This window comes from Colwellia sp. SU-HH00943 (assembly GCF_057546125.1).
This window is the reverse complement of sequence record NZ_BAAJLW010000002.1, coordinates 692,057-749,727: the sequence shown is the minus strand read 5'-3', so window position 1 is coordinate 749,727 and position 57,671 is coordinate 692,057. Positions and strand designations below refer to the sequence as shown.

The 57,671-nt window shown below is 37.0% G+C and carries 40 protein-coding genes, 7 tRNA genes and 1 pseudogene (2 of these 48 running past the window's edge); 34 read left to right on the top strand and 14 right to left on the bottom strand.

The window, feature by feature from the left end; translation table 11 throughout:
• The 4 genes from AC27GZ_RS08445 to AC27GZ_RS08430 form a co-directional block, all read left to right on the top strand.
• Positions 1 to 51: transfer RNA gene (locus AC27GZ_RS08445), tRNA-Val, on the top strand (it extends 26 nt beyond the left edge of the window).
• A gap of 182 nt (positions 52 to 233) precedes the next feature.
• The gene (locus tag AC27GZ_RS08440; RefSeq protein WP_487094504.1) at positions 234 to 710 is read left to right on the top strand and encodes a DUF2947 domain-containing protein; all 477 of its coding nucleotides are present in this window, start codon (positions 234 to 236) and stop codon (positions 708 to 710) included.
• Entirely contained in the window at positions 710 to 1,609 is a 900-nt protein-coding gene (rlmF, locus tag AC27GZ_RS08435; protein WP_487094503.1) for a 23S rRNA (adenine(1618)-N(6))-methyltransferase RlmF, read from the top strand. The genes AC27GZ_RS08440 and rlmF overlap by 1 nt, the downstream gene beginning before the upstream one ends.
• A gap of 420 nt (positions 1,610 to 2,029) precedes the next feature.
• A complete protein-coding gene (locus AC27GZ_RS08430) occupies positions 2,030 to 2,473 on the top strand; it encodes a hypothetical protein (RefSeq protein WP_487094502.1) in 444 nt (147 codons plus the stop codon).
• 136 nt (positions 2,474 to 2,609) lie between these two features.
• On the opposite strand, the gene AC27GZ_RS08425 is transcribed toward AC27GZ_RS08430, so the two are convergent.
• Positions 2,610 to 4,499, bottom strand: coding sequence for a DUF885 domain-containing protein (locus tag AC27GZ_RS08425; RefSeq protein ID WP_487094544.1), 1,890 nt, complete (start codon positions 4,497 to 4,499; stop codon positions 2,610 to 2,612).
• Positions 4,500 to 4,767: 268 nt separating this feature from the next.
• Here AC27GZ_RS08425 and AC27GZ_RS08420 point away from each other — a divergent pair, with 268 nt between their 5' ends.
• Together AC27GZ_RS08420 and AC27GZ_RS08415 are read left to right on the top strand one after the other, a co-directional pair.
• Positions 4,768 to 7,098, top strand: coding sequence for a YgiQ family radical SAM protein (locus tag AC27GZ_RS08420; RefSeq protein ID WP_487094501.1), 2,331 nt, complete (start codon positions 4,768 to 4,770; stop codon positions 7,096 to 7,098).
• A 7-nt stretch (positions 7,099 to 7,105) separates the two neighbouring features.
• A complete protein-coding gene (locus AC27GZ_RS08415) occupies positions 7,106 to 8,698 on the top strand; it encodes an ABC-F family ATPase (RefSeq protein ID WP_487094500.1) in 1,593 nt (530 codons plus the stop codon).
• A gap of 123 nt (positions 8,699 to 8,821) precedes the next feature.
• Here AC27GZ_RS08415 and AC27GZ_RS08410 read toward each other — a convergent pair whose 3' ends face one another.
• The 3 genes from AC27GZ_RS08410 to gltX all read right to left on the bottom strand — a co-directional run bounded on the left by AC27GZ_RS08410 (position 8,822) and on the right by gltX (position 12,064).
• On the bottom strand, positions 8,822 to 9,229 hold the full coding sequence (locus AC27GZ_RS08410; RefSeq protein WP_487094499.1) for a GFA family protein: 408 nt from the start codon (positions 9,227 to 9,229) through the stop codon (positions 8,822 to 8,824).
• A 3-nt stretch (positions 9,230 to 9,232) separates the two neighbouring features.
• Positions 9,233 to 10,582 (bottom strand): DEAD/DEAH box helicase, encoded by a 1,350-nt coding sequence (locus AC27GZ_RS08405; protein WP_487094498.1) that lies wholly within the window; start codon positions 10,580 to 10,582, stop codon positions 9,233 to 9,235.
• Positions 10,583 to 10,651: 69 nt separating this feature from the next.
• Positions 10,652 to 12,064: a glutamate--tRNA ligase gene (gene gltX / locus AC27GZ_RS08400; protein ID WP_487094497.1), complete on the bottom strand. Its 1,413-nt coding sequence runs from the start codon at positions 12,062 to 12,064 to the stop codon at positions 10,652 to 10,654.
• 290 nt (positions 12,065 to 12,354) lie between these two features.
• On the opposite strand from gltX, the gene AC27GZ_RS08395 reads away from it, so the two are divergent.
• The 8 genes from AC27GZ_RS08395 to AC27GZ_RS08360 all read left to right on the top strand — a co-directional run bounded on the left by AC27GZ_RS08395 (position 12,355) and on the right by AC27GZ_RS08360 (position 15,353).
• A tRNA-Val gene (locus tag AC27GZ_RS08395) sits at positions 12,355 to 12,430 on the top strand.
• Positions 12,431 to 12,595: 165 nt separating this feature from the next.
• Positions 12,596 to 12,672: transfer RNA gene (locus AC27GZ_RS08390), tRNA-Asp, on the top strand.
• A gap of 69 nt (positions 12,673 to 12,741) precedes the next feature.
• Positions 12,742 to 12,818, top strand: a tRNA-Asp gene (locus tag AC27GZ_RS08385).
• 32 nt (positions 12,819 to 12,850) lie between these two features.
• Positions 12,851 to 12,927 (top strand) — tRNA-Asp (locus AC27GZ_RS08380).
• Between the two features lie 22 nt (positions 12,928 to 12,949).
• A tRNA-Val gene (locus tag AC27GZ_RS08375) sits at positions 12,950 to 13,025 on the top strand.
• Between the two features lie 46 nt (positions 13,026 to 13,071).
• Positions 13,072 to 13,147: transfer RNA gene (locus AC27GZ_RS08370), tRNA-Val, on the top strand.
• Between the two features lie 761 nt (positions 13,148 to 13,908).
• The gene (locus AC27GZ_RS08365) at positions 13,909 to 14,289 is read left to right on the top strand and encodes a hypothetical protein (protein WP_487094496.1); all 381 of its coding nucleotides are present in this window, start codon (positions 13,909 to 13,911) and stop codon (positions 14,287 to 14,289) included.
• 68 nt (positions 14,290 to 14,357) lie between these two features.
• Positions 14,358 to 15,353 carry a Solitary outer membrane autotransporter beta-barrel domain gene (locus tag AC27GZ_RS08360; protein ID WP_487094495.1) on the top strand — a complete coding sequence of 332 codons (996 nt, stop codon included), beginning with the start codon at positions 14,358 to 14,360 and terminating at the stop codon, positions 15,351 to 15,353.
• A gap of 81 nt (positions 15,354 to 15,434) precedes the next feature.
• On the opposite strand, the gene AC27GZ_RS08355 is transcribed toward AC27GZ_RS08360, so the two are convergent.
• From AC27GZ_RS08355 to AC27GZ_RS08340, 4 genes are all read right to left on the bottom strand, one after another.
• Positions 15,435 to 19,055 carry a response regulator gene (locus AC27GZ_RS08355; protein WP_487094494.1) on the bottom strand — a complete coding sequence of 1,207 codons (3,621 nt, stop codon included), beginning with the start codon at positions 19,053 to 19,055 and terminating at the stop codon, positions 15,435 to 15,437.
• A 46-nt stretch (positions 19,056 to 19,101) separates the two neighbouring features.
• The gene (locus AC27GZ_RS08350; RefSeq protein WP_487094493.1) at positions 19,102 to 20,139 is read right to left on the bottom strand and encodes a response regulator; all 1,038 of its coding nucleotides are present in this window, start codon (positions 20,137 to 20,139) and stop codon (positions 19,102 to 19,104) included.
• A gap of 28 nt (positions 20,140 to 20,167) precedes the next feature.
• Positions 20,168 to 20,581 carry a hypothetical protein gene (locus AC27GZ_RS08345; protein ID WP_487094492.1) on the bottom strand — a complete coding sequence of 138 codons (414 nt, stop codon included), beginning with the start codon at positions 20,579 to 20,581 and terminating at the stop codon, positions 20,168 to 20,170.
• Positions 20,582 to 20,804: 223 nt separating this feature from the next.
• Positions 20,805 to 21,173: a hypothetical protein gene (locus tag AC27GZ_RS08340; RefSeq protein WP_487094491.1), complete on the bottom strand. Its 369-nt coding sequence runs from the start codon at positions 21,171 to 21,173 to the stop codon at positions 20,805 to 20,807.
• 450 nt (positions 21,174 to 21,623) lie between these two features.
• Here AC27GZ_RS08340 and AC27GZ_RS08335 point away from each other — a divergent pair, with 450 nt between their 5' ends.
• From AC27GZ_RS08335 to AC27GZ_RS08285, 11 genes are all read left to right on the top strand, one after another.
• Positions 21,624 to 22,616, top strand: coding sequence for a helix-turn-helix domain-containing protein (locus AC27GZ_RS08335; RefSeq protein WP_487094490.1), 993 nt, complete (start codon positions 21,624 to 21,626; stop codon positions 22,614 to 22,616).
• Between the two features lie 200 nt (positions 22,617 to 22,816).
• Complete coding sequence (locus tag AC27GZ_RS08330) at positions 22,817 to 23,998, top strand: hypothetical protein (RefSeq protein ID WP_487094489.1); 1,182 nt, start codon at positions 22,817 to 22,819, stop codon at positions 23,996 to 23,998.
• Complete coding sequence (locus AC27GZ_RS08325) at positions 23,998 to 25,308, top strand: carbohydrate porin (protein WP_487094488.1); 1,311 nt, start codon at positions 23,998 to 24,000, stop codon at positions 25,306 to 25,308. Before AC27GZ_RS08330 ends, AC27GZ_RS08325 begins: the two co-directional genes overlap by 1 nt.
• Positions 25,309 to 25,379: 71 nt before the next feature.
• On the top strand, positions 25,380 to 26,636 hold the full coding sequence (locus tag AC27GZ_RS08320; RefSeq protein ID WP_487094487.1) for a dipeptidase: 1,257 nt from the start codon (positions 25,380 to 25,382) through the stop codon (positions 26,634 to 26,636).
• A gap of 28 nt (positions 26,637 to 26,664) precedes the next feature.
• The gene (locus tag AC27GZ_RS08315; RefSeq protein WP_487094486.1) at positions 26,665 to 28,068 is read left to right on the top strand and encodes a metal-dependent hydrolase family protein; all 1,404 of its coding nucleotides are present in this window, start codon (positions 26,665 to 26,667) and stop codon (positions 28,066 to 28,068) included.
• A gap of 608 nt (positions 28,069 to 28,676) precedes the next feature.
• The gene (napE, locus tag AC27GZ_RS08310; RefSeq protein ID WP_487094485.1) at positions 28,677 to 28,844 is read left to right on the top strand and encodes a periplasmic nitrate reductase, NapE protein; all 168 of its coding nucleotides are present in this window, start codon (positions 28,677 to 28,679) and stop codon (positions 28,842 to 28,844) included.
• Between the two features lie 9 nt (positions 28,845 to 28,853).
• Positions 28,854 to 29,432, top strand: coding sequence for a ferredoxin-type protein NapF (gene napF, locus AC27GZ_RS08305; protein WP_487094484.1), 579 nt, complete (start codon positions 28,854 to 28,856; stop codon positions 29,430 to 29,432).
• Positions 29,422 to 29,703: a chaperone NapD gene (locus tag AC27GZ_RS08300; RefSeq protein WP_487094483.1), complete on the top strand. Its 282-nt coding sequence runs from the start codon at positions 29,422 to 29,424 to the stop codon at positions 29,701 to 29,703. The genes napF and AC27GZ_RS08300 overlap by 11 nt, the downstream gene beginning before the upstream one ends.
• Positions 29,704 to 29,761: 58 nt before the next feature.
• Complete coding sequence (napA, locus tag AC27GZ_RS08295) at positions 29,762 to 32,260, top strand: nitrate reductase catalytic subunit NapA (RefSeq protein WP_487094482.1); 2,499 nt, start codon at positions 29,762 to 29,764, stop codon at positions 32,258 to 32,260.
• A 9-nt stretch (positions 32,261 to 32,269) separates the two neighbouring features.
• Complete coding sequence (locus tag AC27GZ_RS08290) at positions 32,270 to 32,764, top strand: nitrate reductase cytochrome c-type subunit (protein WP_487094481.1); 495 nt, start codon at positions 32,270 to 32,272, stop codon at positions 32,762 to 32,764.
• 8 nt (positions 32,765 to 32,772) lie between these two features.
• Positions 32,773 to 33,360, top strand: a complete 588-nt coding sequence (locus AC27GZ_RS08285) for a cytochrome c3 family protein (protein WP_487094480.1) — start codon at positions 32,773 to 32,775, stop codon at positions 33,358 to 33,360.
• A 43-nt stretch (positions 33,361 to 33,403) separates the two neighbouring features.
• Here the strand turns inward: AC27GZ_RS08285 and AC27GZ_RS08280 are convergent, their stop codons facing one another.
• Positions 33,404 to 33,865, bottom strand: coding sequence for a hypothetical protein (locus AC27GZ_RS08280; RefSeq protein ID WP_487094479.1), 462 nt, complete (start codon positions 33,863 to 33,865; stop codon positions 33,404 to 33,406).
• A gap of 379 nt (positions 33,866 to 34,244) precedes the next feature.
• On the opposite strand from AC27GZ_RS08280, the gene AC27GZ_RS08275 reads away from it, so the two are divergent.
• The 7 genes from AC27GZ_RS08275 (at position 34,245) to AC27GZ_RS08245 (ending at position 49,253) form a co-directional block, all read left to right on the top strand.
• Positions 34,245 to 34,805 carry a hypothetical protein gene (locus AC27GZ_RS08275; protein WP_487094478.1) on the top strand — a complete coding sequence of 187 codons (561 nt, stop codon included), beginning with the start codon at positions 34,245 to 34,247 and terminating at the stop codon, positions 34,803 to 34,805.
• Positions 34,806 to 35,128: 323 nt separating this feature from the next.
• Positions 35,129 to 36,691, top strand: coding sequence for a sodium/sugar symporter (locus AC27GZ_RS08270; RefSeq protein ID WP_487094477.1), 1,563 nt, complete (start codon positions 35,129 to 35,131; stop codon positions 36,689 to 36,691).
• Between the two features lie 272 nt (positions 36,692 to 36,963).
• Positions 36,964 to 38,004, top strand: coding sequence for a hypothetical protein (locus tag AC27GZ_RS08265; protein WP_487094476.1), 1,041 nt, complete (start codon positions 36,964 to 36,966; stop codon positions 38,002 to 38,004).
• A 19-nt stretch (positions 38,005 to 38,023) separates the two neighbouring features.
• The gene (locus AC27GZ_RS08260) at positions 38,024 to 39,991 is read left to right on the top strand and encodes a hypothetical protein (protein ID WP_487094475.1); all 1,968 of its coding nucleotides are present in this window, start codon (positions 38,024 to 38,026) and stop codon (positions 39,989 to 39,991) included.
• An 88-nt stretch (positions 39,992 to 40,079) separates the two neighbouring features.
• Entirely contained in the window at positions 40,080 to 41,417 is a 1,338-nt protein-coding gene (locus AC27GZ_RS08255) for an OmpP1/FadL family transporter (RefSeq protein ID WP_487094474.1), read from the top strand.
• A 114-nt stretch (positions 41,418 to 41,531) separates the two neighbouring features.
• Entirely contained in the window at positions 41,532 to 47,825 is a 6,294-nt protein-coding gene (locus tag AC27GZ_RS08250) for an RCC1 domain-containing protein (RefSeq protein ID WP_487094473.1), read from the top strand.
• A gap of 78 nt (positions 47,826 to 47,903) precedes the next feature.
• Positions 47,904 to 49,253, top strand: coding sequence for a hypothetical protein (locus tag AC27GZ_RS08245; protein ID WP_487094472.1), 1,350 nt, complete (start codon positions 47,904 to 47,906; stop codon positions 49,251 to 49,253).
• 59 nt (positions 49,254 to 49,312) lie between these two features.
• Here AC27GZ_RS08245 and AC27GZ_RS08240 read toward each other — a convergent pair.
• The 4 genes and pseudogenes from AC27GZ_RS08240 to AC27GZ_RS08225 form a co-directional block, all read right to left on the bottom strand.
• A pseudogene (locus tag AC27GZ_RS08240) lies at positions 49,313 to 49,654 on the bottom strand (transposase); the annotation flags it as partial.
• 48 nt (positions 49,655 to 49,702) lie between these two features.
• Complete coding sequence (locus tag AC27GZ_RS08235; protein ID WP_487094471.1) at positions 49,703 to 50,908, bottom strand: ABC transporter substrate-binding protein; 1,206 nt, start codon at positions 50,906 to 50,908, stop codon at positions 49,703 to 49,705.
• 192 nt (positions 50,909 to 51,100) lie between these two features.
• Positions 51,101 to 53,473: an alkaline phosphatase D family protein gene (locus AC27GZ_RS08230; protein ID WP_487094470.1), complete on the bottom strand. Its 2,373-nt coding sequence runs from the start codon at positions 53,471 to 53,473 to the stop codon at positions 51,101 to 51,103.
• Positions 53,474 to 53,671: 198 nt separating this feature from the next.
• Positions 53,672 to 54,541, bottom strand: a complete 870-nt coding sequence (locus tag AC27GZ_RS08225) for a helix-turn-helix transcriptional regulator (RefSeq protein WP_487094469.1) — start codon at positions 54,539 to 54,541, stop codon at positions 53,672 to 53,674.
• Positions 54,542 to 54,709: 168 nt separating this feature from the next.
• On the opposite strand from AC27GZ_RS08225, the gene AC27GZ_RS08220 reads away from it, so the two are divergent.
• Positions 54,710 to 55,825 (top strand): Zn-dependent alcohol dehydrogenase, encoded by a 1,116-nt coding sequence (locus AC27GZ_RS08220; RefSeq protein WP_487094468.1) that lies wholly within the window; start codon positions 54,710 to 54,712, stop codon positions 55,823 to 55,825.
• A gap of 6 nt (positions 55,826 to 55,831) precedes the next feature.
• Positions 55,832 to 56,641, top strand: coding sequence for an alpha/beta hydrolase (locus tag AC27GZ_RS08215; RefSeq protein WP_487094467.1), 810 nt, complete (start codon positions 55,832 to 55,834; stop codon positions 56,639 to 56,641).
• Between the two features lie 55 nt (positions 56,642 to 56,696).
• Here AC27GZ_RS08215 and AC27GZ_RS08210 read toward each other — a convergent pair whose 3' ends face one another.
• Positions 56,697 to 57,671: the final stretch of a glycoside hydrolase family 2 TIM barrel-domain containing protein gene (locus AC27GZ_RS08210; protein ID WP_487094466.1), read on the bottom strand. 1,560 nt of this gene lie beyond the right edge of the window; only the last 975 of its 2,535 coding nucleotides appear in the window; its start codon lies off the right edge, out of view — the gene reads right to left on this strand; the stop codon is at positions 56,697 to 56,699.

Here is a 57,671-nt window from a genome sequence, read left to right as displayed (position 1 = left end):
GCATCCTTGACATGGATGAGGTCGGTGATTCAAATTCACTCGGACGTACCACTTTATTATTTTAAATTCAAAAACTTAGTCACAAAACAACAAGTCATAAAATTTGCTGTCGTAAAACTTCACTTTGATTCACCACTTAATTTTAATTGATAAAACTTTCTCACTGTTAATTTATACTCAGCCAAGTATAATTTCGAGTTATACCCATATTTTTTCAATTTCAGAGCCATTGAATGAGTTATATCCCTGTAGAGCAATTAAAAAACGCTTGGATTTTCAAACACAAAAGTCTTCCAATTTCTGAGGCTGATCTTGTCAAGATTAAACCTATGACAAAAGATCGAGCTAATGTGCTGTGGGATACCTTTATCAGCCGCCAAGTGGATCATCCTGATTTTTTTAAAAAAGGTGATTGGCCAAATGATAAGGAAAACTGGCATGAGCAAGGAAAGTGGGAAGGTATTTGGGACAGTAATGAAGATGCCCTACCTGAGCTGATTAGCAGCCATATTCCTTGGGATAACAATACTGTGGTTTACTATTGCTCAAACCGAGACAATGTTATTGAAACAACTTGGGCTATATTTAAACGCTGCTGGAAAAACTTTTTATTTATGGATGACGGCTCGATTCTTATTGGTAAAAAGCGCCAACAAGCCGTGCAATTTACCAGTAATGGCTATTTTACTGTTGGTCAAAAGCCTAACTAATGAGCAATAAAACAGCCTTGCATCCGAAAAATAAACATCGTCAGGGTTATAACTTCGCTACACTAATAAAAGCTCACCCTGACTTGTCGGCTTTTATTATTAAAAACAAATATAATCAACAAAATACTATCGACTTTGCTGATAGTAAAGCTGTTAAAAACTTAAATACCGCTTTACTTAAAGCCCACTACCAAATAAATAATTGGGATTTTCCAGCAGGTTATTTATGCCCGGCCATCCCCGGTCGTGTTGATTATATTCATTACCTTAATGACTTATTAAAAGCAGATAATGTTGAAGGTAAAATTTCTGTACTAGATATTGGAACAGGCGCTAGCTGTGTTTATCCTATTTTAGGCGTTCGTGAATATAATTGGCACTTTGTTGCTTCAGATATAGATCCTGTTTCAATCACCAATGCAAATAAGACTATAAATGCCAACAAAGGTTTAACCAAGCATATTGAATGCCGCTTACAAAAAGACAGTGAGCATTTTTTTCAAGGCATTATTCAGCCTAATGAATTTTATCATTTAACACTATGTAACCCACCTTTTCATAAGTCTTTAGCTGAAGCGACTTCAGGTACAAACCGTAAATGGAATAACTTAAATAAAAGTCAAAAAACAAAAATGACTAACCTGAACTTTGGCGGTCAAAAAGCAGAGCTGTGGTGTCAAGGAGGAGAGCTTTCTTTTATTAGAAAAATGATCCGAGAAAGCAAGCGCTATCAAAAACAAGTACTTTGGTTTACCTGTCTGGTCTCAAAAAAAGATCACATATCGCCATTAAAACTTGCCCTAAAAAAAGCCGGAGCAGGTGAAGTAAAAATAATAAAAATGGCGCAAGGTCAAAAAAACAGTCGATTTATTGCTTGGCGTTTTGCCAACAAAAACTAACTAAAAATACCTAAGGTTTATATAAATCACCTTAACTCAACAACCTCACTTACTTATCTTTCAGTAATCTTTTTAACTAGTGGTTAAGTGCATAAGTGCTTTAGCAAAAATGTAATTTAAATTTACAAGCTGAACACAGCACTGTTACCACGTATTTATCTTTATTTTCATCAAAGCATTTCTTCATGTGCTGAAATAGTTTTCACCACTTTCATCAATTAAATAACAAAAACAGCCCAAATTTTCGATAAAGACATTTGAAATCAATGGTACTGGAAATTAGAAAAAAATTTCAAATAAAGCTTGAATATCATACAAAATAGATATACTGTACATCTATACAGTATATCTATTTTCACTTAGCTCATAAGTAAAAACTATAGCTAAACAATGACTAGAACAGACTTAAAGGTACACATTATGTTTAACACAAATACTAATAATATCAATCAAGTAAGCAGAAAAGTATCAACACCTTCTCCATTAAATCTACATTGGTTACAACATACCAATGTCAATGATGACAATGAACTTTCAAGTCAATATGCACATATTTGCCAACAACATAAGCAAGAAAAGAAGTGGGTATTATTTATAAACCCTGAAGAAAACTCGATTGAACAACTTGCTAAAACACATGATGTAGATGTATCAAAAATCTTAATGGTGAATTACAAAAGTAACGTTAGCTCGAACATCAAAGTAGATTTAGAACATATAAAATCAGTTCTGTGTAAAGGAAATTGTTCAGCGGTAATTTTATCTAACACTGATTTTAAACAAGAAGAAATATGCCAGTTAGAAGATTCAGCTAGCCAAGGAAAAACACAATGTGTGTTATTGAAAAAGCGTGTTTTACATTAATCACTTTAAGGAAAACCAGTTAAACGGTGTTAGTTAAGCTGATAACATCTCACAAAAAAGCTACTTACATTTCACTGTACGTAGCTTTTATCAAAAATTAGGAGCGCCTAAAAGCGTTCTAAAAATAACTAACTAATTATTGTTGACTTTCTATCCACTGATTTACATTTCGCTCTAGCACTACCATAGGTACGGCACCACCAAGTAGTACAACATCATGAAAAGCACTTAAATCAAACTTATCACCTAAAGTTGCTTGTGCATGATCACGTAAAGATAAAATTTTCAGCATACCTAATTTATAACCTAACGCTTGTCCAGGCCAAGTAATATAACGTTCAATTTCAGCCACAACATCTGATTCTGCTGTGCCAGTTTTTTCACTCATATAAGTAATAGCTTGTTCGCGAGTCCAACGTTTATGATGCATCCCTGTATCTACCACTAAACGAACAGCTCTAAATAATTCAGCTTGTAAGCGCCCTAAATCGCCAAAGGGATCATTTTCATACATACCAAGTTCTTTAGCCACTTGCTCGGAATATAAAGCCCATCCTTCAACAAATGCATTGTAAGGCGCTATACGGCGTAAAAAAGGTAATGAAGCTTGATCCATATTCAGTGCAACTTGCCAATGATGACCTGGGTTAGCTTCATGATAAGTTAAGGTTTTTAAGCCAAACTTTGGATTTGCTTTCATATCACGTAAGTTTATCCAATAAATCCCCGGTTTAGAGCCGTCGACTGATGGCGGACTATATTGACCACCAGGAGCACCGTCTTGAATTTCAACTGGAAATGAACGAACTTCTACTTGATAGCTTGGTTTGGTTTGAAAAACAGGCGCCATTTTTACGGTAATATCATCAATATAACCGTTTAGATCCGCTAACAGTTCTTCTCTTCCTGCGTCTGAGTCTTCATATAAAAAGCGCTCTTCCTCGTTTAAGGCCACCATGCGAGCACCAACAGCTCCTTCTTTATAACCTTCACTCACCAAAATGGTGTGCATTTCATCACTTATACGCTTCACTTCATCTAAACCAACCTGATGAATTTCATCTGCGGATAATGAACTATCGCCCAGTTGTTTTATCGCTTCTTGGTAGTATGCTTCACCATTAGGTTGCGCCCAGATTCCTGCCTCAGGACGCGCTTTAATGAGTAACGTTTCAGTTTGTTTTGTTATCGACTTATAAGCGGGGTAAACAACCCTTGCAACTTTTTCAATAACTTGATCTGTTAGCTTTTGTTTTTGCTCTGCTGAAATTGAGGTAATTTTTGCTATTTTTTCTTTAAAATTCGCGACAAACACATGCTCTTCTGGCTTAGCGTTTGTGAAGCCATTTAAATAATGAATGGCTCCTTTTACTGTACTAACAGGTGGCAACCAATTTTGTGCTGTGTCAAAAGTTAATTTTTCTTCAATGCTTGCCAACATTTGATCAAATTTTCCTAAACGAGCAATATAGTCGAGTGCCTCTTGTTCATTAGTTATAGGTTGATCATTTTGCATGATGCGAGGAACGTCAATTAATGGCCCATTTATTTGGTTGACAATAAATGGTGACAATCCCATCCATCCATCAATATAACCTATAGTAAAGTCTGCATGGCCAGCATAGTACTGACTAATGTCTGCCATTACTTGTTTGTTGTCAGTACCGGTATTCGTGGCATTAATCAGAGAATAATTTAATATTTGTTTTGATATCTGTGTCAAATTTTTACGTAATGTTGCTTCACTCTCAGGACTGAAATCTATCAATTGTTGACTAAAATCAACACCAACTTCTTCACTTGATAAACCATACATAGTTGCATCGGTCGCTCTATGCTTAAATAAAGTCTGTTTTGCTTCTTGGTAAAGGCTATCAATAGTTAATTGACTATCTGATGCTACTGTTGTGCTCGATTCTTTTGTTGATTTAATTTGCTTTTGTTCACTATCTGTAGTGCTATTTTCACTGCATGCTGTTAACGCAAGCGCAGCAACAACTGCCGTGCTAATCAAGGTTAGTTTCATCACTATTGTCTCTTGTCATAAATTTTTTGTGTCGTGATTAGAGCAAAAGGCACCCTCATTGTAAATATCCACCAGCAATATTGTATACAATTTCTTGTAAATCAATCAGAACATACTAACGCAAAGCTATATGCTGAGATTCTTTTAGAAAACCACGAGCTTTTTTGCTATAATCGCGCGCTATTTATAAGCAGTTAAGCAGTTTTTATTTCTAAAATAATTTCTTGTCTAAAAATAACCTCATTAACACACGGCAGAGCAAGCTATTATGCAAGTACAATCACAAGCCTTATTTGAATATCCAAAGTATTGGGCTGAGTGTTATGGCACTGCACCTTTTCTTCCTATGTCGAAAAAAGAAATGGATGCGTTAGGCTGGGATAGCTGTGACATTATTATCGTTACCGGTGATGCTTATGTTGATCACCCAAGCTTTGGTATGGCTATTATTGGCCGAATGCTAGAGTCGCAAGGGTTTAGAGTTGGTATTATTGCTCAACCTGATTGGCGCTCTAAAGATGCTTTTATGGAACTTGGTAGGCCAAATTTATTTTTTGGCGTAACCGCAGGAAATATGGACTCAATGATCAATCGTTATACAGCTGAACGGCGTATGCGACATGATGATGCCTATACCCCTAACAATGAAGGCGGTAAACGCCCCGACCGTGCTGTAACAGCTTATACCCAGCGGTGCAAAGAAGCTTTTAAAGGTGTGCCTGTTATTATTGGCGGTATTGAAGCTAGTCTTCGCCGTATTGCCCATTATGATTATTGGTCTGATAAAGTTAGACGCTCGGTATTATTTGATGCAAAAGCCGATCTTCTCGTATACGGAAATGCCGAGCGCCCATTAGTGGAATTAGCTCATCGGCTTGCTCGCGGAGAAAATATCAAAAATATTACCGACATTCGTGGTAGTGCTTTTCTCACCAATAGTCCCCTACCCGGCTGGAAAGGCATTGACTCTCGTGATATCGATAGACCTGGGAAAATAGAGCCTATTCCTAGTCCTTACGAAGAAATAACGCCTACAAGTTGTAGTAGTGACTCATCAAGTACTGATGAATCAAAAGACATCACTAAAACAGCACAAGTGGTTAATATTACTGACTTTAGTGAAGCTAAAGCCAATTATAGTCGTAACAAAAGCTGGAAAGATAAAAAGAAGCCTTGGGAAGATACTTACATTAATCTGCCTACCTTTGAGCAAGTAAGAGATAATAAAGTGATGTATGCTCATGCTTCACGTATATTTCACCAAGAAGTAAACCCCACGTCAGCTAAACCTTTGTTTCAAGGGCATGGCAGCCGAAGTATTTGGTTAAATCCGCCAGCTAAACCATTGTCACAAGATGAAATGGATAATGTTTTTGGTTTGCCTTATCAACGTGTTCCGCACCCTAGTTATGGTAATGCAAAAATCCCAGCTTATGACATGATCAAAACCTCCATAAATATTATGCGAGGATGTTTTGGCGGTTGTACCTTTTGTTCTATCACCGAACATGAAGGACGCATAATCCAGTCTCGTTCTCATGAATCAATTATCAATGAAATAGAAGATATCAAAGCAAAAGTACCCGGTTTTACTGGCGTTATTTCTGATTTAGGTGGCCCTACGGCCAACATGTATCAACTTAATTGTAAAAGTGAAAAAGCTGAAGCAACTTGTCGAAAGCCTTCTTGTGTCTGGCCAACCATTTGTGGCCACTTAGATACTGATCATACTCCAACGATTGAGTTATATCGCAAAGCAAGAAAAGTCAAAGGTATTAAAAAAGTCTTGATAGCATCAGGTGTTCGTTATGATTTAGCGATAGAAGATCCTGAGTATGTAAAAGAGCTTGCCAGCCATCATGTCGGCGGCTACTTAAAAATAGCTCCTGAGCACACAGAAGAAGGGCCACTCAATAATATGATGAAGCCAGGTATGGGCAGTTATGACAAATTTAAGGAAATGTTTGATCATTACTCAAAGCTAGCAGGCAAAAAGCAGTATTTAATCCCCTACTTCATTTCAGCTCATCCTGGTACAACCGATAAAGATATGGTTAATTTGGCATTATGGCTCAAAGCAAACGACTTCAAGCTAGATCAGGTGCAAAACTTTTACCCTTCACCATTAGCCAACGCAACAACACTTTATCATACCGAGCTTAACTCGCTGCGTAATATCACAAGCAAAAATTTAGCTAAAAAAGATGGCGCTATCTCAGTACCTAAAGGCGCCATTCAAAGGCGATTACACAAAGCTATTTTACGCTACCACGATCCACATAATTGGCCTGAAATACGTCAAGCACTTACTAAGATGGGCTTAAGTCGATTAATTGGCTCAGCACCTAACTGCTTAGTACCAAGAGAAACTCGTAATGAACAACGTCAGCTTGAACAACATAAGCGACATGGTAAGAACAACGCCAGTGGTTTAAAAACCAGTCCTGGACAGAAAAGAAATATCGGCAAAACTCAATCACGCAATAAACCTAAAAGCCAAAAAGGTTTAACGCGATTTAGTAATGATCAATTTAATGACAGAACACCGAGCAAACGTAAAGTAAAAAAAACGGATGCTCCAAAGAGAAATAAAGGATAGAAATTACATGCTAGCAGCAAACAACATCACTCAACAATTTGGCGCTAAGCCGTTGTTTGAAAATATCTCGCAAAAATTTGGCGGCGGCAATCGCTATGGTTTAATCGGCGCAAATGGTTGTGGTAAATCAACTTTTATGAAAATTTTGGGCGGTGATTTAGAGCAAACTTCAGGCAATGTAAGTTTAGATACTGGTGAGCGTTTAGGTAAATTACGCCAAGATCAATTTGCTTTTGAATCAAATACTGTAATCGATACCGTTATTATGGGGCATACTGAGCTTTGGACGGTTAAAGAAGAGCGTGATCGCATTTATGCTTTGCCTGAAATGAGCGAAGAAGATGGCATGAAAGTGGGCGATTTAGAATCTGAATATGCCGAAATGGATGGCTATAGTGCTGAAAGTCGCGCCGGTGAATTGCTCATTGGTGTTGGTATTCCTGTTGAGCAACATTACAGTTTAATGAGCGAAATTGCGCCGGGTATTAAACTGCGTATTCTCCTTGCTCAAGCTTTGTTTTCTGATCCTGATATTTTATTACTTGATGAGCCAACCAACAACTTAGATATTCATACTATTCAATGGCTTGAAGATACATTAAACGAGCGCGATTCAACCATGATCATTATCTCGCATGACAGACACTTCTTAAACAGTGTTTGTACCCACATGGCTGATTTAGACTACGGTGAACTAAACGTTTATCCGGGTAATTATGATGAATATATGCTTGCTGCTACTCAAGCACGTGCACGTTTACTTGCTGACAATGCTAAGAAAAAAGCACAAATTGGTGAGCTACAAGCATTTGTTGCCCGCTTCTCAGCAAACGCTTCAAAAGCGAAACAAGCAACTTCTCGAGCAAAACAAATTGATAAAATTCAGCTAGAAGAAGTTAAAGTTTCTAGCAGAACCAACCCTTTCATTCGTTTTAACCAAGAAAAGAAACTATTTCGTAATGCCTTAGTCCTTGAAAAATTAAATAAAAGCTTTGACGATGACCATATCTTAAAAGATATTTCTGCACTAATTGAAGTAGGTGAACGTGTAGCCATCATAGGTGAAAACGGTATTGGTAAAACGACCTTGTTACGTACCTTAATGAATGATGTGGGATATGAGCCAAGCTCAGGTGAGTTTACTTGGTCTGAAAATGTTAATATTGGCTACTATGCACAAGATCATGAATATGAATTTGAAACGGATATGACCTTATTTGAGTGGATGAGCCAATGGCGTCAACCAACCGATGACGAGCAAGCTGTTCGAGGTTATTTAGGTCGTTTACTCTTCTCTGCTGACGATATTAATAAGAATGTCAGTGTACTTTCAGGTGGTGAAAAAGGCCGTATGTTATTTGGCAAATTAATGATGCAACAGCCAAATATTTTAGTACTTGATGAGCCAACCAACCATATGGATATGGAGTCGATAGAATCATTAAATATGGCGTTAGAGCAATACGAAGGCACCTTATTCTTCGTTAGCCATGATAGAGAGTTTGTTTCAACAATTGCGACGCGTATTATTGAAATAACCAAAGAGGGTTATGTAGATTTTGCCGGCACTTATGACGAGTATTTAGCCAGCCAAGCATAATATTATCTTTGCTTTATCGCTAAAAAATCCCCCTGAGCTTATACAAGGCTATTTTGTATAAGCTCAGGGGGATTTCATTTTGGATTGATTATTAAAACTGCTTTATACTAAGTAAGCTAAGTATTATTTACGGTATTTAGGATGCTTCGGTAAGTTATCATTGATATCGAGCCAATCAGCTTTAGACTCTGTAAATATATGAGTGTCAACATGAACTGGCGAAAGCTTATCAAACGCCGCTAACGCAACTTCTATCGTGTTATCAGCGCGATTAAACTTTGATTCAAACAACAAACTCGAACCACAAACTGAGCAAAAGCTTCTAATACTCTCATTATCAGCACGATATTCTTTCAGTAACGTGTTACCTGATAGCCAATGTATATCTGATATCTTCACTTCAGCGAATGTTGAAAATGCAGCGCCATGAAATTTTTGGCACATTTTGCAATGGCAGTGTGCTATGGGTCCTTGAAATTTTACAACCTCAAAGGTTATCTGTTTACATAAACAACTTCCAAAGCTTTTCATTCTCTAATCGACTTCATCAGTACTTGTGTCATCAATCTCTTTTGCTGACAACGTTTTTTTACGCTTCATAATCGGCATATCACCAACATCTTGCGCTGCATGGAAAACTTTCTTAGTGGCTTTCTTAGCCTTAACCGCCTTTGATTTATCAAGCTTTTTAGCTTTTGTTTTTACTGGTTTTACTTTGGCTTTTTTAGGTTTCAAGCCTTTAAATTTAGCTTTCAAACCATCAATAGTGTCAAAACTTATTTTCTGCTCTAATAAGCCTTCAACATTTTTAAAACTCAACCAATCTTTCGGGCCAACTAAGGCGATAGCATCACCTTGGCTGCCGGCTCTACCAGTACGGCCAATACGATGAATAAACTCTTCAGTATGTTTTGGCATATCAAAATTGATAACCAATGAAACATTCACCAAATCTAAACCACGAGACGCGAGATCCGTGGTGACTAAAATTTTATGCTGCCCTTTACTGAAGCTTTCCATAATTTGATTACGTTGACTTTGGTTTAACTCACCACTTAACGCAATAGCATTTAACGCTTCTTGGTTAAGCAGCTTAGCTAAACGTTCAGTATCACTACGAGTGGCAGTAAAGATGATAACTTGCTGATAGGTTTCCTGAGCTAAAATAGCATTTAATAACGCTTCTTTATGATCAAGGTTATCAGCAAGGTAAAAACGCTTTTTAATATCTTGATGCTCTGTAAATGCGCCACCAATGGCTATTCGCTTTGGTTTAGTTAACAACTCTTGAGCAAATTCATTGACTTGTGCGTGATCTAAAGTCGCAGAAAATAATAAAGTTTGGCGTTTGCGATGATCTGCGGCTTTATTAATCTGTGTAAGCTGCTTAGCAAACCCTAAATCAAGCATACGATCTGCTTCATCTAAAATAAGCAGCTCTAAACCATTTAAATAAAAATGCCCTTGAGTTAAGTGATCAGCCAAACGCCCTGGTGTTGCGACAATGAAATGCGGATCTTTTTCTAACACTTTCACTTGGTCATTAAAGTTTTCACCACCTAAAACTAGTACCGCTTTGAACTGGGTATTAGCGGTAAACAGGCGTAATTGACTAAAAACTTGCTTAGCAAGCTCTCGTGTCGGCGTTAAAATGACTACACGAGGATCTCGCTTAGATAAAGCGCGGTTTTTAGTTAATCGTTGCAGTGCAGGAATAATGAAAGCTAAAGTTTTACCTGATCCTGTTTTTGACGAAGCGATCAAGTCATGCCCCTGCATAGCAGCGGGTATTGCTTGCTGCTGAATTTCAGTTGGCTCAGTAAAGCCTAAATGCTCTACTGTATTCATTAATCTGCTTTCTAAACCAAAATCACTAAATTGCACTCATTTCTCCTAAACACACCAACTTAAACACGCCTGAATTCAACTAACCTACACTTAATTTGCAGTCAATTAACTTGCAGCAATACGCTCTTCAACAACCACTAACGCTTGCTCAATACGAGCTAGTACCTTGTCTTTATCAAGTAAGGCTAGAGTAATATCAAGTGATGGTGAATTACCACCACCGGTTGCAGCTACACGAAGTGGCATGCCCACTTTACCCATACCAACCTCTAATTCTTCAGCAGTATCATTGATAGCAGCATGAATTTGCTCTGGCTGCCAATCAGTTAATGCCGCTAATTTAGCTTTTACTAACATCAGCGGCTCTTTAGCAACACCACGCAAATGCTTTTTCGCCGCTTTGGCGTCAAACTCTGTAAAGTCTTGGTAAAAGTAGCTAGATATTTCAGCCATCTCTTTTAATGTTTTAACGCGATCAGCTTGAACCTTAACTATTTCAGCTAAAGCAGGTCCTTGCTCAATATTGATACCTTGCTCATTCATGTGCCAAGCCAAATGGCTAGCGACATATTCAGCATCCATGGTTTTCATGTAATGTTGGTTAACCCAGATTAACTTATCGGTATTAAACCCTGATGGTGCACGATTACAATCTTTCAAATCGAACAACTCAATCATTTCTTCTCGAGAGAATATTTCTTGATCGCCATGAGACCATCCTAAACGAACTAAATAGTTAAGTAAGGCTTCAGGTAAGTAGCCATCATCACGATATTGCATCACGCTCACAGCACCATGTCGTTTTGATAAGCGCTTACCATCATCGCCTAAAATCATTGGGATATGAGCATATTCAGGAATGTCGGCACCTAATGCCGCAAGAATGTTAATTTGTTTAGGTGTATTAGAAATATGATCATCACCGCGTACCACATGACTCACCTTCATATCCCAATCATCTACTACAACGGTTAAGTTATAAGTTGGCGTACCATCTGAGCGAGCAATGATTAAGTCATCTAATTGCTCATTACTGATAGTAATATCACCTTTAACCATATCTTTAATAACCACGTCACCTTCTAACGGGTTTTTAAAGCGAATAACATAAGGTTTATCTGTTGGGTAATCAGTACGGTCACGCCAAAAACCATTGTACTTCTCTATTTCACCTTTAGCTTTTGCTTCTTCACGCATCGCTTCAACTTCTTCTGCAGTACTATAGCAACGATAGGCGTTACCCGATTCAAGCAACTGCTCAATAACTTCTTTATAACGATCGAAACGCTGAGTTTGAAAGTATGGGCCATGCGTCCATTCAAGGTTAAGCCAGTTCATACCATCCATAATAGCGTCAACTGACGCTTGAGTAGAGCGTTCTAAATCAGTATCTTCAATACGTAAAATAAAGTCACCGCCATTTTTTTGAGCATAAAGCCAGCTATATAAAGCAGTACGAGCACCACCAACATGTAAATAACCGGTAGGACTAGGTGCGAATCGAGTTGTTAACGTCATAAAAATCTCAATAATAAAAGCCTAAGTAACCAATAAATGACTTAGGGAAAGTAAATTGGGTCAAAAATTGGCGGCATTTTAACACCCTGCAAAAGTTAATTCATCTTTTAAGCATAATAGTTTGCAACTAACCGATATTGTTTGCGATATTGGCCGAAGATATGTTGACAAAAACACCGTAATGAGCAAAAAAAAATCAAACGACAACTTATTTAAAAATAATTAGCAATTTTAATAGCTTTTATGTTGACAGGTTTTTTGATCTGCCTATAATACGCCACCACAGAGACGGACGATTAGCTCAGTTGGGAGAGCACCGCCCTTACAAGGCGGGGGTCACTGGTTCAAGCCCAGTATCGTCCACCATTTTTATTTTTATAAATTTGGTTGTGTGGAATGATTTAGAAACAGCGTAGTTTAAAAAGCACCTTCTGCTCTTTACAACCCACGCCGTATCACGGGTTAAGCCCAGTATCGTCCACCATTTTTAAAAAGAAAATTTTTAAAATTCTCTGGTTAAACAAATATCGCGGAGTGGTAGTTCAGTTGGTTAGAATACCGGCCTGTCACGCCGGGGGTCGCGGGTTCGAGTCCCGTCCACTCCGCCACTATTTGTTAACACGGGTTCGAGTTCCGTTTACTTAACAGTGATAAACTCGAAGATAGATATATACTGCGGAGTGGTAGTTCAGTTGGTTAGAATACCGGCCTGTCACGCCGGGGGTCGCGGGTTCGAGTCCCGTCCACTCCGCCACTTATATTTATCGACATTAAGCAAGATTTTGCGGAGTGGTAGTTCAGTTGGTTAGAATACCGGCCTGTCACGCCGGGGGTCGCGGGTTCGAGTCCCGTCCACTCCGCCACTTGTTTAAATAATGATATGTCGGACGATTAGCTCAGTTGGGAGAGCACCGCCCTTACAAGGCGGGGGTCACTGGTTCAAGCCCAGTATCGTCCACCATCATTATCTTCAAAGAAAACCTAGTTTCATATCATGCCTGATATATGGACGATTAGCTCAGTTGGGAGAGCACCGCCCTTACAAGGCGGGGGTCACTGGTTCAAGCCCAGTATCGTCCACCACTTTTCAATAATTCATAAAAAATACTTAACTTTAAAGAAAAGAGCACCTTCTGCTTTTTACAACCCGTACCAAGTCACTTGGTTCAAGCCCAGTATCGTCCACCACTTAAAATTCCCTTAAATATGTTTCAAACACTTTAACTTTTAAGCGAATAGCACCTTCTGCTTTTTACAACCCGCACCAAGTCACTGGTTCAAGCCCAGTATCGTCCACCACTTTATAAATCCCTTAGATATACTTAAAAACACTTTAACTCATAAGTGCTAAGTGAATAGCACCTACTGCTTTTTACAACCCGCACCAAGTCACTGGTTTAAGCCCAGTATCGTCCACCGCTTAAAACACCCTAAAATACTTTACAAACACATTAACTTTTAAGTGAATAGTACCTTCTGCTTTTTACACCCCGCACCAAGTCACTGGTTCAAGCCCTGTATCATCCTCCAATTAAAGCTGTGTATAAGAAAATACTTTTTTTAAATAAATAACTCCTAAGCTCTTTTTAGCCTTCAACTAGTTATTTATCTAAATACAGTTTTATTTTCTACACAAAGTTAATAGACGATTAAAAATAGCCTATGCTTTATAGGAGTCATATTTTTTCTTTACCGCTATGGATATGAACAAAACACCTTAAGAGAATTAAACTAACCCACTTTACGCAAAGCTATTTTTCAAATGAAGGTTAAGAAAAGATGTATAGAGCAAAACCAAGATGTATATCTTTTAGCTATCAAAGAACACATTAAAAGGAGCGCTAATGAACCTTTGGCGGTATTTTCCAGAGTCATTATTAAAAATAGACGGTATATTGTATTTACCCTATGTAGCTGCAGCTTTTTACCTGTATGTTTTATATAGTTTATTTAAGTATAAAACCGAAAGAAAAGCATTAGTGAGCTTTTTATTACTCACCCTTTTATCAAGCGCTGTGATGTTTTTTAGCTTAGGACCACAAATTGGTAAAGTACTCCCTCCGCTTGCATTATTATTAGTTGCTTTAGTACCAACGATAATACTATTTAAAAATTTTAAAAGTAAATCAGACGCCTTAATTCCTGTTTGGCTAATTACGTCACTAGCTGGCTGGTTACATGGTTTAAGTTGGAGTCTTTGGTTGTCGGCTTTAGCAGGTAGTTAGCTGTTGAATATATTAAGCGGGCTTAATATAATTTTATTCTAAAACTCTCTAGGCATACCTCTCTATTAATGAAAAAACACTCAGCGCTAAAAACACGTTATATTAACCAAGTGTTATGGCTAATCTCACTACTCTATTGCCAAAGCCTTTACGCTAATACTCAGCATGTTTTTGAAGAGCTGTTTGCGACTTCTGTTATTCTTACGGATACTGATACGATTACTTTAGGTGTCGCTAATTTTGATCCTGATAAGTTATTAAACCAAACGGGTAACATTTTTGCTGAAGATGAGACAACCCAGTTACGTAATAATTTAAGTGTTTATAGTTTACCCTACTCTTGGCAAATCAATGAAGGCAAAGCAAGCCAAACGAAAGAAGAGCTTACGGCTGGGCTTTCTTATCTTAATCAGTCATCGTCAATATCCACCAATGTTGATGGATTTTTAGGTGATAAAAATACCGACAAAATATACTCTTTATACCTTGCCTATAGCCAATATCGAGCTATTTCTTCAAATTGGCAATTGCGTCTTAGAATAGGTACTTACTTAAAACACCATATCAATAATCATCAATATAACAACGAATTATCAAGTGGTTACCAAGATGACTTAGATGACGTAATTTATAATTTATCTTCTAATGCTTGGATTATCGAACCAAATATAAGATTGCATTATAAAAATAAAAGCGATTGGGGTCAGTGGCAATATTATAATGATTTTGATTTATTCTCAGGTTGGACTTTCAATGGCACTAAATCTAGCCAAGGTGCGAAACCTTTTGGCTGGCGTATGAATAATACCGTTAAGCTAAATTTTGATTTCAACCATGAAAAGCTTCATACCGAGTCTCTGTACATTAAATTTCAACGCTCAGATATTGGCGGAGATGTAGTGTCAAGTTTCGGCGCTAATCATTTTTACGAAGTGGGTATAGGCGCATTAATTAACACAAAAAAACTAACTAAATATATTGATAATGTAGGTATTGGTATCAACATTCACAAAGGAAGTGCTTTAGATGGCGCCAGTATTGTGTTTTATTTCAATGAGCTTTAACTTTAATGTTAGCTTTGAGATTAACTTACTACAGCTAAACTTACTACGACTTAACTTACTACAATTAAACAAAACACCAAACTACTGATTTAATAATAAAAATGCATTATCAAAATCAAAGTTTTCAATAAGCTGATTTAACCTAAAATAATCACTTTTACTTAAACCTAACTCGAAGTGGCTACAGTCACTTATAAATTCAAGAGCCTCTGTATCGGCTTCTTTTAACAAGAGTAATACTTTATCTCGTTTAACAGGATTTACTTCACCCACTTGCTTAATTTCTTTCACTTCTTCACCAACAAGTTGCGAGGTTTCATGCTCAGCTAACCATAATGATATTTCATCACAAACTTTGCCTAATAACACTAAAACGTTTTCAGAGAGTCTTTGTTTTTTTAGTTTATCAGTTTCATCTTCTATGGTTTGACATGCTTGGTAAATAGAGAAGATACCAAGGTTTCCAGCAAGCCCTTTTAAGGTATGAATATCAAAATCGAGATCTTGAATAACAAAGGCCTGAGCATCATTCTTACCATATTGATGCAAAAATCTAGTGAGTAACTTATGGTATAAAGCGCTATTACCATCAACATGCGCTAAACCAATAGTCGTATCAAAAAGAGCATACTTCTCATCCAGATCAGCCGAGATTTGTTCATTCACAGCTGGCTCTTTCTCCGCTGATTGTTCACAAACTTTGATAGGTGTAACCCACTTAGACAAAGTAGACATCATAGTACTGACATCAATAGGCTTGGTAATCACATCATTCATGCCGGCTTGTTTAGTTAATGCTATATCATCTTCCATAACATTCGCAGTCATGGCGATTACAGGTAACTGTTGAGCATCATAAGTTTTTCTTATAATTTTTGTTGCTTCATATCCATCCATTATTGGCATTTGACAGTCCATAATAACAGCATCAAACTGATGATGACTTATTTGCTCTACGGCTTGCTGACCATCATTAGCAATAGTAACGGTAAAGCCTCGATTAGTTAACAGCTCTTCAGCAAGCTCTTGATTAATATCATTATCCTCTACAAGTAGTACATGTGCATTAAACATTAATCGCGCTGGTTTTTGTGATTGAATACTCGGCTTATTTGATCCTTTATCAGAGTCTTTTTGATTTAATTTTGCAATCGCATCCAGTAATTTATTAGGCATTATAGGTTTAGTTAAAATAGGCATTAATCCTAAACCTTCATCAAGTAACTCCTGACTTAACCCTTCTCCACTGTATGCAGTCATCATGATAGTTTTAGTCCCAGACAATAACTCAAGCTGTTGCAGTTTTTTAATTAATTGAACCCCATCCATTGAAGGCATTTTCCAGTCAACAAACAGGTAGTCGAATGAATAATCATCGCTTTGTAATTCAGTAATGCCTTCTTCTGCACTAGCAACTGAAACAGTTTTAAGCCCTATTGCTGAAAGCTGCTGACTAAGAATAACTCGTGCACTTTCATTATCATCAATAACAAGAACTGCTGAGTTTGTCAGATCTTCAGGTACACTTGATATAACGGCGTTTTGATTCTCTGACTTATTAACCTTTATTGAAAATTCAAAGGTACTGCCCTCACCTAAAATACTGGTTACAGAAATGTCCCCTTCCATCAAGGTAGTAAGTTGCTTACATATTGATAAGCCAAGCCCTGTTCCACCATATTTACGTGTTGTAGAGGTGTCTGCCTGTGTAAACGCAGAGAAAAGGTTTTCAAGTTGCTCTTGACTCATGCCTATGCCAGTGTCCTTAACTTGGCAAGTTAAATATTGTCCTTCGTCTCCTTTATCTTTAAAAGAAAAACTGAACACAACATCACCCTGAGAAGTGAATTTAACGGCATTATTTCCTAAATTAGTTAAGATTTGTCCTAGTCGAAGTGGGTCACCAATAAGGTTTAAAGGCATATTTTCTTCAAGATCAAAAACTAACTCTAAACCTTGATCTTGCGCTTTTAAACCCACTAGATCTGACACTTCATTCAGAACCCTTAACAAGTTAAATTCAACGCGCTCTACTTTAAGTTTACCGGCTTCAATTTTTGAAAAGTCCAAAATATCGTTAATAATACCAAGCAATGAGTTAGCTGAACGGTTCACTTTGCTAATATAGTTTTGCTGTTTTCTAGTTAAATCTGTCTCTAAAGCAAGGTGGCTCATGCCAATAATAGCATTCATAGGCGTTCTAATTTCATGGCTCATATTCGCTAAAAAGTCTGACTTTGCTTTTTCTGCTTTTTCAGCCTTTTTTACCGCTGCAGATAATTGCTCTGATAAGACTGCTAACGCATTTTGAGAACGTCTAATTAAATAACCAAGCAGCAAGATACATAAAATAAAAACACCACGAAAAATATTCATTTGCTTATCTAAACTTTGATATTCCTGCATTTCTAACGTTCGTTGCTGTTGCAGTGATAACAAAATGCTATTCGCTTGCTGCGCTATATTATTCAAGCGCAATTGAACGTCTTGTTTTAAAAATTCAACGTCAGCTAAAGTAATAAAATCTTTTAAGAAGATATCAATATTAGGTAATACTTCTTTAAATGTAAGTTTTTCATCATCGCGTATTAATATTGACTCTATATTGTTTACTTGGAATTTAACTTGGTTTAACAATGCTTTAAATTGGTTTAAGCGCACTAGCCTTACTTCATTGCTATGAGCAAGCATGAAGTCACGATCCACTTGGCGAGCTAAATTAATATTTAAGAGTAAATCATTTACTTGTCGCGCAATTGTTAAACGGCGAAACATTAAATTTTGAGATTGCTCAGTTAATTTCATCTTTTGTTCAAACAATAACTGTTCGTTGTTACGTAGCTTGAACGCGGATTCTGTAAGTGAAACGGCAGCAGAATCAATGTTAATAATAATTTCTGAGTTTATAGTTAAATTTTTTCGGTTATTAAGTTTTTTTAGTTCGCTCAAGTACACACTATATTGCTGAAGGTCTTGCTCGATACTCTCTAAATGATTAATACTACGGCTATCTTCAATATCTGATTTTAACTGAACAACTAAAGCCGATATTTTACCTAAAGACTGCTGGATTACGGTTAAATCATAAAGGTTATGAGTTAACAAATAGTGCTTTTCAATATTTCTTGTAGATTCGGCGAGAAGAGCAAGTTCACTTGCTCTTCTAGAGTTAGACATGATGGAAACGGTTGATTCGCGTAAACGTTTTATTTCTTGCTCGTCGTAGTCAATATACTTCTGTTGAATGGTCGCTAGATATTCAGAGCTATCTGAGGCTAAAGTTGCTGAATTCACCATAGATTGTCGTTGATTAACCATTTCTTTTGTTAACGACACGTAATTTTCGAATAATGCTTTATATTCTTTCGACAAGACGAGTAGATTCTCTCCTTCTTCCTTATCTAATAACTCATTAGCAATAACATCCTGTAAATATTCATTAGCAGTTTTTATTTGCTCAATAGCATTTTTCGCATCATTCTCGTCGTTATCACGCGTAAAAATCAGCTCTGATAACCTTGCTTTATCAAGCATAAGATAAAGTTGACCAGCTTTGGAATACCGCTCAACAGCTTGAGTATATTCACTTTGATTAAAAACACCATATAGCGCCACGGCAACTAGAAGCAATAACGCTGCAATAAAGCCGTACATGACTTTATTGTATTTATTTTTAATTGCAGAAACAGTTAACGTAGTCACAGGTCATTCCATGGGAGTTAAGAAATTATTAATAAGTAAAAAGTCTCTATTCAAAACTATCTTGGTATTTCTGCATAACAGCTTCTATCTCTGGTAAGCATGATATAAATAACGGCACAAGATCTGGGTCAAAGTGTTCGCCAGCTTCACTTTTTATCAAATCAACCGCTTTTTCTATTGGCCAAGCTTTCTTGTAAGGTCGTTCACTTGTTAAGGCATCAAACACATCGGCAATAGCAACAATCCTTGCGGTAAGCGGTATTTGTTCACCTTTTATTCCTTTAGGGTATCCATGACCATTCCATTTCTCATGATGATTAAGCGCGACTTCTCTAGCCATTTGCAGCAATTCACCTGACTCATTTCCTAAGATTTCTCCGCCTATTTCTGCATGAGTTTGCATAATTTGCCACTCACTTGGATCTAATTTTCCAGGCTTACATAAAATAGCGTCGGGTATTCCTATTTTGCCAATATCATGCATAGGTGCTGCACTATAGAGTAAATCAATCCACTGATTATCCTCTGATACTTTCTGTGCTAAAAACTTGCTATAAAGTGCCATACGAATAACATGTAAACCCGTTTCATTGTCTTTATATTCAGCCGCTTTACCGAGTTTATTGATAATCGCTTGACGGGTTTTTTCTATTTCTAATGTTCGCTCTTTAACCAAAAACTCAAGATGCTTAGTTTGCATTGCCAAAGACAACTGAGATTTAACCCGTGTTTTCACAATTGAAGGATTATAAGGTTTGGTAATATAATCTACGGCACCAAGTTCAAAGCCATGATTTTCATCAACTTGATCGGCTTTAGCTGTAACAAAAATAACTGGAATTTTTGCGGTTTCAGGATTGGCTTTCAGTTGAGCACACACTTCAAAGCCATCGATTTCAGGCATCATAATATCAAGCAAGATAATATCAGGCTGAGGATGCTTATTGGCTATTTCAAGCGCTTTTTTACCATTTATGGCTGCTTGGACTTTATAGTCGCTCGATAATACCCCCATTAACACCTGTATATTATCGGGAATATCGTCTACAACGAGTATGCTATGTTTCGAACTTTTATTATCCATTTAAGTCTCTTTGATATTTTAAAAGTGTTTAGTTATCTTTTTTCAACTCTTTTAAAGCAGAGGTATCAACATTTTTCACTGCACCACTTGCTTGTTTTTCAAAGTCTGTCGATTTATGCGCTTCTTTAGTTATTTGTGAAGTACTATAAGCATTTCCTATTGAGTTCCCTACAGATACCGCTTGTTTTTGTAATTTTTTTCCTTCTGTCTCGCCTGCTAACCAGCCTTGTTTATAGCTCGCATCAGAAGCAAAGCGTTCAGTATCTTTTATAAAGTGTTCAAAAGCATTGCCACCTTCTTTCATACCACTGTGTCGTCCATCATGGAAACCTTGTATATAAGCTTCGTTCTTTCCTTGTTTTCGTAGATTATCATCCGTTGTGCCACAAGCACTAAGCACGAGCACTGAAAATATCATTAAAATAAATTGTCGTATTTGCATTATTTATATCCTTTGAATTAAGTTTGTGAATGCATGTCATTTTTTAACATGGGTTATTGGTTTGTCTCACATTGGCTTGATATTCGTCTAAAAACATTACCAATGTATGATGTTACTCTAACTTACTCGTTCAATTTAATAGCATTAAGCTCGTATTAAGATTGATTAACCCTAAGGTAATAATTACCCATATAACATAATTAACGAGTACTTGGGTTAGCAGTTATTCAATGGCTTTAATCTTTTCTGCAACGTATTTAAAAGAAGCCTTATAATCTGGGAATCGGGTTAACCCTTCTGTAATAAATGCTTCTGTTGTTGTTTGATTATCCCAAAGTAAAAAAGCAAGTGAAACAAACCAAGTTTGATCTGCTTTAGAATCTAAGGGAATTCTTTTATAACTTGGATTAGCACTTGCTTCTTTGGCAACGATCATAATTTCTTTTTCGAACTTTTTAACCAATGCAGGATCATTGGCATCAGCCACTGCTTGACTCACAGAAGGGCTCGCACAACTAACAATAAAGAAAAGAGAAGCAATATTGGCTAAGATAAACAAATAAAATTTTGTATTTTTTTGTGATTTGATCATAAATTTTCAATAATACAATTAACGCTTTGCCACTTTAATTATAGCTTTGCCACTTTAATTATAGCTTTGCCACTTTAATTGTAATTATTCCTTGAAATTAAATAGTTACACTATTTTTAGCACACTTTCATCAAGTTTTACACTCTATTATATGAGTAAAGTTTTTAAATTGGTGATTAAAAAATAAAAGACAATCCGAGAAGGTTTTAGCAATAATAGCTTCAGTTTTTATATAAACTGATTAAATACAATTAACACTTTTCTAAACCCATTACATTAACTCAAGAGGCTATATAATTAATATTAATTAGCAGCAATACTTTAATAAGTAAATTGAATCATAACGCCTGAATTTCAATTTATTGAGATAGTAAAGTTTATGTTGAATAATAGCGCTTAGTTATCTTGCTATCGCTATTAATTTACTTTTACAACCACTAGGCCAAGTCCATGAAACAGCAGTCTATTCCTTTAATCCGCATGAGATACGCAGATGCTTTTGCTCAGCAATTAACGGCTTTAGGTGCTCCAACCGAAAAAATATTAAATAGCTTGTACCTTTCAGAAGAAATGCTACTTCAAAGGGATGCATTAATTCCTGTTTCTCAGATGTGGCGATTGACCGCTTTATCAGCAAAAACTACCGGACACTGGCAAATTGGTATGATGGCAGGACTTACGCCATTAATAGAACATAGCCAATTTGGTAAAAATTTATTATTTGCACCATCCTTATATCAAGCAATGGTTACCTTTTGCCAAACAGCTGGCACTGAATTGAGTAATGCTGAATTTTCCATAAAAGAAGATAAAATGGGCACTTGGTTTTGCGGTGGTCCTGTGTATGGCTTCGAAAAGGAAGTTCAACAGGTGGGGCTTTACCGCATTGCTATGTTAATACAAATGGTGCGTTGGGTTGCGGGGGAAAATTGGTTACCTAAAGTGATTAAGTTACAAAGTGTCGATTTAAGTGACGCGAAAGATAATGAAATATTAATGTCTGCACAAATTATTTCTCCTCATACGGAAGCTGCGATATTGGTGCCAACGTCATATTTAGGTCGAAGTATAGACGTTCAACAAACGCAATCTAATGAGGTCTTAACAAATGAGCAAAAATTATTGTTTGACTTTAAACACTCATTATTAGAAGTGATGAAGCCACACTTACGCACAAAGAGTAACTCAGTTAAACAGTTATCAGGCTCACTCGATATATCTGTTCGAACTTTACAAAGGCGACTTAAGCAACACGATCTAAATTTTACCACATTAACTGACCAACTAAGAATTGAAGAAGCAATCCAATTACTCACTTCCGAAGAATTACCTGTTAAAGAGGTATCAAGCTTTCTTGGTTACAGTGAGCCAACGCACTTTTCACGTGCTTTCAAACGCATTATGGGGGTTTCTCCAAGACAATTTATCAATACCAAGCGATAACCACTTCCAAATTGGCATTAAATGGTCTTTTATTATCTAAACTTATAAACTAGGATAATATAATCAATAGTTTAACTAAATAATAGTTGAAGATAAGCACAAAGAAACATACTGCTCATTCTTATATTTCATCTAGATAAATTAGATGAAGGCAGGTTGATTTTTATAAGCTATTTTACTAATAAATGAAGGGATTTATCGTGAAAAAGTTATTCGTTTTAAGCTTATGTCTAATCCATTTATCTTTTTCAACGCTTGCTAATAACGACAGTTGGCAAGCAATTACTGATGAAAAGCAATTAATAGCATTATTTTCTAATACAACAATGACAGCCACACTTAAAGGTGAGAATAAAGCTGTGGCTCAATATAGAAAAGATGGTACAGGTAGCTTAACCGCCTGGGGGGATACGTTTAAAAGACAATGGAAAATCTCAAATAAACAAGCTTGTATTCTAATCGATAACACATGGGAGTGTTTAAATATTGAGAAAAATAAAAATCAATATAAAGCTAGCAATCCTAAAACCAAAGAATACGTCATTTTTACTGTTCAAAATCAAAGTATTAATATTAACTCGCCGAATAAGTCTTCCAGTGGTGGTGCTTCAACACCCTCTGCCGATGAAGTGGCTAAAAAACTGGCGAACCCCAATACGCCACTAGCTACGCTAAACTTAAAACTACAATACCGTCAGTTCGAAGGTGACATAAGCAATGCTAATGATCAAAGTAGCACAACCTTAATGTTTCAACCTTCCATGCCTTTTAAGCTAGATAATGGCGATATGATCTTTTTTAGACCTGCAATCCCTGTAGTATTCCAGCAGCCTGTATTCAATAATAATACGGCAAAATTTGAAGGGGAAACCGCATTAGCTGATATTACATTTGATCTTGCTTACGGAGTTACAACCGAAACAGGCTGGGCATTTGCTGGAGGTATGGTGGCGAGCTTACCCACGGCAACCGAAGATGGCATAGGCACAGAAAAGTTGATGTTGGGGCCTGAGTTTTTAGTTGCGAAATTAGGTAAAAATTACGTATTAGGCGCATACCCTAACCACATGTGGGATGTGGCTGGCAGTGGAAATACAAAGGTGAATGTAACCAGTGCGCAACTCTTTGGTATTTGGTTGCCTGGTGGTGGGTATAACGTAGGAACAACACCTATCATTGCTTATGATCATATTAATGATCAAGCAACCATTCCTCTAAACCTCACTGTAGGTAAAACAATAATGTTTGACGGTAGACCTTGGAAGTTTAGCGTTGAATTTAATTACTATATAGAACGATCTGAGTCGATATCACCACAATGGATGCTTGGTTTTAATGTCGGCCCTGTAGTTGAAAATGCGGTAGCAGCGTGGTTTAAATAATGGCAAGAGCAAGCTCAAATTATTTAAAATTTGTAAGATCTTTTATCATCACAATGCTAGGCGCTTTATTTACCTCTTTGGCAACAGCAGAACAAACATCTTCGGATCACGAGCAACAAATTAAGAAAACTCATAAATCCGGTTACAGCAAAAAAATAAAACTGGAAGGGAGAACCTCTGTTGAAGCCGAGTTAGAAGAAGAAGATCGTGTTACAAAGCCACTATTTATTTTCGAAAAAATGGATGATTCACTAGCGCCTTGGTTTAAATACAAGAAGTCAGTAAATGAAGAACATGGTTTTCGATTTGGGCTTTACTATAACGCTTTGTATCAACACGCCAATAAAACAATAGCAGGTAACGAAGATACTGGCGCCTTAGGCATTATACGCTTTAACGGTGCATGGGATATTGTTGGAAAAGGTACTAAGGATACAGGCACCCTCTATTTTAATATTGATAACCGCCATAAATTAGGTACTAATATCGCTCCTGCGGACTTAGCCAGTGAAGTTGGTTATGCAGGTATGACAGGCACTTTGTTCTCTGACGTAGGTACTGTTTTGGTTGATTTGAACTATCAACAACGCGTTAACGGTGGGCAAGGTGGAATTATTATAGGCCGCTATGATCCTAATGATTATGTCTTTGTGTCAGGATACGCGAACCCTTGGACGGCATTTCAAAACGTTGCGGTACTGCTCAACCCTTCTGTCGCGTTACCGGATGCAAGCTGGGGTATTGGCGGAGGTCATTGGCTCACAGACGAGTTTTATGCTTTAGGTACAATTAATGACGCTAATGGCCTTTTAACCGATAATTTAGACTTTTTTTCCGGTGGACCAGAATTCTGGAAAGCCATTGAGTTTGGCTGGTCACCAAATAAAACACAGCGATATACCCACCAAGTAAATATGTCGTTTTGGCATGTCGATAAGCGCGATGGCATCACCACAGAAGATAGCTATGGCGTAGGTGTTTCAGCTAATTGGTTATTTAATAATGGCATTATGCCTATTTTTCGCGCGGGCATATCTAAAGGCTCAGCACCTATTTATAACGAAACGGTGACTTTAGGGCTTACCTATCAAATTGAAAGTCGCAGTGATGAATTAGGTGTTGCAATAAATTGGGGGAAAATGCCACATGATACGCTTCGAAATCAAATTACCACAGAGATTTATTACAAACTACAACTTGCTCAAAACATTGCAATTACACCAAGTATTCAGTTTTTAACCGATCCGGCACTAAACACTGATACGGATGATATTAGAATTTTTGGCCTACGATTGAGGGTCAGCCTGTAACTTTATCTACTCTTTATCTACTTATAATATAAACATGTACATCAATAAAATGGAAACATAAGGAATACACAATGCACCACTCTACACTTTATATATCGCTTGCGTTAGCTACCAGCTTAGCCGTTTGCAATAGTACGGTTGCAAAAGAAGTAAATGAACCTTCTGCAATGGGGCCTGCACCTGAAATTGAGATGCGTGAGCGCCCAACCGATAAAAAGGAATTTGATGAGTATGTAAAATACTTAATTAAAGTAGCCGATCCTCGTACTGAGCAACAGCTAAAAGATGATGTTTATATTAAAGCGCGATACAAAGACACTATGATTGTTGATAGCTTATTTGTTGGCGCACCGGACTTCCCTGCAGGTTTTAGTGCCGAGCAATATGAGAGGGCTACAGATCACTCTGTAAAACACCACTTTAATGTTGTTTCAGCAACGGTAACCAATGCAGGTAAGCCAGATACACCAGACGTTGTTGAAAAACGTATGCTTGCCACCAATCAACATTGGGCAGAACGTTCAGATAAATACCTACAAGTAAAAACCATTAACGATTTTTATACAGCTAAGCAGACAGGAAAACTCGGTATATTTCATAACTTCCAAGGCATGATGCCGCTTAGTCAATCTGGAAATGCGAAAGAAGCTATTACCAATCTAAACAAATTCTATAATTTAGGCTTACGCCAACTCATGTTCACCTACAATATTGACACCCCTTATGCTGATGGTGGCGTCTCGAACTCTGACGGTACAGATAAAGGCGTACATGAAATAGGTTTTAAAGTAATCAAAGAAGCTAACCGATTAGGTATTGCCTTAGATTGTTCTCACTCTTCAAATGAGACTTGTGTAGAAGCTGCTCAAGCAAGCTCAAAACCAATAATGTTATCGCACTCCAACGCACATACATTTCAACCTATAGATCGCAGTGCATCCGACAAAGCCATTAAAGCGGTTGCTGCCACTGGCGGAGTAATTTGTATCAACTTTATAGGTGGTTTTTTAAACCCTCAAGGTGATGCATCACCTTTTAGTATTGCTAAACATGCAGAATATATTCGTAACTTGGTTGGAGCTGAACATGTATGTGCAGGTTCTGATTACGTTTGGAACTACGGCGATACCCTGCATTGGATTTTAAACAATCCGAAAGATTTTCCTGTTGAAATGGGCTATGCCACACCATCACATATGGGAAAACCCAGTGAAATGTGGGGTGCGGCACGCGTTTTAGAAGAAACCTATGGTTGGACACCTGAAGAAGTTGCCGGATTTTTGGGTGAGAACTTAGTCCGTTTTTATAAAGCAAATTGGCAAAAATAGTATTGAATTTAACTAAGGTAGAATAATTATGATAAACGTTAAGAAAACCACCTTAACATTGTTATTAGCAAGCGTTGGTTTCCAAGTATTCTCAGCAACAGCAGAGCAGACCATTTTTACCAATGTTAATATTTTCAATGGCACACAAGATAAGCTCATTAAAGGCTGTAACGTTGTTGTTGAAAAAAATAAAATAGTTAACGCTTGTGCAAAGTCTGTGAATGCCGATGACAATGACACAGTTATTGATGGCCATGGACGTACTTTAATGCCTGGTCTCATAGATGCTCATGTGCATTTAAACTTACAAAATCTAGCTAATCCAGCTGCAATTGACGGTATTAGTAATATGACTTGGGAAGAAGTGGGTGCACTTGCCTATGACGCTTCTCAAGAATATTTATTTTCTGGGTTTACCACTGTACGCGACCTCTGCGGTTCACATGACGGTTTAAGAAAACATATTGAGGCTGGAACGTTAATCGGCCCAAGAATTTACCTTTCAGGCGCTTGTATATCACAAACATCTGGTCACGGTGATTGGAGACCGCCATCACAAGTAACACGTACAAATATGAATACAACAAGCCATGTAGAAAACTTAGGTATTGTGATCCTTGCTGATGGTGCTGATGAAGTGCTAAAAGCGGCGAGAAATAACCTAGCTGGTGGTGCTGATTTTACTAAAATGATGGCCGGAGGAGGCGTAACTTCTACTCGCGATCCATTACATTCATTACAAGGTACTATGGAAGAATTGAAAGCCATGGTAACAGCAACTAAGCAATGGGATACCATAGGTGCTGTACATGCTTATCATGATGAATCAGTTCGAAGAGCACTTGAAGCAGGTGTTATGTCTATTGAGCATGGCAATTTAATGCAAAAGGAATCTACTTTTAAACTAGTCAAGAAGAAAGGTGCTTTTGTCGTCCCCGCTATGGCCGGCTTTTCTGAGCAATTATTAAAACATCCTGTTTATGGCAACCCAGATCTCCCTATGCGAGGTAAAGTTGAACAGATTATAGAAAACTATAAAAACTGGTTAAAACTAGCGAATAAAACCAACATCAATATCGGTTACGGTACTGACGTAGTGGTGTCTACTAAAGCTGCTTCTCGTAGCATTCGTGACTTTCAAATGGGGCAATTTGCAGAAGGGTTTGGTAACTTTAAAACGCTATATTATATGACAGGTGCCAATGGAAAACTCATGGCATTAACAGGGAAAAACAACCCATATCCTGCTAAGTTAGGCGTTATAGAGAAAGGCGCTTATGCCGATATCATTTTAGTAGATGGCAACCCATTAAAAGATTTATCGGTACTAGGCGCAACCTTCGATATGTGGGCAGCTCCAAGAGTTACACGAGATATCAAAACTATTCCTTTTGTCATGAAAGACGGTAAAATATTTCACAATAAAACTTAACACGAATTCAATGAAAGGCCATTAATCTTAAATGGCCTTTTTGTTTTAATTCCGCCGTATAATTTCTCTTAATATTTTTGACATTTAACACCTAAAAAATTAGGTTTTATTCCTCTATAAAAATGCTGTGTTTGATTAAAATCGTTTTTCAATTTCGCAGTAATAAATACCCCCCATCCAAACCTGAAAAAGTATTATTCAAGACAATTCAGGTTATCGTTTTAAAGCATGTTTTGGCTATTTTATCGCCCTTTTGTTTGACCGTTAAAGTGGCAATGTTTTTATCGTTCTAGGGGGCTTTTGATTGCTAATTAAGCTTTTATTGATCTAGATCAGCTTTCTTTTTAAAAGCTAAAAAAAACTACCCAACATAGCTAACAAGCCCATTTTCATTGGGCTTAATTAAAACAATAAAAGGTATCTGCTAAAACACCAAATATACACCCCTATATTCAACCCTAGATATAGCTAATATTTTCAATTACTTACACAACATAACAACAAGTATCACAAATTATTTATCATGATGATTTTGTTGATTTTTTTATTGGTTAAATTTAAAAAGCTCTTCTATACTGAATTTACTTAAAAAAGAGAGAAGTAAAAACATGAACAAAAGCTCTGACGTAACCCCTGCTCAACAAAAAAAGCATGAGCGCAATACCTTTATCTTTCTTACCGTTTTCTTAGCACCAATTATGTCCGTAATCATTGTTGGCGCATTAGGGTTTTCCATCTGGATCAGTCAAATGATTTTTGGACCACCAACAATTTAGATTCTCCTTATGACAGAGAGAATTGATCTTCAAAAACGTGGCTTTCTAAGAGGAAGGCTAAACACTGAAAAAGCACTTAGATTACCCTGGGTTAAAAGCGAAGAAAGCTTTACCCAAGGTTGTACTCAGTGTCAAAAGTGTATTGATGTTTGTGAAACCAATATTATTGTACGCGATGGCTCAGGTTTTCCGAAAATAGACTTTGCCAAAGGTGAATGTACATTCTGTCAAAAATGTATACAGGCATGCTCTGAGCCACTATTTTTAGTCACAGAGCATACAGAAAAAGCCCTAGTTGATGAATATCAACCTTGGCCAGTACAAATAGAGATAAATAACCAGTGTTTAGCAAAAAGTAGCATTTATTGTCAAAGCTGTAGAGACGAGTGCGAACCACAAGCAATTAAGTTTTCTTATAACGTCAATGGTAATTTTACCAATATTCCACAGCCTGAAATAAATCATCAAAGTTGCACACAATGTGGGGCATGTGTATCAACCTGCCCACAAAATGCAATTAAAGCAACGCTGATAAGTCAATCAGCGAGCAAAAAAACACATAACATAGAGGTAGTAAATGTCGGCTGAACAACCAATTTGTACTGAATTAGAAAACAGTAACGAATACCATGTTGCTAGTTTTATAGCACATGCCATGATGGATAAAATATCCGAAGTGGAAAAAGCTATAAACAAAGTAAAAGGTTCAGAATTACATGGGAGAAATGATGAGGGAAAAATAATTTTTACCCTTGAGAGTAATACCCATAAATCTATTGGGGAAAAAGTTGATCAATTAAGACAAGATCCTAATTTAATCAATATTTTACCCATTTATCATCAATACGATAAAACATAATAAAAATAACGAATTTATAACTAACAATTACATACTCACAAATAAATAGGTGACAATAATGACCATCAATCGCCGAGAGTTTATCAAAGCAAGTGCAATTACAGCCGCAGCATCCGTTGCAGGCATAAGTGTACAAGCACAGGCATCAAATTTAATTACTAGTAGCGAATTAACTAAACTGAAATGGGACAAAGCGCCGTGTCGTTTTTGTGGGACTGGCTGTAGTGTTAACGTTGGCGTCATGGACGGTAAAGTTGTTGCTACGCATGGTGATATCAAATCGCCAGTCAATAAAGGTTTAAACTGTGTTAAAGGCTACTTCCTTTCTAAAATCATGTACGGGAAAGATCGACTAACTACCCCGCTATTACGTATGAGTAATGGCAAATATGATAAAGAAGGCGAGTTCACGCCTATTTCATGGGAACAAGCTTTCGATGTTATGGCTGAAAAAGCTAAAGATGCCTTACAAAAAACAGGACCAACAGCCGTTGGTATGTTTGGCTCTGGCCAATGGACAGTGCAAGAAGGCTATGCTGCTGCAAAATTAATGAAAGCAGGTTTTAGAAGTAACAACATAGACCCTAATGCTCGCCACTGTATGGCTTCAGCTGTTGGTGGTTTTATGCGTACCTTTGGTATTGATGAGCCTATGGGTTGTTATGATGATCTTGAAGCCGCTGATGCGTTTGTGCTTTGGGGTTCAAACATGGCTGAAATGCACCCTATTTTATGGACAAGATTAACAGATCGCCGTTTAAGTGCTCCTCATGTGAAAGTTGCTGTTTTATCAACATTTGAGCATAGAAGTTTCGACTTAGCCGATAATGGCATGATTTTCACTCCTCAAACAGATTTAGCGATTTTAAACTACATTGCAAATTACATTATTCAAACGAATCGTGTAAATAAAGACTTTGTTAATAAACATACAAACTTTAGATTAGGTGAAACTGATATAGGTTATGGTTTACGCCCTGAGCACCCACTCGAGCAAAAAGCCAAAAACAATGGCAAAACAGCAGGCAGCTCTAAACCGATTAATTTTGACGAATATGCAAAATTTGTCAGTACTTATACTGCTGAATATGTTTCTAAACTATCAGGTGTACCAGAAAGTAATTTAAAAGCCTTAGCTGAGTTATATGCCGATCCAAAAACGAAAGTCACTTCTTTCTGGACTATGGGTTTTAACCAGCATACTCGTGGTGTTTGGGCAAATAACCTTGTTTATAACATTCACTTATTAACAGGTAAAATTTCTACTCCAGGTAACAGCCCGTTTTCATTAACAGGTCAACCATCTGCTTGTGGTACCGCACGTGAAGTGGGTACTTTTGCTCACCGCTTACCTGCAGATATGGTTGTTGCCAACCCGAAACATCGTGCGATTGCAGAAAAAATTTGGCAGCTTCCTGAAGGTACGATTCCACCAAAACCGGGATATCATGCCGTACTTCAAAATAGAATGCTTAAAGATGGCAAACTCAATTTCTACTGGGTTCAATGTAATAACAACATGCAGGCCGCCGCAAATATTAATGAAGAAGGTTACCCAGGTTACCGTAACCCGAAAAACTTTATTGTGGTTTCTGATCCTTACCCTACAGTTACAGCACAAGCTGCTGATCTTATTTTACCAACAGCAATGTGGGTTGAAAAAGAAGGCGTTTATGGTAACGCAGAACGTCGCACACAAGCATGGTACCAAATGGTTGAAGCACCTAAAGGCGCACAGTCAGATATGTGGCAAGTCGTTGAGTTTTCAAAAAGGTTCAAGGTAGAAGAAGTTTGGCCTGAAGAGCTCATCGCTAAAAAGCCAGAGGTACGTGGTAAAACCTTATTTGATATTCTTTATAAAGATGTGCCTGTAGGCAAGTATTCTTTAGATGAAATTCCTGAAGATCGTTTAAATCATGAATCTCGTCATTTTGGTTTCTACATTCAAAAAGGCTTATTCGAAGAATATGCTGCCTTTGGTCGAGGCCATGCACATGATTTAGCCCCATATGAAACCTACCACCAAACACGTGGTTTACGCTGGCCTGTAGTTGATGGCAAAGAAACTAAGTGGCGTTTTAAAGAAGGCTCTGACCCTTATGCAAAACCGGGCTCAGATTTTGACTTTTACGGTAAGCCAGACGGTCGTGCCATTATTTTCGCCTTACCTTATGAGCCTGCGGCTGAATCACCAGATGAAGAATATGATTTATGGTTATCTACAGGACGTGTATTAGAGCACTGGCATTCAGGTTCAATGACTCAACGTGTACCAGAATTATATAAATCTATGCCTGATGCACTTGTTTATATGCATCCTGACGATGCAAAAGCGAGAAACATGCGCCGTGGCGACCTAGTTAAACTTATATCTCGTCGTGGTGAAGTGCAAACACGTGTCGAAACAAGGGGCCGTAATAAACCGCCTAGAGGCTTAGTGTATATGCCATGGTTTGACGCTAGTCGCTTAGTTAATAAAGTTACTTTAGATGCAACTGATCCGTTATCTAAAGAAACAGATTTCAAAAAATGTGCTATCAAAATTGAAAAGGTATAGGAGAGCATTATGAAAAATTTAATAAAAAACAATTTGCGTAAACGCCTGTGTATTGCTCTTTCTATTTTGGCAACAGTAATTACATCTCAAGCAATGTCTAGTGACAAAGAAATTGCTACCTTACGTAGCCATGTAGCTATAGATGAGCAGAAAGAACCTGCGGCAATTCCTCGAGTTGTAAATAAAGACGTTAAGAAAGCTAGAAACTACCCTATGCAACCACCTGTTATTCCTCATAAAACACGTGGTTATGAAGTGAATAAATACAACAATAAGTGTATGGCATGTCACTCTAGGCAATTAACTGAAGAGTCACAGGCTCCTATGATTAGTGTCACTCATTACATGAATCGTGAAGGTAATTTTTTAGCTGAAATTTCACCTAGACGTTATTTTTGTAATCAATGCCATGTCACTCAAAAAGATGCTAAACCACTTGTTGAAAACAACTTTGTCGATATGCACCAATTAATGATGCAGTCTTCAAAAGCAACGAAAGACTAGGAGTGGTTATGAAAAACATCATTATCACTGGTTGGAATACATTAAGAAAACCGAGTGCATACTATAGCTTAGGCTTCTTAGTGGTAGGTGGCTTTGTTGCTGGTATTATTTTCTGGGGTGGCTTTAACACAGCGTTAGAAGTAACCAACACTGAAGAGTTTTGTATCTCTTGTCATGAGATGGAAGATAATGTCTATGAAGAATTAAAAACCACCATCCACTTTTCTAACCGTTCAGGGGTACGTGCAACCTGCCCTGATTGTCATGTTCCTCACAAATGGACAGACAAAATAGCGAGAAAAACCCAAGCTTCGAAAGAAGTATGGGGGAAAATCTTTGGTACCATTGATACGCGTGAGAAGTTCGTTGCTCACCGTCGTCAACTTGCTGAAAACGAATGGGTACGTTTAAAAGCTAATGACTCTCTGGAATGTCGTAATTGCCATAACTTTGACTATATGGACTTTACAGAGCAAAGTGAACGAGCTTCAACTCAACACTCTGGAGCCCTAGCTAACGGTGAAAAAACCTGTATTGACTGCCATAAAGGTATTGCTCATCAACTTCCTGATATGAAAGGTGTTGAAGGCTGGTAAAGTACAAATACCATTTCACGAAAAAGCCTAATTATTGATTTAGTTAGGCTTTTTTATTTTTTAAACTACCGTTTTCAATCATAAAAATAAGCAAACATGCAGCTAAAGCGCGGGAGAAGTATTGTTCAATTGAAAGTTCGTTTTGAATATATTGAGCGATACAGTCAAGCAAAGCAAAACCAATGTGCTCTTCTTGCGTTTCATCTAACAGTATTATTTTTAGAGTAATACACTCTTGATATTCATCAATTAACGCTTGAAAGTATTCCGCTTGACCATGAAGCCAATCTTTAGGGTAAACTTCTCGGCTTTGCCAATAATCTTCATGAAGCATAATTCTATCGGAAAGGGTGTAAGCAAAATTCCTAAAGTAAATAGCTTTAATGGAACGTTCTTCGCCGTTAATGCTATACGCTGTTTTTGCTTTGTATCTGCCAGCCATAAAAATTGACAAAAATTCTTCGCGTGTAAAATAATTAGTAAATTGCTTTTCTTGAATAAGCATGAATTCAATACCGCTTTAATACTAAGTAAAGTAAGTAATTAATAAACCTATAATTTGCTTATTATTGTCATATAAAATTAAACATATCAATAATGGTTTTTCAAAGCTTAACTACAGAGCAGAATTAATGTGCCAACCTCATTTATAGTTAATCAGTTAAACAATAGTAAAGTCACCTCTTAGAATGACACCTAAAACGGATGTAAAAATTATCGAGTGTTTTATTAAGTCAGCTCATACCCTCCTCTTTTAAGCGATAAAAATGATTTACCATCAGTAAAAATCTTACAAGAAAGTGATTTTTATAAACTCAACTATACTCATCAATCCTGTTGAAGTTTTATATTCAGGGCTCCTATAACCAAGAAAGGATTATTTTATGAAATCAACGATATTAATTTTGGTGCTCAGTTTTATCAGTATGCTAATTAATGTTAGCTATGCCGATGAATCTAAGAAAACCAAAATAAAGCGAGCTATGTCAGCCGCGCCAACTGCAATTAGCGAAAACGCTTTGATATTAGATGCCGATGGTAGTGTCTTAAAGCAAGGTAATAATGGCTGGACTTGTTTACCTGACACACTACCTAATGATAAAAACCCTATATGCAACGATGCAACTTGGATGAAGTTACTACAAGCCTTAGGCTCAAAGTCGCCTTTTACCCCAGATAAAATTGGCATTTCATACATGCTAAAAGGTGATTATGGCGCAGGAGTGAGTAACTCCGATCCCTATCATAATAATCATAAAGATGCGAAAGACTATGTTGAAACAGGTCCTCATTTAATGATTATTGTGCCAAAAGAAATGCTTAAAGGCTTATCAACCGACCCTTCATCTGGAGGTCCTTATGTTATGTGGGCTGATACCCCCTATGCCCATATAATGCTGCCCATTGATGATAGCAAGCCCGTTATGCATGGACATAAACATTAATGCTTAATCATTCTATTAAGAAAACTAATATAATTTAAATTACTGCGCTGACCATACCGCGCAGTAATTTATTTTTCACGCCTCATGTTAGCGACATAGACAACTAACCTCCTCCAAAATAATGAAATTAAATAGCTCATTTGAAAATGTTTTATAAATTTCAAATGCTATTGAAACAGCATATTTTTAATATTTACTGACTCATAATTGATATGTTTACTATTTTTTTCATGCTTCAATGATTGGCGAATTAAAATTCAGCTCAATTCTTATACCTAGCTATTGGCTATTCCACTCATTATAAAAATAATAAGGCCACTTCAATGACTTTAGACACGCTCGATTTTACGGTTTTCATTGCATACGTTATAGGCTTACTTTGTATAGCTTTATGGATCTCACGCAATGATCATCAAGGAGATCGTAATACAGAAGATTATTTTCTCGCCGGTAAATCACTTCCATGGTGGGCAATAGGTGCATCATTAATTGCAGCCAACATTTCTGCAGAACAAATTATAGGTATGTCGGGCTCAGGCTATGCCATTGGGCTTGCTATAGCGTCATACGAATGGATGGCAGCAATCACCTTAATATTGGTGGGTAAATATTTACTGCCGATTTTTTTAGAAAATAAAATTTTCACCATGCCACAATATTTAGAACAACGATTTGATGGTCGAGTTAAAACAATATTGGCACTATTTTGGTTAACCGTTTTTATCTTTGTAAATTTAACTTCTGTTTTATGGTTAGGTGGCTTAGCAATTCAAACTGTTGCAGGTGTCGATTGGATGTTCGGTATGATCTTTCTCGCCGTATTTTCAATAGCATACTCTCTCTACGGTGGCTTAAAAGCAGTCGCTTTCACTGATATAATTCAAGTAGTTCTACTTGTTTTTGGTGGTTTATTTTTAAGTTATCTTGCCTTAGTTAAAGTCTCGGATGGAGAAGGATTTCTAGCTGGTTTTTCTATACTGACACAACAAGCGCCTGAACATTTTGATATGATTCTTAGTTCAGATAGCCCTAATTATATGAGTTTACCGGGCATCTCTGTTCTTATTGGTGGTTTATGGGTAATGAATATAGGCTATTGGGGATTTAATCAATACATAATTCAACGAGCATTAGCCGCTAAAAACATTCAAGAAGCACAAAAAGGTATTGCCTTTGCTGCTTATTTAAAACTATTAATGCCATTTATTGTTGTACTCCCGGGTATTGCTGCTATTGTGCTTTTTCCTGCGTTAACACAGCCAGATCAAGCTTATCCATCTATGATGGGCTTAATGCCAACAGGTATAAAAGGCTTGGTTTTTGCCGCTTTAGTCGCTGCGATTGTCTCTTCTTTAGCGTCTATGACCAATAGTATTTCTACCATATTCACAATGGATATTTATCAACATATACGCCCGAATAAGAGCCAACGTCATTATGTACATATTGGCCGTATTACTACACTTATAGCCTTGTCTTTAGCTTTAATTACTGCAGAGCCGTTATTAGGTAAGTTTGATCAGGCTTTCCAATATATTCAAGAATTTACTGGTCTATTCTCCCCTGGAATTACCGCAATATTCATCATGGGTATGTTTTACAAAAGAACAACTTCGTCTGGTGCATTAGCGGCAGCCATTGGCTCTGCGGTATTTTCTATCGCCTTTAAATTCCTGTGGCCTGAATTACCATTTATGGATCGCATAGGTATCGTCTTTATTCTCTGCATTATGCTTTCGTTACTGGTATCTTTACAAGATAAGCCAAGTGACCATGATACGTCTGTCAGTATAGATAATATTAACTTTACTACTGAAAAGTCATTCAATATCGCCGCATTAGGTTGCGTCATTATTTTAGTCATAATTTACGCAACATGGTGGTAATGAGTTAAAGCCTAAAGCCGAGTTACCTTGATACTCGGCTTTTTAGTTTTATGAATTTAAGTAATTAATTCAAATAGCTTTAAATTATCAGCATTGGCCGATTCAATTATTGCGCAAAGTATGACACAGGCGTTTTTGCCTGTTGATGCGACTAAAGCAAACAAAATCACTATCTTTATTCGTGAATTGTTGGGGGGGAATGTATTTCACCTATCTATTGTAAGAAGATAGTCTACTATTAGTAATAAATAAAAATAGTAATGGTTGCATTGGTGAAGTTAATACTTTTTATCGCATTTAATACTTTCTTGATATCAGGCTTTGTATCGGCTCAAGAATTAACCTTTGATGTTTCAAGTTTTCGATTTAATTATCAACCAACTAGTAATAGCGAAATTACTCAGGTAAAGGACTTAAGTGAATTACCTAAAAAATTCACTCAGCAATTAACTAAAGCTAAAATAGAAAAAAACTACTTTGATCTGCTTTATGCTTATATAAGCAATCACCGTAAAAATGCTCAACAAGTTATCATAAATAACAATACAACAAAGTTTATTAATAAAATAACCTTAGAAAGTAACAAAGATAACTTAGTTATCAATGCTTTCGCTCCAATTCGTTCAATCGATGTAGTTAACTATTCACTACCAGCTTATTATTTCTTATCGATGCAACCGTTTAACAACTCAGATAAAGGCTCATTATTTAAATATATTATTTCTACCAATACTTTAAATGATGTCTGCCAATCATTAGAGTCATGCCAGTTAGTTGTTGTTGATATGAGTGCTCAAAAGCACTTTTATACATTTAGCTCAAAAGCAAATATAGAGTCGAAGGCTAAAACAAATATCCAGGCTGGAATTGGTTTTTATGGTTTACCTTGTACAGAAACAGCAATTATTGATGATTGTCGTTCTTTAAATAGTCAATCATTAAGTGCTTTAGTGACTAAGTCCAATTTCAAGATCATCGATGTTTCCAATCAACAATTAACTTTTAATGAAAAAATTCTTTGCGAGTCAGGCGTACTAAATAATTGTGAAAACGGTATTGCAAGTGTTAGTAGTAAAAGCTCATTAGAGTGGCAAGTAATGGAGAATCAATTGGTTATTCAATTACAGAAAATAACCAAAGTTCAACGTTTTTATCAAGCAGAAGTGTTGATTGCATGGGTCAATCCAATGATGAAGGAAACTCGCCAAACTACTGCTATCTTTATTAAAGATAAAAATAAACAAAAACTGATTAAGCGATTAGCACAAAAAGTCGCCACCATTTCAAGTGTGATGATATCTTCACCAAGATAGAAATAACGGAGTTTAAAAGATGAAAAAAACAATAAACTTTTTGGTGAGTATATTATTTGTTATTTTGCTCTCAAGCTGTCAGTCATCAAGTCCAATTAATTCTCAAAAAGTAGATACTAATACCGAACCAAGTTGTAATAAAGGCAGCCAACAATGCTGTGGTAAAACTCGTGGTACCTTTTTGGGTGACTGGTTTGATTATTATGAGCGTGGTTTATCATACGCTGATTGCTTAATGTGGTCAGAAGCTTATAAAGATTTATCAATAGCAGTGCAAAAACGTAGTAAAGATAAAAGGCGTGTTTACACCTTGGGCATGCACTTTATCACCAATTATTTCCCAAACCGTGAATTGGGGATAGTGTTATACAATCAAAGTAAATATCAACAAGCTCAGCAGTACTTAGAAACTTCACTCAAACAATTTCCATCAACAAAAGCTGAGAAATATTTAAATAAAACGCGCACTAAATTGCAAAGTGTTATTGATCAAGAAAAATCATCCCCGAGCATTTTGCTAAAATCTAAAACCTCATGGACAAATAAACTAGGGAGAGCTATTTCAGTCGATATTTCTGACGACACCTTTATCGATAAAGTGTGGATTGATGAGCAGCCTTACATTTGGCAAGAAACAGTTGTTATTGATAAAATTCCCGTCAGCCTGCAACGAGCAACCTCTTCAATTACTATCAATAAAATAATTAATACTAATAAACCTGAAATAACGATAAAAGCACAAGATATTTTTGGCAATATTACAGTTGAAAAAATAGCGAATCCGGTTGATGTCCTTCCGCCTAAAATATCTGTCACTCGTATTGAAGAAAATGAATTTGGTGAAATAGAAATAGAGGGCATTATCAATGATCCTCATTCAGGCATTCAATGGTTTAATGTCGGCGAAAGAAATATTACCGCCTTAGGTCAAAATAGCATTGAGTTCACTTTTATTGCTCAAGGAGATTCCTTTAATATTTCTGTACAAGACATTGCTGGCAATCGTTTAAGTATTGAGCGTGACATTACTTATACCAAACCTTTACTGATTGATGTCCAGTCGGCTGATATTATCAGCACTCAAGAAAGTAGCTGGATTTTATCTGCTTGGATAGAAAGTTCAGCTAATATCACCTCTTATTCTGTTAATAATAAATCATATCACGCTGCTGGAACGCGCCTATATATTAACCATGCACTTGATTTAAACGAAGGTCTAAATAATATTACCATTCAAGCGCAAGACGAATCTGGCAATAACATCAGTCAAACTTTAAGAGTCACACGTACTGTACCTCATTACTTAGCTGAAAAAGAGCGTTTATTAATGGCACTATTTCCTTTTGCTTGTGATCAAAATACTGGCGTAAATTGTGAAAAATCACAACAGTCTTACCAAAAAATGGATGAAAAAGTCAGAGCACGTAAACGTTTCCAACTTGTTGAACGGGCGACATTATCGGAACAACTTGATTCATTAAAAATATGCGAATTAATGGTTACTGATAAATGTGCATGGCAAGCAGCACAATTAGTAAAAACCCAAAGTATGTTTGTGGGAGAAATGATTGTTAGACAATCACCGAAAAGTAATAGTGAAGAAGTCTATGCCCGTATTATCGATGCTGATAGCGGCAGTATACTGGTATCATTTGATGCTTATATCGAAGGTGATAAATTAGCTAAGCACCAGCAAAACCAAGAAACTAGCCGTGAATCAATTAATAATCAACTATACATGAAGCTCCACGATCGCTTCCCACTACTTAGCACAGACATGCTGGAAATAGATGGTAATGAAATAAAAGCGGATTTTGGCGATAACTTTCGATTGTGGAAGAATATGCCAGTAAAACTATTTAGTGATGATAAAGCCTGTGCGCAAGGAGTAATTTTATTACAAAATGAAAAACAAAGCGGTAAAACACAGGTAGAGCTTCATTCAAATTGTAAAAATCAAGGAAATAAACGGCTAGTGACATTGTAGAAAATTAAGTGAGTTTCATATTTGTAAAGTCTCTTTCCTTGAACTAGCTTTAGGTATTAAGAAAAATAATTATTTTAAAGGACTTTACATGACTTTTGTCGTTCGAAAACTAACACTTAAGGGCTATGCTACTCTTATAGCATTAACTAGCTTAAATGGTTACGCAATAGAGAACATTAATATTCCCTCATCATTTAACCCTGTTGGTTCGGGTGCTAGAGCTTTAGGTATGGGAGGGGCATTTATTGCAATGGCCGATGATGCAACTGCTGCATCATGGAATCCAAGTGCATTGATTCAATTACGTAAACCTGAACTGGCACTAGTCTACTCATCAACTCAGTTATCAGAAGATTTATCGTTTGGCACTCACCCAGAATCTGATGGAAAAAATACTACCAATAGCAATGAAATAAACTATTTTGCAGCTAGCTACCCTTGCGGGGAAGATGTTTGTGGAAAAAATATGATCTTCTCGATTAACTATCAACGATTGTATGACTTATCTCGAGAGTGGAATTTATATTTTGAAGAACAAGAGACAGTAGACGAGTATTTATTTAAACAACAGGGTTCTCTTTCTGCAATTGGTTTTGCCTATGCAATTCAAATTAATGAAGGGCTTTCTTTTGGTATTACGGTTAATTCTTGGCAAGATAATAGTTGGGATAGAACCAACGACTCTCAAGAAAGTGGTAATTTAGGTGGCCAGCCTTTTATTAGTAATACTTTACTAAAAGAAGAATTTAGTTTTTCAGGAACTAATTATAATTTAGGGGCCCTATGGCAAATATTCCAACAAGATGAACAAAAACTGACTATGGGATTGGTGTACAAATCATCTTTTGATGCAGATGTTGATAAAACACTTAACTTTTCAATTATACAGGGAAATCCTGATAACCCTGACAGTATTAATGAACAAAAAATTGGGCCGATTAATTCGAGTGAAACCTTAACAATGCCATCTTCTTATGGAATTGGTTTTGCTTACCAATTATCGGATAGTTTTACCCTTTCTGCAGATTTATATCGAACCATGTGGAGCGATTTTGTTTTCACTGATGAAGATGGAATGCAAGTTTCACCAATTAGTGGTCTGCCAATTGAAGACATCAATATCGAAGATACAACACAAATTAGGCTAGGTGGTGAATATCGAATTATCAGCCAACAGATGGGAGATAATTATATTATCCCACTAAGGGCTGGAGTATTTTTAGATCCCGCAGCCGCTGACGGTGCTTCGGAAGATATTTATGGTTTATCTTTTGGTGGAGGTATCACCTTTGATTCTTGGGTATTTGACTTGGCCTATCAATACCGTTGGGGCAATGATATTGGCAAAACAGCGTTACCAGCGTTTGATTTTTCACAAAATATGGAAGAGCACCAACTATATGGTTCCATTTTTTATCGTTTTTAATCCATGTTTTATTTAGTTTAGTTAATATTGTTATCTTACTAGCCATTAGAAGTATTTTTTCTAATTGATCAGTAAAGAATGTATCTAAACCTTATCGTTTATAAGGGATACAGTATGTTGTTTGCTCATATTCAAAAAGTCTATCGTTTTTTTGCTTTGTTAATCAGACGAAAGTTATGTTTACTATTACTTGTACTGTTGCCATCTTTTGCTGTTTATTCATTTAATGATTTTGCTCAAGTTTCGACTAGCAGTTCGCATACTTTGGCATTGAAGTCAGACGGCAGTTTATGGGCTTGGGGAAGTAATTATTACGGTCAGTTAGGTGATGGTAGTCAAACTGATTCATCTACACCTAAACAAATTGGGCTTGCTAGTTGGAAGTATATCTCTGCTGGGAATAGTTTTTCTTTAGCAATAAAAGATGATGGTAGCTTATGGGGCTGGGGATATAATAGTTCAGGGCAATTAGGCTTAGGACATGAAAATAATCAAAATGCGCCAGTACAAATAGGTAGTGCTACTTGGAAGTTAGTTTCTGCTGGAAGTAATCACACCTTAGCTCTACAAGATAATGGTACTTTGTGGGCTTGGGGAGGAGGCTTTTCTGGTCAATTAGGGCTTGGCGATGAGCTTAATCGAAATATTCCTACTCAAGTAGGTATTGATACTTGGAATACAGTCTCTTCAGGCAGTTCATTTTCCTTAGGGATAAAATCAGACTCAAGTTTATGGTCGTGGGGCTATAACGGCTCTGGTCAACTTGGCGATAATAGTTACGTTAAATCTATTTCTCCTAAAAGTATTGGTAATAATTGGCTCACTGTATATGCAGCGAGCTCACATGCCTTTGCTATTAAAAATGATAACACTCTATGGTCCTGGGGAAGTAATGGTAATGGGCAATTAGGTAGAGGTGGCTCCAGTACTGTTATTACCCAGGTAGGTACTGATACATGGCGATCGATCACTGGCGGTTTTTCCCATTCTGTTGCTATAAAATCTGATCTGACCCTTTGGACATGGGGCGGATATTACTCTGAAGCTTTAGGGTATCTAGCAACTGAAGATCAATTCTCCCCAAAACAAGTTGGTTCTGATAAGTGGTTACAAATATCGGCAAGTTCAGATCATGCTGTTGCGATAAGTTCTAATGGAGAATTGTTTGGTTGGGGAAATAACTCATCAGGTCAATTAGCTAACATTGTTCAAGATGAAACAAAATCTCCAAAGTATATTATGACTTTAGTTAGTGATACCTTCCCTAATGCAAACCAGTCTTTTGAATCGAACTATTTATCAATGCTATGGCAAGCACCTGATCTAGAAAACAAAACATGGACTATTATTGACTCATTATCATCAGATGGCATAAATAGCCTTAAAGCAGAAAGCATTACCCATAACGAAATTGCCGAAATTACTTATAGCAACAACTTTGAAGCTGGCGCTATTGATTTTGATATTAAAGTTGATAGTGAAACTAATTATGATTTTGTTCGTTTTTATATTGATGATGAGCTTATTTTTGAACTTTCTGGTAATCATGACTGGCAAAAAGCGAGCGCTTTAATCTCAACCGATATTTGTATTGCCCAAGGTTTACACGAAATTAAGTGGCAATATAGTAAAGATGGCTCTGCTTCATCAGGGGCTGATTCCGCTTGGGTAGACGCACTGACTTTTAGTAATACACCGATTAATTGCCCGCCATTTTTAACCGTGCCTGCAGCAGCAACATTTTTAACTCAAGATGTTAATGGAATTTCTAGAGAAGATAGTAGAGTTACTGATTTTATAGCTGCAGCGACTGGTTTTGATTTACAAGACCAAACATTAACTGTCGTCAACTCAGTTTTACCTGAACTATTACCCATAGGGGTAACTAATGTAACTTTTTCTGTCACAGACAGTGATAACAATACGGTAAATAAAAGTGTTGATATAACGGTTGTTGAGATGAAAGTGGCACCTATCTTTGATTATAGTTACATAACCAATAAAGCTAATGATTACCCTAACACAAACGCTAAAATAGATATTACCGCTACCAGCAATGATAACGGTGCTACTAGCGAGTGTTTAAGTTACCAAGGATTGACTGCATTCGGAGATGGTCGCTCTTATAACTTGACTGTCTCATGTCATTATATAGTTACATTATACTCTTCAACTGATAGTGAATACTTTACTAATAGCGAGGAAACATTCTCACCTATCGAAGAATTTGGCTATTATGAAATAAATGGTATTTTAGATCTAAACTTAGCGACAGTTGACGTCAATATTACCATCACAAACTCTTTTGATTCAGATGGTAATGGCAGTGAAGATAAAAATATTGATGGTGAGCCAAGAGTTGATATTTTAAGTACCTCGCAAAGCAACATAGATGGTGAAACCTGTCTTGAATACCAAGGCGTTGCTACAGATAATCAAACCTACTATTTAACCCCTCTTTGTGAATACAACTTAGAAGCTTATGCCGTTGGTAGCCAAAGCCATTTATTTAATACGGTATCAGATTCATTTTATGTCTCTAGTAGTAGTAATTCATTTATATTCGAAGGTAATGTAGGCATTCAACTGGTTGATTTTTCAGCCTATATACAAGAATTAGTTGACCTAAATAGTTTATCATATGCTAGTGTAGCCGGCGCTTCATTTAATGTAGTTGATGATAAAGGTGACTTTAACTTAACTTTCTTTTCTCAAAATGGTGGCATAGATTTTAAAACGGTTAGAGCAAATAAATATTTTCTAACAGTAACCTATGATAACTATCAAAGTATCACGGGAGAATTTACTGCACAATCAGCAGATTTCATTGATCTTGGTACTTATAGTTTTATCCCTAATTTTACTCCTGACTTTAATGAAAACGGTAAGCCACAAGCTAGCACAACTACAGCTGAAGATGACTTATATTCCTTTACTTTGTCAGCAAGCGACTCTAATAACCTTGCTGAATTTCAAAATGATGATCAAAATAATATTAGTGAGCCTAATACGTTAACCTTTAGTAAAATTTCTGGGCCTACTTGGTTAACTATTGGAGGAGAAAATAGTGACACATTAATAGGAACACCCGGTCAATTGGATGTTTCAGCAACTCCACAGCAAGTTGAAATAGAAGTATCAGATGGGATAGATTCAACCTTATACCAATTCTCTATTACCGTATTTAATGTCAATGATGCGCCAACAATAAGCTTTGGTGCTGGCGCTCAAGTTAGTGTTAATTTTGGAAGTTTATACAGTTTTACACCACAAGTGTTAGATAGTGATGGCGATGGTTTAGTATTTTCTATTTCTAATTTACCTTCATGGTTAAGCTTTAATACTAGCTCTGGTACATTATCTGGAACTCCAGTCGAGGCAGACATCGGAGTTTATTCTAACATTGTTATTTCTGTAACAGATGGTATTGAAACAGCGAGTCTTGATAGCTTCTCAATTGAAGTAAAACCACAAAACTTAGCCCCAGTGAGTGAAAATATAACGGTTGAAGTGGCGGAAGATAGCGAGGTGTTGATTTCTTTCATTGCATCAGATGCAGATGGAGACAGCCTAAGTTATTCCATTGTCGGCAATACAAGCAATGGACAACTAATCGCTTTGAACAATAATCAAGTAACGTATAAACCAGCGGAAAACTTTTCAGGTCAAGATAGCTTCAGTTATAAGACTAGCGATGGCTCGTTAAGCTCTAATACTGCGACTGTTACCATCACTGTTACTTCACAAAATGATGCCCCCAATGTAACTAGTAGCCCTTCACTGACTGCCATCGAAGGTAGTGTCTATAGTTACACACTAACAGCTAATGATATTGACGGTGATAGCTTAACGATCAGTGCTCCTCTTTTACCCAGTTGGCTAAGTTTCAATGATAACGTTTTATCTGGAACACCACGTGACGAAGATGTTGGTACTCATCAAGTACGTATGGCCGTCAGTGATGGGGTGGAAAGTGTTAACCAAGATTTTACAATTACGGTTGCAGATAATGGAATTGAGGGACTTTCAATTGAAGCTCCAAATGATATAACAGTAGAAGCAACAGGTGTTACTACACAGGTTGAATTAGGTTTACCAATTATTTTAGATGATAAAGATGTCAACCTAACTGCTTCATCAGATAATGTAGGGCCTTACGAGTTAGGTGAACATATTATTACTTGGTCTGTGACAGATAGTGATAATAATACTGAAAGTGCAGTACAACGAGTTACAGTTGTTGATACTACCGCACCAGATTTAGGTCAGCCAGATGAAGAAGTCATTAACTCTACTGGTTATTACAGTGATATAACGCATCTAGTTAGCTTAACTGCTTTTGATTTAGTTGATGGAAACCTTTTAGCAAATATAGTTGGAGAAACACGTTTGTTACCAGGGCGACACAATATAGTTTGGCAAGCAAGAGATAATCAAAATAACTCTGAGGAAGTAATACAATCACTAGTTATACTCCCCCAAGTGAGTGTTGCACCTGAGTACCTTGCTGAACCAGGTTCTATTATTACTATTCCAGTCACACTTAATGCAAAAGCTGCTGACTACCCTGTTACAATTCAAGTTGATGTGATTGGAATAAATACTGCTGGTATTGCTTTTGAATTACCAAATCAGGATGTAGTGATTAACTCAGGACAACAAGGCAGTATTGTTCTCAACTTAAATGATGTTCAAGTTAATGAAACCGTTGAGTTAACCTTAAACAGCGCTACAAATGCTGCTCTTGATGGCAATACTAATAGTATAGTGACTTTAACGAGTAATAATTTTGCACCTAAGCTCGAGATAAGTACCATTCAAGAAAGTGAGACACGAATTCAGGTGTTTAAAGATCAGGGTTTAGTTTCTATTGTTGCACACGTGCATGACATTAATAGTAGCGATACCCATAGCATTTCTTGGACAAGTGACACTATTGATTTAAGTGGAATTGAAGGCGACTTTTCATTAGACCCTACACTGTTAACTACAGGAAGACATACTCTAACAGCAACGGTGACAGAAACTAATACCAATGCAGCTCACAGTAACACTATCAGTGCTGATTTACATGTAATGGATATAACTCCTGTACTAGCTAGTAATGAAGATAGCGATGGAGACGGTATTAGTGATAGTGATGAAGGGTTCGGAGATAGTGATGGTGATGGTATCGCTGACTTTATGGATGATAACAGTGATAATAGTCAGTTACCCATCAGAGACGGAAATGCTCCTATGCAAACATCGCCAGGACTTTCCTTATCGCTTGGCTCTGTCATACGACAAAATATTGATAGCGCAGGTGCGGGTATACCGTTAGAAGACTTTGCAACATTAGTAAGTAACGATAATGCACAAATTACAAACACTGTTGTAATGCCAGTAATTGATTTTGTTATAAGTGGCCTACCTAGTGTAGGTAGTGCTGCAACTGTGGTGATTCCACTACCAAATAATATTACTTTACCGGCTAATGCCCAATACTTGAAATATAATGAAATAAATGGCTGGTCAGCTTTTGTCAACCTTGATGGTAATACACTTAAATCAGCTCCGCTTACTGAATTAGGTCAATGTCCTGAAATAGGCGCTAGTACATATCAAATAGGACTTATTGAGGGAGGTGCTTGTCTAGAATTAACATTAGTTGATGGTGGTTTATATGATGACGACGGTGAAATTAATGGACAAATTTCTGACCCTGCAATTATCAGTGTAAACCTTGAACCTACAGCGAGTATTACTGCACCACTTACGATGTTTGAAGAAGATACATTGCAAATTACCGTAACAGCACAAGACCCAGAAAGTGCACCATTGACATACCTTTGGTCACAGATAAATGGCACGAGTGTCACGTTAATTAATGAAGATGAAAATACGTTAACAATAAACTCTCCTAACATTACACAAAACGAGGAAATTACCTTGCAAGTTATCGTCAGTGATGGGGAAAATGAAATTACCGAAAACCATACCATGACGATTAATTGGGTACCACAAGCATTAGTGGCTCAAATCAATGCAAGTAGCACCTCTGTTGATGAAGGTACCTCAGTAACTCTTGATGGTGGCAACTCAAGTGATCCTGACGGTCATACTTTGAGTTATCATTGGTCACAAGTAAGTGGCCCAACTGTTAGTATTTCTAATGCGACATCCATTAACGCAAGTTTTACCGCGCCACAGGTAAATAGTAACTCATCGGTTACTATCAGACTAACCATTATGCAAGGAGATAGAGTCACCTCAACGGATGTTACTATTTCGGTAAATAATCTTGCTACATCGACTCCAACCTCTTCGTCGAGTTCAGGTGGTGGCGGTGGTGCTATTGGCTTATATTTGCTGCTGTTACTACTTGGGTTTTGGAGCTGGCGTATGAGGTTGATGAAATTTTATTAATCGCTTTACTATTTAAAACAGCCATTACAATTTAATATTGAAGCGAACATTGATAGTTCGCTTTTTAAAGGAAAAAATTTGAAAAGTATTTTACTACTATTTTTAGCAGTAGCACTTCCAATACAAGCAACTGCAACTATGTTAAGTGCTAGAGCCATTTCATCTAATGAACTCGATGCTAGAACCGAGGCATTAAGACAGTTATCAGAGTCGATTATAGTTAAAGTCCAAGCTGAAACATCAATTCGGAGTCAATTTAAAGATGAAAAAACAAGCCAAGAGTTTATCGATAATGTGCAAACATCATCGAATTTAACTTTACTTGGGGCTGAAGTCATTGTTATGAAAACCAAGCAAGGTTTTCAAGCAGAAGCACAGCTAGATACGGAGCAATCTTTTCATTTATATCTTACAAAAATTCAAGCGGACAGAGCATTAATTGAAACTAATTTCACAGCATTTGAACGGTTAACTCGAAAAATAGATAAGTATCAAAGTGCTCAAGCACTTATCACACAATTAAATCAACATATTGAAGACTATTTTATTGCTGCTGTTGTTGCCATTAAGCCTAAAAAAGGTGGAATTATAACGCCCCCTGAATGGATGAAGGACTTAGCCAATAAAAGCGCTTGGTTGATTGAGCTCAATAACTATATCGTGCAGATAAAGTCAGCACCTACAGATGATATACAGTTAGCCGCTTTGTTACTTACTAATAATATTACTCAAGAGCATGTATATACTTGTTCTATATTGCAAAAAAATGGCTCATGGCTGAATGAGCAACACCCGCTTCAAGGTGCGATAAATTTATCCTTGCTCAACCCTTCAAGAAGTAAAGAGAAGGCAAAGTTTTTTTTAGTCGGTCATTTTGATAATAGTAAAGAAGCGCCATATACAGTGAGTTATCAACTAGTTGATTTAAATGGTAATGTCATTCAACAAAGCAGTGCTAATATTCACCTAAATAAACCTGTATGGCAAAATCACAGTAAAAATACAGATAAAGTTTTACTCACCATTGACTATGAGCTTAAAGATAAAACGGGCAATATTTTACCTTCAGAGCTTACGACACATAGACAGTTATATGCACTAGCAGAAGAAATTTTATTGCACAATTCAGATAAAATCTTTGCGGATCCTTGTAAACCTGTCAGTCAGCTTAACTTAAGTGCATTAGATAAAGCTTATGGTGTAAGCAGTGTTTTGTTACTAAAAATATCTGCTGAGATAAGCACATTTGTACTGAGGCCCGATCCTAAAGAGCATGAGTTTGCCTTAGCAAAAGTTACAATGGAACAAACAAAAATCAGCGCTCCTGAGTACGTTGAAAATAAAGTAGCATTAGGGAAAAAGTTCCCAGTATTAGAGGTAAATTCTGCTTTGTTTGAAGCTATAGAGACAGCACTTAAAAAGTTATAGCTTGCACTTTTGATGAAATAAACTGATTAGTCTCATTTCGTATAAGAACGAACATAGAGTCACTTTGATACTCGTTTTTTTGCTTTAAAAGTATAAAAGGTTGCCCTTCCATTAAGTTATCCATAAAGGCAATTCTTGTATGACTATCTGAGCGATATTTTTAAGCTATTCGAATACTGTTTCAATAATAAACTGCTTAGATAGCATAGCTCTATTCCAGAATAATACATCTAGAAACACTATCAAGCATATCTAGAACAAGCTTCTTGTCATCGGCATTTCCTTCGGTTATTTTAACCGTCAGTAAACAGCCTTAATTATACATGGTCAAGTGAAGGTAAAAGCCATAAAACTAACCATTCCCCTCTTTCAGCCTTGGCTGTATCAGCAAACACTCGGTGTCAGAGAGTACGCATATTACTCCAATATGCCACATATAATGTATACCTTTAAGGTTTAAAGACTTTTAATCGTAGCGCTTCTAATCTACTCATTGCTCGTTCAACATTGGTATCATTTAAAAAATCGACAAATATTTGAGGAGTTTCACCCGAAAAAGCAATATTGGCGTTTCTGTCAAAAAATTGAATACCGCCAGGTGAGTTTTTAACTATTTCACTGGATTTCTGTACCAATAGATTTTTTGAAGGTTCGGTAGTCATAATCGCTGGTATGTGTTGTTGCACTTCAACGTAACCAACTTGAAATTTTTCAGAAGTAAAATAAGTAAGTAATGTGTGTAAATCTTTCGTCATTTTTGTGTAGCTAGGCACCACAAAAACTTCTACAGGCATCACGGTATAATCAGGTAAACCCGCATTTATTGTAGGAAAAGTTGCAATTCCAATATCATCAATATTTTTAAAGTGTACTTTTTCAGGTAAATTCGTCGCTAAAATCATTGCGCTATACCCTCTTAACATAGAAGGAAAAACATCCCATGTACTATGCCGTTCATGATTGTTGTTAAAACACTTTTTATCAACCAAAAGCTTAAAGTGCTCAAGTGTTGTTCGTACTCTTTTATCTAAAAATGAGATCTCGCCATTTAGTAGCTGTTGATAAAACTCCAAACCATGTAGTCGTAAGTTTAGATAATCAAACCAGCCATGAAGAATCCACTGAGAGTCTTTAGTGCCTAAGGCAAATAAGCTAATTTGTTGCTGATTTAATGCTGTGCAGGTTTCAATCACTTGCTGCCATGATTGCGGTACATCAATGTTCAATTTCTCAAATAATGATTTTCTATAATAAAGTGTATAAAGATTTGAAGAGACTGGTATCGCAAACAGTCGATCTTGATACTGAGCAGCTTCCATAATTGCTTTTGGAAACTTATTTAAGTTTGGGTTAGTTTTCCAAAAAGAGGATAGATCCTGAAGTAGTCCCTGTTTTGCATATTTACCTATTCGATAGCCACCTAACCACCAGATAATATCAGGTCCATCCCCATGTTTTAGCCATTCATCAAATTTCGTCGCATAAGAGTCAATACCACGCGTTGGCAACAAACGTATTTGAATACTAGGATTTTGTTGGCTAAAGTTTTTAAGTAATTGTTGGGTTTTTTCTCTATGCAAACCACCATCTGCATAGATAGATAAAGTGATAATGCTTTGCTCTTTTTCCGTATCCCCAAAGGTATAGTTAGGCAATATAAAATACACAATAAGTAATATTTTACTTATATATTGCGTATAAATTTTATATGCAGAAACTCTCAATATACAAACCGAAAAAATAAATTAGTAAAGTAAATATAATATATAAACCAGTAATTTACTAACAAACTTTATTTGGTATAACAGCCAGTATTTTTAAATACTGGCTGTTATAAATCGTGTGAATTAGCTAATTAAATTTTCACCCTTGTTTTCTTGTTGGTGAATAGTCATTGGCCAGCCCGGAAATTGATTACTTGCCTGACCATCAGTTGCATCCACCATAAACTTGTAGGCAGCTACAGTATATGTTTTTGCTTGTGTATCAAAGGTAATAAAGCCAAAGCCACTGGCTTTTTCGTGAGCTTGAACATAACGATTTTTAGCCGTACTAAAGATAGGGTTTCCAATAGCATAAACATAATTTTTATTACCGAAACTATCTAGGTACTCACCGGTATTGGCTAAGCCATGTTTTGGTCTGTTTTGAAAAGGTAAATCTATACTGTCAGGGCGCCACCAACGCTGCCAACCAACTGCAATGGCTGGTGTACAAAATGCCCAATTACTATCACGAGCTTTATCAAGGCCATATTGAGAAATACTGGCTAAATGGGTATCACCACATATATGTAACGCTTTTGAGTCACGTATTGCTTGTACCGCTCGGTTTCTACCACTTGCAGGCCAACCATTACTATCAAAATCATATTTAAGATAAAAGTCTGGTTTCCACTGGTGAGTAGCAATACCCGCAAATACCGTTTGGCTGAGTAAGGCTTTCAATTTATGCCCTCGCCAATCTTGGCTCCACTGAGTTAAAAAGTCCTCTTGGCGCTTACCTAGTAAGTCAAGATCTTCTCGATCATAGGCAGGATTAATAAAGTTAGGATCTTCATCTTGCCCTGAAGTACCAACAATAATATCTAAACGCTCAGGGCCACTTTTCCACTGCCTATCGGCAACGATAGCAAAACTAACATCACCATAAATCATCTCGCCATAATAAACACTTAACCCTCGAGAAGATGGAGTTGGATCAATCGGCGCAACATGATGTGCTGTATGTGTTCGGTGAACAGCATTAAGCATGCGAACAGGCTCAATATAGCCTCCGGTTTTATCAACATGGCTATTTGCAAGTGCTGACTGTGGCATAGGAGCACCACCCTCACCCCATAAATTACCTTGAAATACATCGTGATCATCTGGTAAGCAAACCGTAGGTTGATTTCGCATAGCATCACCAAATGCCCAACCAAATTGATAAAATTTTCGCAAATAATTCAAAATAGCTCTGTCTGCAGGCGCACGAATAATGCCAAATCCACCATGTGATTCATATAATTGATCCCCGGAGAAAAACACCAAATCAGGTTTCATGTTCACCACATTATTAGCTACCGGAGCATAAGGAAATGCATAATCCTTTTGACAAGTTAATGCCGCCATGCGCAGTTCACGACCAACAGGGTTAGCTTGAATAGTACCTGAATATATATCTGGCTTTTCGCTACCATCACGTTGTTTTTCTATGTAGACAACACGATATGGCGTAGCTGTTTGTTCATGCCAATTGGTTAGCCTAAAAGTAGCAACCCAAGCATCAGGATCTAATATTTCAGTCGCTATCGTCGTCCACTGATTTGCTTTTTTTACTTGCAAAGCAACCATCTGGTTATCATCTTTACCCATGGGGCCTGTAAGTACACTCATGCTCATGACAAAGCCATCAGCGCTTCGTGAATCACTTAAGGTGTACATGGTCCATAAGATAGGACCAAACTTTTGCTGTTCATTCACGGCAAAAGCGTTTCCTTGCATAGTCCAATGACTAAAGGCATAACGACAACCTAACTTGTCTTCTTCTACGTTATCGTCTTCTACAGAAGCAATAGCAAAGTTACTCACAAGTGCGACATTACCACGTAACTCGTCAACAGAGGCTAAATCATCAAGCTGACCTATAACTTGCTCACTATCGACTAAACTAACCGTTAAAGACAGTGCTATTGCACCTGACTGAGGCTTTGCTTGCAGATGTAACTTAATCGCTTTTTTATTGATTGCGCTAGTTAATGGTATTTTCTTGTCACCTAACACCAAGTCATTACCTTTAATGCCTAAATCATAACCCTCTTGTACAAAGCAATTACCGCGATAATCATCAATATCACTGCGAGCGCCCAAACGAATGCCAGCACCGCCATCATTTGTGTTTTCTTCAGTACGATGAATTTGTACCGAAATATCAAAACCGTGCTCTAAATGACTTAATTGGTGTGTTAAAGAATGTACACTACGGTTTCCCCCGCGGCTTATACATTCAGCTTTGCCGTCGTTTACGCGCCAATCTTCCATCGGGTTAGCCCAAACCTCACCACCAAGCCAAACTCTATCAAAGGTATTTTGCCAGTTATCAAGGCTAGGTTTTACAGCACTGTTAGCTAACAATGTTTTCTTTTCATCCGAGAGATTTGAACAGCTACTAACACCCGCTGCAACAGCACCTGCTGCAACAAATTTAAGGGCTGATCGGCGTGAGATATTTTTATCCATCATTAACCTTATACAATCAAAAAATCAATTTGGTTAAATGTTAACAAAATACCATTTTATAGCAAGCAAGATTTGTTATTCATTTATAGTACTTAGATAGCTATTTGCTTTCATTAAGGGTTCAATATCACAAGTGATTGATAATAAGTTTAATTTAATGATTCTGTGCGTAGAGCTGACTGTTAACTGATTAAGATCTTATAAAGTGGTGTCAGCTTTATTCTTACCAAATAACAACTTTTGATACTGCAATGGCGTATTACCAAACTGCTTTTTAAACTGTGAAATAAAGTGTGAAGGACTAGAAAAGTGTAAGTTGTAACTGATTTCAGTAATCGATGTTTTTCCTCGGCTAAGTATACGTGCTGCTTGGTACAATTTATGGCGCAATAAATACTCTGAAAAACTCACTCTAAATACGCGCTTAAATTGTCGAGAAAAATGAGATGGCGACATATGACAAAGCGTTGCTGCTTGGATCATTGTTAGCTCAACTTCTTCATTTTGCCTAAAGTAATTGATAACAGGTAGCAGCTTTTCATACCCTGTCACTTGATGCATGGTATTTAGATCATGTTGTTGAACAGGTTTACTATGCTCTGATATCCACAACACTAATAATTTCAGTATGGTTAAACTTTTTTCACTGTTAGGGTTTTCTTGATAACTGTCGTGTAGCCAACGTATTAGCTGATTCACATTTGCTTTTTCTGCCACCGGAATACGTAAATGCATGCCCTGCTTAAAAAAGTTTTCACAACAGACCAAACCGACACTATCAAAAAATTCGGGGAGAATTTGCACTATATGCCAAGATTTGGCCTTCGTACTGAGTTCAAAGTCATGCGCTTCTAATGCTGGCGTGAATACTATGTCATTATTTTCTAGCTGAGTTTGACCTAAATTATAAAAATAGCTGCCCTCTATTTCATCAAAGAAAATAAACTCATGCACTTCATGAAAGTGCATAAAACAACTATAGGGCTCATTTTGTTGATAACTGACCTGATGAATTTCAAACTGATAGCCACGCTCAATATTAAAAGGCTCACAATAAACATCTCTCATGACATTCCTAATTCGTTTAACACATCATAATAATGATATTAATGATAATTACAGTCAACACTCATCAAATAATAGAGCATATTTTTAACATTTAATCCTGTATTTATGACAGAACCTGAAACAAGCTCGTGTTTGAATTAACCTAACGGTAACTGTAATGAGTAAATTATGATAAATGCAAAAGCGGTGATCTCAAATGGCCAAGGAGAATACCAGTTAACAACGATTGAAGTTGGTGAGCCACACGCAAGTGAAGTAAGAGTTAAAATAAAGGCAGCAGGCATATGCCATACAGACTGGGATTCTATAAATACCTGGGATAAAAATTTTGTTGTTGGTCATGAAGGTGCTGGTGTCATTGACGCGGTAGGGAGTAATGTCAAAGGTTTATCTGTTGGCGATAAAGTTATTTTCAATTGGGCTATTCCTTGTGGTGAATGTTTTCAATGTCAGGAAGGTAATTTACATATATGTGAGACTAATTCCCCTGTTTGTGGCTGTGATCTTGAAGGTCATGCGCATATTGAAAGTAGCCAGCTAAACAAAACACCTATCGAACGCTCTTTTCATTTAGGTACTATGTCTGAATATGCTGTAGTGAAAAGCCAAGCCGTAGTAAAAGTTGACAGCAACATCTCTTTTGCTGCTGCAGCGATAGTAGGTTGCGGAGTAATGACTGGCTGGGGCTCTGTAGTTAATGCAGCAAAAGTAGATGTCGGTAGCAGCGTTTGTGTTATTGGCTGTGGCGGCGTTGGTTTAAACGCTATTCAAGGCGCTAAACAATCAGGTGCAGCAAAAATTATTGCGATTGATATTAATGAAGAACGTTTAGCTCAAGCAAAATCTTTCGGTGCAACTCATGGCATAGTCGTCGATAAAGCAGATAAAGACTTTGTACAAGTGAAAGCGAAAGTTAAAGACTTAACCGATAATAGAGGCGCAGATTATGCTTTTGAATGTACCGCTATTCCGGCACTTGGATCAGCACCTTTAGCTTTAGTTCGTAATGCTGGTACGGCAGTGCAAGTCAGTGGAATTGAGCAACGTATTGATTTTGATTGCGAGCTTTTTGAGTGGGATAAAATTTACATTAACCCCTTATATGGCATGTGTAATCCTGAGCGTGATTTTAGTAAAATTTTAAACTTGTACGACAATAAGCAAATGAAGTTGGAAGAGCTAGTCACCAAAAAATATACCTTAGCAACCCTTTCTCAGGGGTTTGATGATATGTTAAATGGCCGCATTGCCAAAGGCGTCGTTATAATTGATGAATCAGAGTAATTAGCTATGACTATACTCCGTGTTGAAAAATCAAACCCTGAATATAGCCGGGAAAATACCACAACTTTAACACTACATAGTAGCCATATCAGTGGTCGGCAAGATATTAATATTTATCAGCACCAGTCTGATCAAGAAAATACCCCAGTGGTTATTTTACTTCACGGAGTTTATGGCTCTAGCAATGTCTGGATGGATTTAGGTGGCGCACACTTAGTTTACGACCAACTTCGAAAACAAGGTTTAACTGAGTTTATTCTTGTCATGCCATCTGATGGTGGCCTTTGGGATGGCTCAGGCTACCTACCTCTTAAAGGGCACGGCAATTATGAAAAGTGGATAGTAGATGATGTGATTAACGGTGTTATTGAAAACATTGATGGCGCAAGTAAGCACAGCAATCTTTATATTTCTGGTTTATCTATGGGCGGCTACGGGTCACTGAGATTAGGCGCAAAATATCCTGAGTTGTTTGCCGGTATTACTGCTCATTCAGCGGTAACCTCATTAGCTGATTTACAGCAATTTATTGAAAACCCTATCAGTGATTATGCTTGTGAAAATGATTTTGAAGCCAATATCATTTACTGGTTAGAAAAAAACCATGAAGCCCTACCACCACTACGTTTCGATTGCGGCATAGATGACTCTTTGTATGAAAGTAATCTTACCTTATGTAAGAGCTTAGATAACCTCGCCATTGACTATCAATTTGATAGTTTCTCCGGTGGGCATGAATGGCCTTATTGGCATAAACACCTTACCAAAACCTTACGTTTTTTCAGTGATATAGAAGCTAAGCGGAAAGAAAAATAAAAAAAACCGAGTATATTACTCGGTTTTTTGTTTTACGATATTTACTTTTTGCTCACTAGTAAATATTAAGCAATAGTGTTTGTGATTCAAAGCCCTTAATATGTGCAGTAACGGTGACTTGGCTTGCTTGTAAATTAGCTTGAATAATCGCTAATGTACGTCCTTTGGCCGTGGTAATCGTTTTGCTTTGAAAATCTTGAATGTTATCAGGAGCTCCTGAGTCAACACCTAACCATCTTGCATCACCTTGTATTTCAAATTTGACCTCTGCATTTTCAGTGTTAACCACACGACCTTGTTTATCATGCAACTGAACAACTAAATGCGCTAAATCATAACCATCAGCGACTAAATTAGCTTTATCGGCAGTAAAATTAAAGCCAACGGCTTTGCCAGTTGTTTCAAGTGTTGCGATAACTTCTTGGCCAGTAAAACCTGCTTTAGCAGTTAACGTCCCAGCTTGGTATGGCACTACCCAACGGAAGATACGATCTTTCGCCTCCGACATACTGCGATAGCCTAACGATTCACCATTTAAAAATAGTTCAACAATAGAGTGATTAGAGGTAACTTCAACCAATACTTGTTCACCTTTTTGGTAATTCCAGTGCATGTTCGAGTCTCGCCAACGATAACTAGCATCATCATTTGCTTTGGCTAGGCCTGATAATTTGTCGACGGTAAAACCAGAGTTGCTTAAAGGTAATGTACCAAGCGAAATATGAGGTTCATTCACCCAAACACTTTTAAAATAATTCCAACCTTGTAGTTTAAAGCCCGCAAGATCTAACATGTCACCCCAACCACTTTTATGTGGCCATTTTTTATGGCGCTCTCCCATATAATCAATCCCAGTCCACATAAATTGACTGAACACGCCGGGGAATTGTAAAACTTGCTTCCAATCATCCCACGTACCTGGATTTTCATTTATGGTAATCAACTTTTCAGGAAAATGTGTTTGTCCCCATGGAATAACACTATTTCGATAACTATAACCAACAATATCAACAGCATCAGCATAACCACT

What these genes read in the sequence shown, in the direction of transcription:
- AC27GZ_RS08440 (WP_487094504.1), top strand. Translation starts at nt 234, where the DNA reads ATGAGTTATATCCCTGTAGAGCAATTAAAAAACGCTTGGATTTTCAAA.
- rlmF (WP_487094503.1), top strand. Translation starts at nt 710, where the DNA reads ATGAGCAATAAAACAGCCTTGCATCCGAAAAATAAACATCGTCAGGGT.
- AC27GZ_RS08430 (WP_487094502.1), top strand. Translation starts at nt 2,030, where the DNA reads ATGTTTAACACAAATACTAATAATATCAATCAAGTAAGCAGAAAAGTA.
- AC27GZ_RS08425 (WP_487094544.1), bottom strand. Translation starts at nt 4,499, where the DNA reads ATGAAACTAACCTTGATTAGCACGGCAGTTGTTGCTGCGCTTGCGTTA.
- AC27GZ_RS08420 (WP_487094501.1), top strand. Translation starts at nt 4,768, where the DNA reads ATGCAAGTACAATCACAAGCCTTATTTGAATATCCAAAGTATTGGGCT.
- AC27GZ_RS08415 (WP_487094500.1), top strand. Translation starts at nt 7,106, where the DNA reads ATGCTAGCAGCAAACAACATCACTCAACAATTTGGCGCTAAGCCGTTG.
- AC27GZ_RS08410 (WP_487094499.1), bottom strand. Translation starts at nt 9,229, where the DNA reads ATGAAAAGCTTTGGAAGTTGTTTATGTAAACAGATAACCTTTGAGGTT.
- gltX (WP_487094497.1), bottom strand. Translation starts at nt 12,064, where the DNA reads ATGACGTTAACAACTCGATTCGCACCTAGTCCTACCGGTTATTTACAT.
- AC27GZ_RS08365 (WP_487094496.1), top strand. Translation starts at nt 13,909, where the DNA reads ATGAACCTTTGGCGGTATTTTCCAGAGTCATTATTAAAAATAGACGGT.
- AC27GZ_RS08360 (WP_487094495.1), top strand. Translation starts at nt 14,358, where the DNA reads ATGAAAAAACACTCAGCGCTAAAAACACGTTATATTAACCAAGTGTTA.
- AC27GZ_RS08350 (WP_487094493.1), bottom strand. Translation starts at nt 20,139, where the DNA reads ATGGATAATAAAAGTTCGAAACATAGCATACTCGTTGTAGACGATATT.
- AC27GZ_RS08345 (WP_487094492.1), bottom strand. Translation starts at nt 20,581, where the DNA reads ATGCAAATACGACAATTTATTTTAATGATATTTTCAGTGCTCGTGCTT.
- AC27GZ_RS08340 (WP_487094491.1), bottom strand. Translation starts at nt 21,173, where the DNA reads ATGATCAAATCACAAAAAAATACAAAATTTTATTTGTTTATCTTAGCC.
- AC27GZ_RS08335 (WP_487094490.1), top strand. Translation starts at nt 21,624, where the DNA reads ATGAAACAGCAGTCTATTCCTTTAATCCGCATGAGATACGCAGATGCT.
- AC27GZ_RS08325 (WP_487094488.1), top strand. Translation starts at nt 23,998, where the DNA reads ATGGCAAGAGCAAGCTCAAATTATTTAAAATTTGTAAGATCTTTTATC.
- AC27GZ_RS08320 (WP_487094487.1), top strand. Translation starts at nt 25,380, where the DNA reads ATGCACCACTCTACACTTTATATATCGCTTGCGTTAGCTACCAGCTTA.
- AC27GZ_RS08315 (WP_487094486.1), top strand. Translation starts at nt 26,665, where the DNA reads ATGATAAACGTTAAGAAAACCACCTTAACATTGTTATTAGCAAGCGTT.
- napE (WP_487094485.1), top strand. Translation starts at nt 28,677, where the DNA reads ATGAACAAAAGCTCTGACGTAACCCCTGCTCAACAAAAAAAGCATGAG.
- napF (WP_487094484.1), top strand. Translation starts at nt 28,854, where the DNA reads ATGACAGAGAGAATTGATCTTCAAAAACGTGGCTTTCTAAGAGGAAGG.
- AC27GZ_RS08300 (WP_487094483.1), top strand. Translation starts at nt 29,422, where the DNA reads ATGTCGGCTGAACAACCAATTTGTACTGAATTAGAAAACAGTAACGAA.
- napA (WP_487094482.1), top strand. Translation starts at nt 29,762, where the DNA reads ATGACCATCAATCGCCGAGAGTTTATCAAAGCAAGTGCAATTACAGCC.
- AC27GZ_RS08290 (WP_487094481.1), top strand. Translation starts at nt 32,270, where the DNA reads ATGAAAAATTTAATAAAAAACAATTTGCGTAAACGCCTGTGTATTGCT.
- AC27GZ_RS08285 (WP_487094480.1), top strand. Translation starts at nt 32,773, where the DNA reads ATGAAAAACATCATTATCACTGGTTGGAATACATTAAGAAAACCGAGT.
- AC27GZ_RS08280 (WP_487094479.1), bottom strand. Translation starts at nt 33,865, where the DNA reads ATGCTTATTCAAGAAAAGCAATTTACTAATTATTTTACACGCGAAGAA.
- AC27GZ_RS08275 (WP_487094478.1), top strand. Translation starts at nt 34,245, where the DNA reads ATGAAATCAACGATATTAATTTTGGTGCTCAGTTTTATCAGTATGCTA.
- AC27GZ_RS08270 (WP_487094477.1), top strand. Translation starts at nt 35,129, where the DNA reads ATGACTTTAGACACGCTCGATTTTACGGTTTTCATTGCATACGTTATA.
- AC27GZ_RS08260 (WP_487094475.1), top strand. Translation starts at nt 38,024, where the DNA reads ATGAAAAAAACAATAAACTTTTTGGTGAGTATATTATTTGTTATTTTG.
- AC27GZ_RS08255 (WP_487094474.1), top strand. Translation starts at nt 40,080, where the DNA reads ATGACTTTTGTCGTTCGAAAACTAACACTTAAGGGCTATGCTACTCTT.
- AC27GZ_RS08250 (WP_487094473.1), top strand. Translation starts at nt 41,532, where the DNA reads ATGTTGTTTGCTCATATTCAAAAAGTCTATCGTTTTTTTGCTTTGTTA.
- AC27GZ_RS08230 (WP_487094470.1), bottom strand. Translation starts at nt 53,473, where the DNA reads ATGGATAAAAATATCTCACGCCGATCAGCCCTTAAATTTGTTGCAGCA.
- AC27GZ_RS08225 (WP_487094469.1), bottom strand. Translation starts at nt 54,541, where the DNA reads ATGAGAGATGTTTATTGTGAGCCTTTTAATATTGAGCGTGGCTATCAG.
- AC27GZ_RS08220 (WP_487094468.1), top strand. Translation starts at nt 54,710, where the DNA reads ATGATAAATGCAAAAGCGGTGATCTCAAATGGCCAAGGAGAATACCAG.
- AC27GZ_RS08215 (WP_487094467.1), top strand. Translation starts at nt 55,832, where the DNA reads ATGACTATACTCCGTGTTGAAAAATCAAACCCTGAATATAGCCGGGAA.